Below are 51013 nucleotides of genomic sequence, written 5' to 3'. Positions count from 1 at the left end.
TTTTAATAAAAATTATATATTCCGCACGATATAATCGCGCATCTGCTCGCAGCGCGAGCGATAGCTAAATTTCAAGGAGATGTAATGAAAATATTTAAAGCCCTGCTCGCAACAGCGCTGATCACCGCTACCATAAGCGCTAAGACGCTTAAAGAGGGCACGCTCGTAATAGCCACAGAGGGGACTTACTCGCCGTATTCTTTCTATGACGAGAAAAATAATCTTACCGGCTTTGATGTCGATATCGCTCGCGCACTAGCAAAAGAGCTAGGGCTAAAGGCGGAATTTTTAACCGCGCCGTGGGATGCGATGCTCGCGGCATTTGACGCAGGCAAAGCAGACATAGCGATGAATCAAGTAAGCATCACGCAGGAGCGCAAGAAAAAATATAATTTCAGCGAGCCTTATACCGTGGCTTATGCTGCGCTAGTAGTGCGAGCTGATAACGAGGAGATTAAGAGTTTTGCGGATCTTAAAGGCAAAAAAAGCGTCCACTCCGCTACCAGTAACTGGGCTGACATGGCACGCAGCTATGGCGCCGAGATCGTTACAGCAGATGGATTTAGCAAGGGCGTGGAGCTCATCATAGCTCGTCGTGCAGACGCTACGATCAACGATAACATCACATTTTTTGACTATATGAAGCAGCGCCCGAACGCCCCGCTAAAGATCGCAGCTCAAGGCAATGAGCCGATCTATTCCGCCGTGCTGCTTAAAAAGGACGACGAGCTGACGGCGCAGATAAATTCCGCGCTAAAATCGCTAAAGCAAAAAGGCGTGCTAAAAGAAATTTCACTTAAATATTTTGGCAAAGACATTACGGAATAAATTCTACGACCGCTTAGTTAAAGCGTGGAATTTTAAACTTAGCTGAGCGGAATTTTGCATTTTAAATTTCGCTCATAAAATTTTGGAGGAATTATGAAAAATTTAATAAAAACTTTGCTTGCATGCGCGCTTTTAATATGTGGCGCAAACTCTAAAACGCTACGCGAAGGCACGCTTAAAGTAGCTACGGAAGGTACTTTTTCGCCATTTTCGTATTATAACGACAAAAATGAGCTCGTAGGATACGACGTAGATGTCGCGCGCGCAGTCGCCGAAAAGCTTGGTCTAAAAATAGAATTTCTAACTGCGCCTTGGGATGCGATGCTTGCAGCATTTGATGCAGGCAAAGCAGACGCTGTGTTTAATCAAGTAAGCATTACTGATGAGCGCAAGAAAAAATATGAATATTCAGTGCCCTACACCGTCGTTTACGGAGCTATCATCGTGCATAAAGATAACAACGACATTAAAAGCTTCGAGGATTTAAAAGGCAAGAAAAATGCAGACTCCGCTACCAGCAACTGGGCGCAAGTCGCTAAAAAATACGGCGCGCAAAACGTAACTGTAGATAGTTTCGCTAAAAGTATGGAGCTACTGATCGCTCGCCGCGTAGATACCGTCGTGCGCGATAATACTGTATTTTACGACTTTTTAAAGCAGCGCCCGGACGCTCCGATTAAAATCGCTGCAAAGCTAAAAGACGTCGATTATAGCGCTGTAATAGTTCAAAAGGGCAATAAAGAGCTCGCAGATCAAATCAGCAAAGCCTTAAACGAACTCAAAGCCGAAGGCAAGCTAAAAGAAATTTCGCTTAAATATTTCGGCAAAGATGTGAGTGAATGAACGAAACAAGCAGAATTCTAGAGCTTGTTAGCAGCTCGCTAGAGCCAATGGCGCTAGCCCTGCTGCAAGTTACGATCCCGCTTGCGATAATCTCATTTCTGCTCGGGCTCGTGCTTGCGGTGCTGACGGCGGTCGCACGCATCGCAAATTTTAAAATTTTAAAGCAGCTAAGCGAAATTTATATTTGGATTTTTCGCGGCACTCCGCTTTTGGTGCAGCTTTTTATCGTCTATTTCGGGCTTCCAATCATCGGGATCACACTTGATGTTTGGGCTGCTGCGATCATTACCTTTAGCCTCAATATCGGCGCTTACGCTTCAGAGGCGGTGCGAGCTGCGATCCTATCAGTGCCAAAGGGACAATGGGAGGCGGCTACCTCTTTAGGCATGAGCTACGCTCAAATTCTGCGCCGCATTATCGCTCCGCAAGCAGCGCGCATATCGCTGCCGCCGCTATCAAATATATTTATCTCTACGCTTAAAGACACTTCGCTCGTAGCCTCGATTACGATGGTCGATATGTTTATGGTCGCTCAACGTATCGCTGCGCGGGCATTCGATCCGCTTACGTTATACGTACTGGCGGCGCTATTTTATCTAGCAGTTTGCACCCTTCTTACGTTCTTACAATCCAAGCTAGAGCGACGATTTTCAAGGTTTGTGTGATGATAAAATTTACGAACTTAACTAAGTGCTTTGGCGATCACGTCGTGCTAAATGGGCTAAGCTTAGAATTTCGCGACGGGCAAACGACAGTGATTTTAGGAAGCTCCGGCTCCGGCAAATCCACGATGCTGCGCTGCATAAATCTGCTCGAAATTCCAAGCGGCGGCGAGCTACAGCTAGGCGAGTTTAAGATAAATTTCGACGCTCAGCATAAAACAAGCGAATATCATCCATTCCGCGCGCATACGGGCATGGTTTTTCAAAGCTTCAATCTCTTTCCGCACCTCAACGTCTTGCAAAACGTCATCGAAGCACCCGTACACGTGCTAAAGCAGCCACGCGAGCTTGCCGAGGCAAATGCAATGGCGCTGCTAAAAAAGGTCGGCATGGCGGATAAAGCTGGCGCGTATCCGGCTCGCCTCTCCGGCGGTCAGAGCCAGCGCGTGGCGATCGCGCGGGCGCTTGCGATGCAGCCTGAGTTTTTGCTGCTGGACGAGCCTACGAGCGCGCTTGATCCCGAGCTTGAGGCACAGGTGCTAAAGACTATCGCCGAGCTTGCCGCAGAGGATCGCTCGCTTATCATCGTCACGCACAATATGGGCTTTGCGCGCAAGATCGCAGATAGAATTTTATTCCTAGACGGCGGAGTTATCGCATTCGACGGCGACGCAGAGGAATTCTTCGGTAGCAGCGATGAGCGCATAGCTAAATTTATCGGAGCGATGAGCTTTTAAATACATTAAATTCCAAGGAGAAAAGATGAAAATAGATACCCTAATCGTAAAGGGCATAGAGGCCAAGTCCAACCCCCACAACGCGGTGATTCCGCCGATATATCTAGCCAGCACCTTCGTGCAAGAAAGCCTGGATGATTTCGGCAAATACGCCTATTCGCGCGGCGCAAATCCTACGCGCAACGCTTTTGAAGAGCTTTTTGCAAAATTTGAAGGTAGCAAATACGCCTTCGCGCTAGCCTCGGGTATGGCGGCTACGAGCGCTGCGTTTGCACTACTTAAAAGCGGCGATCGCGTGCTGCTAAATAACAACGTCTACGGCGGTACCTATCGCTACGTAAGCGGGATTTTTAAAAATCAAGGGATCAATTACGACTTGGTGGATGATCTAAATTTGATCACCGAAATTCCAAGCGACGTTAAAATGGTGTTCATCGAGACGCCATCAAATCCACTTTTGCGAGTAACCAATATTGAGCGCATCAGCGAGCTCGCGCATAAAAACGGTGCGCTTGTGGTGATGGATAATACCTTTTTGACCCCATATTATCAGCGCCCGCTAGAGCACGGCGCAGACGTCGTGGTTTATAGCGCGACCAAATACATAGGCGGGCATGCCGATCTAATCGCCGGCATCGTTACGACGAACGATGACGAGCTTGCCGCAAGAATTCAGTTTATGAAAAACACTCTGGGCGCGACGCTATCGCCTACCGACGCGTATTCTCTAATACGTGGGCTTAAAACGCTAAGCGTGCGCTTCGACCGCCAGAGCGAAAATACGCTAAAGATAATAGAATTTTTACGCGGCAATCCTGCGGTAGAGGCGGTAAATTTTGCAGGCTCGCATTCTGAGAGCGAGAAAAAGATACAAGATCGCCAAGCTAGCGGCATCGGAGCGGTCATCTCGATAGTGCTTAAGCCGCAATACGACTATAAAACCTTCGCGCGTAGCCTTGAGCTATTTGATCTAGCCGTGAGCCTGGGCGGCGTGGAGAGCCTGATCTGCCACCCCGCGTCGATGACGCACGAGAGCTATCCGCGCGAGCTACAAGAGCGCATCGGCATCAGTCAAAATTTGCTGCGCCTAGCCATAGGCATCGAAAACGCGGACGATCTCATAGCGGACCTTGCCGCCGCGCTAGAAAAATCTAAAAAATAGGCGGCACGAAATTTGCGCAAGCTCGCGAAATTTCTATACAGGCTTGTAAAATTTACGCGCGCAGAATTCATGCCAAAATTTAGTCCGAAATCCTTATAGCTTCGCTCGTGAGGCTATAAGGGCGCCGGTTTTTACGGACCAGCGCGCAGGCGGGCTTAAAAAGACCTCCTACCGATCATTTCATTTTCTAAAAATTCCTTTTTGCAAAGCCTATGTCTATTTTTCGCGGGCTAAATTTTGCATGAATTTTCACTCGTTAAATTTCACACGGCGCGCGGCTTTGCGTAAAATTTAAATTTAAAAATTCCGTCACTACGTCGTTGAAATGAAATTTTAATTTATACGCACGGCAAAATTTATCTAGACCTCTTGCTAAAACACATTGTTTAAATTTAATTCGGATAAATCTATCTAACCGCCGTTTGATATTGCCGAGCGAAGAGCTTAAATTTAATCAAAAATTTAAAGACGGCGGCGGATCTGTGCCGCACCACGCCAACTGCTCGGTCTAAATTTAGAGCAATCAAATTTATCAAACGAGCAAATTTAGGCTCCGTCCTGCTCAAAATTTAAAATTCCGCGCGCCGTTTAAATTCCACTTAAATTTTAGCCGCGCTTTAAATTTAGCGTAGCTATTTCAGCTCGCCCCAGCGCTTGGCGATGTTTAGGCTCGTCTTTAAAGGCACGTTTAGGCTCGCCGCGCTTTGCATTATCTCCTGCGCGCGCTCACCGAAGCTCTGCGCCAAATCGTCCCGCACCTCGAAGATCAGCTCGTCGTGGATCTGCAATATCAGCCGCGCCTCGCCACTTAGTAGCGGCGAAATCTCAACCATCGCCTTTTTGATGATGTCGGCTGCGGAGCCTTGAAATTTCGTATTCACCGCCTCGCGCTCGTAGCTCGCATAGACCATGTTGTTGCGCGCGTTTGCGAAATCGAAGTAGCGCCTGCGCCCAAAAAGCGTGCTTACGTAGCCATCTGCTTTCGCGTCCGATTTTATGCTCTGCAAAAATTCCTTGATCGTAGAAAACGCCGCGAAATAGCGCTCGATATAGCCCTTCGCCTCGGCGCGCGCGATGCCCAGGCTGTCGCTTAGCTTGCCCGCGCCCATGCCGTAGATGAGGCCGAAATTTATGCTCTTTGCGATCGTGCGGTGCGCGGGCTGCGCGTCGCCGAAAATACTGATCGCCGTGCGCGCGTGAATGTCCTCATCCGCCATAAACGCCGCCAAAAGCGCAGGATCGCGCGAAAAGTGCGCGAGCAGGCGCAGCTCGATCTGCGAGTAATCAAGCGAGATCAGCGAGTAGCCCCCCTCTGCTAGGAAGCAGTCCCGCACGTCCTTCGCAAACGTGCCGCGCGCGGGGATATTTTGTAGGTTCGGATTTTTGCTCGCTAGCCGCCCGGTAGCCGTGCCGGTCTGCAAGAAATTCGATCTGACGCGGTTTTGCGGATCTGCAAGGGCAAGCTGTAGCAGCGGCTCGCAGTAGGTGCTTTGCAGCTTAAACAGCTCGCGATAGTCTAAAATTTTACCCACCGCGGGATGCAGCGCCGTAAGATCCTTCAGTACGCTTTCGTCGGTGCTGTAGCCAGTCTTAGTGCGCTTCGCCGCAGGAAGCCCAAGCCGCTCGAAAAGCACGGCGCCGAGCTGAGCGGGAGAGTTGATATTAAACTGCTCGCCGCAAAGCTCGTAAATTTCATCCGTGAGCGCTCGCAGGGACTTTTCGTTGCGCGCGATAAGGCGCTTTATCATCTCCGCGTCGATCTTGATGCCGCATCTTTGCATCTGCCAAAGCACCCGCACGAACGGGAACTCAAGCTCTTGCGCGAGCTTAAAAAGCGCGGGTTCGAGCAGCTGTTTGAGTTTAAAATACAGCCTCAGCGTCACCCACGCATCCTCGCTCGCATAGATCGTAGCGGCGTCCAGCTCCACGGAGGCGAAGGTCTCGCCCTTTTTGACGACGTCGCCGAAATGCACGGTCTCATACCCCAGATACCGCGGCGAGATAGAGTCCATCCCCACGGCGTTTGCGGGATCGAGCAGCCACGCTAGCACCATCGTATCGGCAAAGCGCGCAGCAGGCTCGATATTAAAATTATTTTTCACGATCTCAAAATCGTATTTTAAATTTTGCCCCACGACATATCCGCGAAACAGCGAGCCGATCGCGGCCTTTGCCGCGTCCGAAGAAATTTGAGCAGGAGCGCCCAAATAGCTATGCGCGAGCGGGACGTAGTAGGCGCGCTCCTCGTTAAACGCAAACGAAAAGCCCACGATCTTGGCGCTCTTGCTATCGACGCTAGTGGTTTCCGTATCGAAGCTCACCAAGGTCTCGGCGCTGACGCCTTCACACAGCCTCGCAAGCTCCGCGGCATCGGTGATACAAATGGGCTCAAAGGGCGTTTTAAAAGCGCGCTCGGAATTTTGTCCGCCGCAAGCGGAGCCGCTAGGGATAGAATTTTGCCCGTCTAGCCCCCCTACAGCAGCGTCCAAGATAGAGCCGCCGCGAGACGGCTCTGCGCCCGTGCCCTTCCCGCCCGCGCCCAAAACGGAGCTTTTTGCGCCCGCGCTTTTGCCCTCGCTCCAAAGATCAAGTCCGTTCTGCTCCTGCAGGCTTAACGCGGACAGCAGTCTGTTTAGCGCGTAGTCTTTTAAAATTTCGCGGATTTTAAAAAGCGGATTTTGCTGCGGAAATTTCGCATCCTCTAAAGGCGGGATTTCCAGCTCATCGTAAAGAGTAGCCAGGCGCTTGCTTATGTAGGCGCTCTGCTTCCCCTCTATCAGATACTCGCGCTGTTTGTTTTGCGGCAGGCGGTCTAAATTTGAATATATCCTATCGAGCGAGCCCCATTCGTCCAAAAGCTTCTTCGCCCCCTTGTCGCCGATGCCCCGCACGCCCGGGATATTATCGGCACTGTCGCCGCAGATCGCCAAAAAATCCACGATCTGCTCGGGATAGACGCCGTAGCGCTGCAAACACTCGTCTCTTCCGTAAAGCATCTTTTTGCCGTGGCTGTAAATTTTAACGTTTTCGCCGATGAGCTGATACAGGTCCTTGTCGGAGGTAACGATGTTGATTTTATGCGTGGCGCCGTGCTTTTTAACGACGCTTGCGATGAGATCGTCCGCTTCGTAGCCCTCGCGCCCGAGCGAGTAAAGCCCCATCTTTTCGATCATCTCGATGCAGACGGGTAGCTGTTGCAAAAGTGCAGGCGGCGGGGCTTGGCGGTTGGTTTTGTAATTCGGGTCGATATCCGAGCGGAAGGTCTTGCCCTTGCTATCCATAGCGAAGATTATATAATCGCTCTTAAATTCCTTCGAAAGATTTGCGATGAAGCTCGCAAACCCGCTCACCATGCCGCTGGGTTTGCCGTCTTTTGTTTTAAGCCCGCTCATAGCGTAGTAGAGCCTGAAAAAAAAGCCGAACGTATCGATGATCGTGATGGTCTGCATAATGGTCCTCGGATTTAGAATTTTAACACGTAGTGTATTAAAATTCGGCTAAATTTACAAATTCCGAATAGGACTTGACCTGCCTCATTTCAAAATTTTAAAATTTGCTATATAATCGCGCGAAATTTTAAAAAAGGATCAAGTATGGATTTTTTCACAGACTGGCAGGAGTTCGACGCGGCGGGCGCTACGGTGAAATTTTACAAAAAATCGCAGGGCGGCGTGGAATACATCGGCTTTGATTCGCGCAAATGCATCCCGCCAGAGCCGATGGTAAATGCGCTGGTGGCGCTAAATTTCGTAAAAGACGAAACCAAAAAGGTCGTCATGGTCAATCATAAATTCCCGATGGGGCTGATCCCAAAGATCGAGTCTAAATTTGACATTACACGCGAGGATCTGGACGGCGACGCGGTCAAGCTCACCATCAGCCTAAAACCGGGCGCGGTCAATGAGGGCTTCGATACCGACGCGAAGTGCCACGGCTAAAGGGCTTTAAAATTTAGATGAATATCACGACCTTTTCGCCGCCGTTTCGCATCGTAGGCGGCTATTTCATCTGCGGCTTTATCTTTTTGCTGCTAAGCGCGGCGAGCTTTTTAAAGGCCGATTTCGGCGTGATCCAGGCGCCGCAGACGGCGAGCTTTTTTCACGTATTTTTGCTGGGATTTGTAATCAGCATAATCATCGGAGCGCTCTATCAGCTCACCTCCGTCATCATCCAAAAGGAATTTTTCACCGTCAAATTTGCGTTTTTAAATCTCCTCGCCTATAGCGCGGGCGTGGCGCTGCTAAGCGCGGGATTGCTGCTTTCAAGCATCCCTTTGATGCACGCAGGCGGCGGCGTTTTGCTGCTTAGCCTATTTTATTTTACGATCTGCTACGCGCTAAGCTTCATCGGCACGCCCAAATGGAGCTTCCCCGCTGTAGCGCTTGCGATCTCGGCTGCGTTTTTGGCAGTAGGGATTAGCCTTGGCTTTGCCCTCGTGCTAGCGCTTAGCGGCGTGGAGATTTTCGGAGTGTATTTTTCGGAAATTTTATCCTATCACATATACTTCGTGCTGGGCTTTGTGTTTTTCGTCATCGTAGGCGCTGCGTGCGTGCTGCTGCCGATGTTTAGTCTGGCGCACGATCTAAGCTTCGCGCTAGCAAAAGCTTCACTGGCGCTGTATCTGCTCGCAGGGCCGTTTTTACTAAAAGATTTTGGAATTTTCATCGCCTTTGCCGCGCTTGCGAGCTTTGCGGCTCAGGCGATCTATATCCTAGCCAAGCGGGTGCGAAAAGCGATCGATTATTGGAATTTAAACGTCTATATCTCGCTGGCGGCCTTGGGATTTAGCGCGGCATTTTGGCTCGCAAGTCGCGCGGATGCGGTGGCGTTTTGGCTGCTATACGGCTTTTTGTTCGCCTTCATCGTCGCGCACCTTTATAAAATCGCACCCTTTCTCATCTGGTATCACTACGTCTCGCCCTTCGTCGGCAAGCGCAAAATCCCTATGCTAGAGGATATGATAATCAAAAAGATCGCCTACGCAGCCTGCGTGCCGAACGTCTTAGCGCTTGCGTGCGCGAGCTTCGGAGCGCTAACGCCTGCGGTGATCTTGCAAGCGGCAAGCATAATTTTGGTGCTAATTAACATCGTAAATATCTTTAACTACATAAAATTCGGAGAGGAAAAATGAAAGTAACGAAGGAGCAAATTTACGACGCGCTTCGCGCCGTAGTGGACCCCGAGGTGGGCTTTGACGTCGTGTCGCTGGGGCTCATTTATGATGTCGCCGTGGACGACAAAAACAACGCCAAAGTCACGATGACGCTATCGACTCAGTCGTGCCCGCTACACGAGATGATGGTGGAATGGGTGCGCGCGGGTGCCGAGAGCGTGGAAGGTATCGGCGAGGTAGAGATTGATCTCGTCTTTGAGCCGATGTGGAATATCGATATGGCAGAGGATCACGTCAAAGAGGCTCTGGGGCGATTTTAGAGCTCGCGCGAAGGATATTTACGGATTGCTCAGGACGCCACACTCGTCGTCGGGCGCTTCTGCATATCGCCTCGGATGCTGCACGGATTGTCGGGGCGCTTTTCTGCGAATCGCCCGAAGCGCTACGCGGGATACTGGAGCGCCGCATGAAATCTCTTGGTGTTGTATGAAATTCCACAGCGATGCGTGGATCACTGGAATATTGCACGAAATTTCGGAGCGCTGCACAGATAGCTGGGCATTCTTGCTGCGGCGTGATTCTCGCCGCCGTTTTAAATTTGAACGATCTAAAATTTAACTCAATTAAATTTCGCACCGCCGTTTGATTATCGCTTAGTTATAAATTTACACGATCTAAAATTTGACCGCATAACCGCGATTTGGCGAGCATCATCAAACGATTTGTGTTTGCAAAATACCGCGCGCGGTGCAAATGTTTTAAATTTCGCCGCACCGCCCGTGTATCTCCTGCGCCAAGTTCACTTGCCTACTTTCCCGTCTGTGCGCTTGCTCGCCGACCCGCTCACCCATCTACTTTCCTTTTTTCCAAAACGCAAAACGCCGCCGCGCAGGGCGCGAATCGCAGCTTAAATTTAACCGCAAGAGCCGCGAATAGCGCTGCGAAATATTGTAAACCGCGCAATGAAATTTTAAAAAAGCATGAAATTTAAATCACTTTGTATAAGCGTGTAGCCAGAAAATCTCGCGGCAAGCGGTTAAATTTAAAGCTAAATTTAGACGAAATTTACGGCGAAAATTGCGGGTTTTGCGAGCTTTTTAAGGCTTCCTTTAAACATTATCAAATTATCCGCGCCGGAGATTTTAAGAGTAGAGTTTTCAAAGCTAAATTCTAAATTTTTCAGCGCGTTTTCGCTTAGGAGGCGCGCAAGCTCCAAAATATAGCTGAGCCAGGCAAGCTTGGCGGCGTCCGGCAAAATCGCGCTCAAAGGCGCGAACGTAGCTCCCAGCTCACGCTTTCCGTGCATCGAGATGATCGCGGCTATTAGCGCCTTTTCTTTATGCGTCGTGCGGTAGTTCAGCCCGCCGAGCACCATATCCGCGCTGGTTTCATGCTTGGCGTAAAAGCCGATCGCCCGCCCGATCTCGCAAAGCGATGCCGCAATCTGAAGAATTTTAATATATTTTTCATTCAAGCCGTGCAGCGGCGATAGCGCGCAAAACAGCGCCTTTGCGAACTTCGGAGCCTCGCTGGGCTCGGAAGCGAAGCGATCTTTAAGGCTTCTTAGGCTCGGATTAAAGCCTTTAGGCAGGTTTGCGCCGCGCAGAATCGAGCTTAAAAACGCCCCCTCTCGCACTCCCACGCCGCTTGTGATGATCTTTTTCGCCCCCAGGCGCCTTACGATCTTATCAAAGATGATGGCGCCCTCTCTGATCGTGTCGTAGCGGTCTTTTTTGATCGGGAATTTCGCCAAATCAAGCGTCTTTGCACTCATCAGCTTGGCAAAAAACGGCGCGTATTTTTCATAATCATAGCTGAAATTATGCACGATCTTTAGCGGATGGTTTTGCAGGCTCATCACGGCGCCCGAGAGCGCTCGCGCAGAGCCGCCCATTACGATTAAATTTTGCGTGCGAAACTCGGCGCCTACCCGGGATATCGCGCTGTTTATGTATTTCTCCAGCCCCTTTGTGTCGCCGCGGTCGAAAAACAGCTCCTTTAGCCGCACCGTGCCTAAATTTAGAGAAATTTTATTTTCTATCCTGCCGTTTTTGATGTAAGCAAGCTCGGTCGAACCGCCGCCGATGTCAAGCGTAACGCCCTCGGAAAAGTCGCTAAGCAAATTCTGCGCCGCATAGGCGCCCAAATACGCCTCCATCTGCCCATCTATCTTACGGATCGTGATGCCCGTTTGCTTGCGGACGAGATTTATAAACTCGGCACCGTTTGGCGCATCGCGAAGCGCGGATGTACCGATGCAAAGCACGCGCTTGGCCTTGTAATTGCATATGAGGGTTTTAAATTTTTTAAACGCGAGTAGGCATTTTTGCATCGCTTCGGAAGTTAAAATTCCGCCGTTTTCGTAAGCGCCTTCGCCTAGGCGGATCTTGATCTTGTGCTCGGCCAAAATGAAAAATCCGAGCCTGCTCGTGCGCTCGAAAATCACGGCTCTGGCGGAATTTGAGCCCAGATCTATGACGGCTACGCGCTTGGGCATTTAAATTTCCATATGGACGTGTTTGTATTTCAGCTCGTCTGCCGTCTCGATATTATCGGGATCGGTGATGATACACTCGACGGGACAAACCACGATGCAAGCGGGCTCGGAGTAATCATCTACGCACTCACAGCATCGATCGGCGTCTATGATGTATATCGGCTCATCCTCAAAAATCGCTTCATTAGGGCATTCCTCGCGGCACGCGTCGCAACTGATGCATTCTTTTGTAATCAACAATGACATATAATTTTACCTTACGAAAAAATTTATGGCGTTTATACCATAAAAAGCTTCATTTTGTTTTAAAATAGCGGAATTTCGGGCTATTTCTTAAATTTTTTAGCGGAAGTTTGAAAATCGCGACGATTAGCAAGCGCGCTTCATCGTTTTTAAGATCTACTTGCGCGCCCATCGCTTGAGCAGCATTTTTGGCTAGAAATAGCCCGAGTCCGGCTCCCGGCTTGCCGCCGTAGCGCTTAAAAGGGGCGAAATAATCGATCTCTTCGTTAAGCGGCTCGCCTTTGTTTGCGACCCGTACGATGAAATTTCCGTCCGAAATTTCGCTCTCGATCAGTACCTTTTCGCCGTCCGGAGAAAATTTTATGGCGTTTTGGATAAAATTTTGAATCACGTGCATAAAGAGGCTTTTCTGCACCGAAATTTCAAGCTGTTCAGGCTTAAGATCCATCGTTAAATCCTTACCCGCCGTACGCGCTAAAATTTTAAAGCCCACGCATAGCTCCCGTAGATATGTAATCATATCGGTCTGTTCGGGCGCTTCGAACTGTGCCCCCTCCTGTCGCCCGATCTCTAGGATCGAACTGATCATCTTATTCATATTATCGATCGAATCGTTGTTATTTTTAAGCGCCTCGATATATTTCTCGCTCTCGCGCGGCTTGATGAGCGTAACTTCGTTTTTGGTTTTCATAACCGCAAGCGGAGTTTTAAGCTCGTGCGCGATGCCGATAAAAAGCTCTTTTTGATACAAAATGAAGGTCTCGATGCGCTCAAGCAGGCGGTTTATGCTATTTGAAAGCGGACTAAATTCGCTTGGAATTTCCGCTGCGTCGATCGGCTTTAGAAATTTTTCATCCACCGAAGCGAGCCTTTGGCTGATCAGCTTAATCGGCATCAGCAGCATGCGCGAAAGAAACATCGCGTAAAACACAACCAAAAATATCATCGTCAAATTTACTAAAATGATGTCGATGAGTATTTGATTTACGATGTTTGCATAGACGCTCACGTCTGCTTTGATGCTTAAAATTTTATCCTTGTCGTAGGGATAATGCAGCTGCAAATAGCTCCTGCCATCCTCTGAGCTTTCGATAAATTTAGGTTTATTGATACTTTCGTTTTCGATGATTTTGCTTTCGTATTCGCCCGGCGTGTTTTGCAAAAAAGATGAAATTTTCTCAGGCGGCACGGAGACCTCTATGATTTTTTGTGCTCTTTGGATTAAATTTTGAACGGGAGTTTCGAAGATGGTAATTCTCATATAATTATAGAGCATTACCGAAAAAATGACAATTAGCATCAACGAAGCGGATGCTAATTGTATTACAAAGCGGACTCTTAGGCTTTTTGTGGAAAGCAAAATCTATATCCGCGTCTGCGAACGGTCTCGATCGTAGAGATATTTAGAGGCTTATCCATTTTCTGGCGGATTTGATTGATCGCGACTTCTATGACGTTTGGCGTAACGAGCTCAGGCTCCTCCCAGATGGCATCTAATAGCTGCTCTTTACTGACGATCTGATCGCTGTGGCGCGCCAAGTGAGTTAGCACCTCAAACGGCTTGCCCTTAAGCTCGATCTCTTGACCTAGATATGTGATCTTTTCCTCATCCGGATCGATGATGAGATCGTCGATTTTGATGATATTTGAGCCGCCGAAGCGAAGTCTAGCCTCGAGGCGTGCTACTAAAACATCAAAGTCGAAAGGTTTTTTGATAAAATCGTCCGCGCCAGCGCGAAGCGCTTTGATCTCGCTTTCTTTATCGTCTTTTGCAGATAGCACGACGACGGAGGTGCGCGCGGATTTTTGCTTAACCAATGCGATGAGATCGATGCCGTTGCCGTCAGCTAGCATCCAATCGGTTAGCACCAAATCATAATTTCTAATGCCGATATAATACTCTGCGTCCTTAAAACTCTCGGAAGTATCCGTCTGATAGCCGAACTCCATCAAGCCCTCCGCTATCGTCTTGTTTAAAGTCACCTCGTCCTCGACTATTAAAATTCTCATTTAATTTCCTTGCCTTAAAATTTTGCGGCGATTTTAACATATTTTAAGCAAAATTTCAAGATTTTTTAAAGAAATTTTAAAATTTTATCTCTATTTCCGCGCCGACGCTCGCGTCTTGTAAAATTTCGGGCTTTAAAATTTTCATATAAAAATAATCCATCGATCGAAATTTTGAGTGAAACTCCTGCGCGAAGTATTTTAGCGCGTCCTCTACGAGGCGAAATTTTTTCTCGCGGAACTCCGCTTTGATATATTCGCAAACCCGCGCATAGTCGATAAATTCCTCCGCCCCGAACTTCGCCCACACCCACACGCGCTGCTCGCGCTTGCGCTCAAAATCCAGCGTCCCGATTATCGCGCCAAATTCCAGCTTTTCAATTAAAATTTTAATCATACTACGCGCTTTTCCTCGCCCTTAAGCAGCCTGGCGATATTCGGAGCGTGCTTGTAAAATACGATGAAAACTATCAGAAAGATCGGCGCATGAGTGTTGATCGCTGGCATCTGCGGATGGATCACGTAGCTAGCGATAACTAGCGTAAGCGCCGCTGCAAGCGATGCTACGGATGAAATTTTAACCGTCTTGCCGACTACAAACCAAACGGCAAGCGCGATGATAAGCTCGATAGGGATAAAGCAAGCAAGCACGCCGGCTCCCGTCGCAATGCCCTTGCCGCCGTTAAATTTCAGATACGGACTAAAGCAATGCCCAAGTACTGCAAAGACAGCCATGCTCCATAGCACGTTTTCATCAAAGCCCAAAGCACGCGCAATCAGTATCGGCAGGACGCCCTTTAGCGCATCGCAGACAACCGTGAGGATCGCGAGCTTTTTTGCTTTTTGTGGATCGCGAGTTTTTAAGACGCGAAGGACGTTGGTGGCGCCTATGGAGCCGCTGCCCTCGCTTTTGATATCCACGCCACCTAGGTATCTGCCGATCAGCAGCCCAAAAGGAATCGCAGCGATCAGATACGCAGCAAAGTAGCACCAAAAATTAGGCGCTCCGACGATGCTAAGTAAAAATTCTAAAATTCCCGATTTTTTCATAAAATCCCTTTAACTCTTCCAAAGTAGCGAAATTTTCTCGTCGTAGATGTCGGTTTTCTTCGGCGAAATTTCTTTCGTTTCGAGTTTAATATTTTTCAGATCCAGGCTCTGTTTTAGCGCGTCTACTTCAGCCTCAAATTTCTGCGTAAGCACCTCCAGCTCCTCTTGTAGCGCGCTTAGGCTATTTTCGGCATTTTTGGCTTCGCTGCGCTCGTTTAAAATTTTATGCGCGCTCTTTGCGCCGCTGATCGCTTTAGAGATATTGCTAGCGCTGCGCGAGCGGCCTAAAAACGCGCCTAAGATCGCTCCGCCTATGTTTAGCGCTGCATCCACGCCGCGACTTAGCACGTCGCCCTTTTCCTTCTCATATTTTTCGCTAGCGCGAGAAATTTTATCCTCAAGGCGCGCTTTTTCCTTTTCAAATTTAGCCGCGATTTCATCGGTTTTGGCCTCTAAAATTTCATTTGCCTTATCGCTTAGACGCACAAAAAACTCCTCCCTGCTCTCGCCCGGTTTTGAGAGCAGATCAAGCGCGCTAAAAAGCTCGAGTTTTTCATTGCGATATAGCCACTCTTTAAAGCTTTTAAGCTGAGCGTTTAAATTTTTTGCTCCCGCGATGAAGCTAGGAAGCGCGCCGTAGAGCGAGCCCGCCTGCTCCTGTCCGCTTAAATTTGCAACTTCTCGCGTGCTCGCCTCGCTCCAATCTATTTCGCTTACGTCCGAAAGCGAAAGCAAAAAAGTGCGCTGCTGCGTAAAATCGACTCCCTTGTCGCAAAATCGCATCTTCGCGCTTGCATACAGATACGGGCTTAGCTCAAGGCTCGCGCCGTAGCTGTAAAGCTGCGAAATTTCACCGGAAACTACGGGTTTGGCGGCACCAGCGGATTTGACGCCTTGCGCGGCGCCCGACACGGACGAAATTTCAGCCTTTTTGTCTTTCATTAAATTTGAAATTTGCTCGTTGCTTAAAGGGCCTTTTAGATAGCTTAGCGCAAAGCGCGTCTCGATTACCCGCAGCACGTCCTCGTTGATGTTTTTTACCAAAAAATTTCGCTTTTTGAGGTTTGAAATTTTCTCCATAAGTACGCTTTTATCGATCGGATTTGAGCCGATGCCGCTTAGGCCGCTGATGACGCGCTCTTTATCCTGCGCGGTCTGCAAGCGTCCGATAAACCACGTACCAATATTGCTAAGCCCTTTATAATCGAGATCGACCGGGTTTTGCGTCGATAATACGCAGCCAAGTCCGAAAGCGCGAGCCTGCTTTAGCAGCGTAAGCATCGGGGTTTTGCTCGGCGGATTGCCGTTTGGCGGGAAGAAGCCGTAAATTTCATCCATATAAAGCACGGCGCGCAAGGAACTCGTGCCGCTGGTGGTGCGCATCCATTTGATCATCTCGCCCAAAAGCAGCGTAACGAAAAACATCCTCTCATCGTCGTTTAGATGCGCGATGGAAAATATATTCGCCCTCGCCCTGCCGTTTTCATCAAAGAGCATCTTGGCGATATTTAGTCGCTCGCCCTCGCACCAAAGCTTAAAGCTCGGGCTTGCGATGAGCGCGTTAATCTTCATCGCAAGCGCCATTCGCTTATCGCTCGGAAAAAAGGTATTAACGTCGAAAACGCCGATTTTATCGAATGGCGGGTTGCCGATCTGCGCGATGAGATCCACTACGCTCACCCCCTCGCCCCTACCGAAATGATAAGACAGAATTTGGCTGATTAGTAAAAATTCCGGCGAGCTGAGATTATCGCTGCTAATCCCTGCGAGGCTTAGCACGCTAGTAGCGATACCGCCGACGTAGTTATTCAAATCCTCTTCGTTTAAGCCTTTCGGCGCTTCAAAGTCGCTTAGCAGGCTGATTCCAAGGCCTGCGCTTGATTTGGGCGTATAAATTCTAAAATCGGCGCTGTTTTTCAAAAGCTCCACTCTCGCCAGGTCTTGATACGAGCCCTCGATCCCTTCGCGCCAGGTATTTGCGGTTTGCTCGGCGAACTCGCGCACGCTAAGGCCTTTGTTTTGCGCCTCGGCCTCGTCGATATAGGGCTCAAAATCCTCAGCCCTCATCTGCGGAAAGGTAAGAGCTAAATTTGTTAGATCGCCCTTCGGATCGATGATGATGGATGGGATATTATCGATCGCGGCTTCCTCTAGCAGCGTGATGCCAAGTCCCGTTTTACCGCTGCCGGTCATTCCGATGATAAGCGCGTGAGTCGTCAGATCCTTGTTTTTATACAAAAATGGCTCGCTGTTTTCAAGCCCAAGATAAAAAAGCTTTAAATTTTCTTGAAGCGTTTTCATTGCGTTCCTTAAATTTGCAATTTGTTCGGCATTATATCATTTAAATTTTTAAATTTAAATTTGCTAAAATGCGCGAAAAATCAAGGAATGGCAAGTGTTAAAAGAAAAAATTAGAAATGGAAAAAGCGGAATTTTGCTCTATGGCATCGTTCCGCCTAAAATCACGTCCTCTCAAGACGAGCTCGAGCGCCTAGGTACGGCGTGGTCGCAGCGCCTAGGCGAATGCGAATGCGACGGCATCGTCATCTACGATCTACAAGATGAAAGCGCGCGCACGAAAGATGAGCGGACCTTTCCTTTTGTGCATACGATCGATCCTGCGTGCTATTACACGCAGTATTTACACACCGATAAAGAAGCGATCATCTACCGCGCGGTAGGCAAATACGACGAGGCGGAATTTTGCGAAATTCTAAGACATGCCGCAAGCGGACTCGGTGTTTTCGTGGGGGCGAGCTCTAAAAACGAAGAATGCAAACTGCATCTAAGCCGCGCCTATGAGATCAAGCGACTCGTGGCACCGCATCTTTGTCTAGGCGGCATCTGCATACCCGAGCGCCACGAAAAGAGCCGCGACGAGCACCTTAAAATCGCGGAGAAGACTGCGGACGGGTGCGAATTTTTTATCACTCAGGCGGTTTATAATGTGCAAAACGCCAAAGATTTCATCGACGATTACGCCGCTTTGGAGTGCAAAAAGGTGCCGATAATCTTTACTTTCACGCCGTGCGGCAGCCTAAAGACGCTTGAGTTTATGAAGTGGCTTGGCATCTCGGTGCCGGATTTTTTGCAGCAACGGCTGCAAAGCAGCGTCGATATCTTACAAAGTTCAACAGCGCTGTGCGCAGAGATGTTTGATTTCATCTATAAATACGCCCTCGCAAAAGGTGTAAGCGTAGGCGCAAACGTCGAGAGCGTAAGCACCCGCCGCGTCGAAATCGAAGCCTCGCTTAGCTTACTAAAAGAGATCAGAAAAATTATCCTTAAGCACGAGAATTTGGGATTTTACGTTATTTAAAATTTTAAATCGGGTACACGAACAAAACGCTAGATAGTCCAAGCTAGCGGAGGAATTTTAGATAATTTCAGATCGATTTCTAAAAAATAAATCTAAATTTTATCCGAACGGAATTTGAACTTAAAATTTATAAAAAATCGCCTTAATAATATGCTTTAATACCTGTCGTCCATAACTGCGAGATAACATTCGTGCTAAAATTTTTCAATGCTTGCAATGGCATTGAGCTGGACCTACCATCAAAACCTATAAACCGCTGTAACTTTCGTACTAAAACTAAACGCATTGACCGCTTCAGTCTGCAGCTGACGCGACCGCACCTTCCGGCTTGCCGCTATCTATATAGAGATAACTAATTTCCTATCTCTTTTTTAGAGTATATTGTATAACGAGGGATAGCTGTAGAGGGCAAACGAAACCAATATTAGATACGACGCCTCTGCACTCATGGCATGGCATCCTTTATCGCCCCGTTTGTGGTATTTGATTAAATTTACCGGCGTTTATGCCAAATTTCAAATCTAAGGCAATTTGATACTTGCTGTTGTGGGCGTTTTGGTATTTAAATTTTATTCTAAAGCCTATGTGTAGGTCGCTCAAAAGATCCACCATACGTCGCCGTAAAAATACTTGCCGAGCTTTGCAGCTATAAAAGCCGTTAATGCAGAATCGGCTGAAATTAACGCCCATTTAAGCTATCGAATATTTGATTTCTTTTGTATTTGAAAAGCCCGCCGCCAAAAAGCAGCAGACCTAAGACTAACGTCGTTTTACTATCTCACGCAGAAGCCGATATGTTAACTGCGCAAGATTATAATATGCTTTCAATCGCAAACGCTTCATTTTAAAATTTTGAAACCTAACTCGGAATAAATATAAATTTGAAATTAGTTTTGTAAATAAGCTTGGAATTTTAACTCTTAAATATGGTGAAATTCAAAGATAATGAAATTTAAAAAGCACTAGTTTATGCTCTTGCCACCGAATTTCAAAAGCGCGCTGCCCCACGTAAAGCCGCCGCCGAACGCATCTAAAAGCATAAGCGAGCCGTTTTTGAGCCTGCCACTCTCATAAGCGTCATTTATCGCCATCGGGATCGACGCCGAGCTCGTGTTGCCGTATTTGCCGATCGTAAGCACGCATTGTTCGTCGCTAAATTCCAGTCTAGCCTTGACTGCCTCGATAATGCGTAAATTTGCCTGATGTGGGATGAAAAGATCGACCTGCTCGGGCGAAATTTTATTTTTCTCCAAAATCTCCACGACGTCGTTACTGAGCGTCGGTACCGCGATTTTAAAGACCTCGCGCCCGACCATCTGCATGAAGCCTAGCTTTTCGTCGATGATCTTCCTGCTAAGCGGATTGACGCTGCCCGGAGCCGGAGTAATGAGAAGATCGCCTTTGCTGCCGTCGCTAGCGGTATGAATGTCGATGATTCCGTTATCGTCGCGTGCCGCGATAATTGCAGCGCCCGCGCCGTCGCCGAAAAGTATGCACGTAGCACGGTCGCTCCAATCGACTATCGAGCTTAGTTTTTCCGTGCCGATTATCAGCACGTGTTTTTTGGCACCGCTTTCGATGAGGGATTTTGCGAGCTCCAAAAGATAAATAAAGCCCGTACAGGCGGCATTTATATCAAATGCCGTGATGCCGAAATTTAAGCCCAGTTTATCTGCGATGACACACGCAGTCGAGGGCATGCAGAAATAATCGGGCGAGATCGTGGCGCAAATTATCGCATCGATCTCGTTTTTTTGTAAGCCGCTACGCTCGATCGCCTTGAACGCCGCTTTCACGCCTAGATCACTAGTACTCTCGCCCTTCGCGATACGGCGCTCATGAATGCCTGTTCGCTTGACGATCCATTCATCGCTCGTTTCAACCATCTTTTCAAGATCGAAATTGGTTAAAATTTCGCTCGGCGCGTATGCTGCGATTGAGATCATCGAGGCTTTTTGCATTCGTTTTCCTATTCGTTTGAAGAAATTTCGCTTTCTATCGCGGAGTTGATTTTAGAATCTGCAAATTTAAGCGCTTGAAAGATCGCGTTTTTAACGGCTTTCGGGGTGCTTTTGCCGTGGCTTATGATGACGCATTCTTTGACGCCTAAAAGTGGCGCGCCGCCGTATTCGTCATAATCCGTACTTTTTTTGATAATTTTAAAGACGCGCTTCATCAAGATGGAGCCAGCGATGGCGATCGGAGATTTTTTAGTTTCGTTTTTGATAAGTTTGCCGATAGCGCTCGCGACGCCTTCGCTGGATTTTAGCATAATGTTGCCGATAAATCCGTCGCACACGACCACGTCTACCGAGCCATCAAAAATTTGATTGCCTTCGACATTACCGATAAAATTTTGCATCTTCTTAAGCATATGAAAGGTTTCTTTTGTTACCTCGTTGCCTTTGCTATCCTCCTCGCCGTTGGATAATAAACCGATGCGTGGCGCGCGCAATCCCATTATCTCTTTGGCGTATGCTTCGCCCATGATGGCGAATTGAAACAGATTCTCGGGCTTACAATCCACATAAGCGCCCACATCCAGCACGAGCGTGCGTCCACCTATAGAATTTGGCATCAACGTAGCAATCGCCGGGCGTAAAATGCCTTTCAGCCTTCCTATGCGAAGCGTAGCAAGGCTCATCGTAGCGCCGCTATGTCCTGCTGATACCACGGCTTTGCAAGTGCCGTCTTTTACTAGATCGACCGCTTTAAAGATGCTACTCTCTTTGCGTTTAAGAGCGTCGGTTGCGCCCTCTTTCATCTCGAAAACTTCGCTTGCAGCTACGTAAGTAATATATTTCTCAAAGCCTTGATCTTGTGGAATAAAAGGCTTGATTTGTGCTTCGTCGCCTACCAAAAATGCATTAAATTTACGCTCTCGCAGCGCATCTACGACCCCGTTTATTATCGGCTCGCAGCCGAAATCACCGCCCATCGCGTCTACAGCAACGCAAATCATCGGATTAATATTCGCCCGTAGTTTTGTTTATTCTATGCGGAATTTTCCAGCTTCCGTCTTTATCTTTGACGGGAATAGGAAGGGTCACTTTGTAGTGAGTGCGTCTTTTCGCCGCACGAGTTTTACTAACTCTTCGCTTTGGAACTGCCATTTTTTCTCCTTTATAAATTTAGTTCTTGCATTCTTCGCAATAAAAATAGTCGCTTTTAAAAGCTCCCGTTTCGCTTCTTAAAATTTCATCCACATCAACTTCGGCGCCGAAAAACTCCATCACATCCAAGCTCTCGTGCTTTTCGTCGTTAAAAACACCCTCGCTTAAAAGCAAATTTACGCTCTCGCTCACGTCAAGATCAAATTCTTTGCCGCAGCGGTCGCAAATGTATGGAATTTTACCCTTAATTTCGCCCTTGCACTCGATAAACTTAGAGTCTTTTCGTTTTAAATTTCCGCTGAGCTTAAGCCTGTCTTGCGAAATTTCAAACGGCACGGGCGCGGCGGAAATTTTAGCAAAAGCGATCTTCACGTGGCGCTCTTAGTAAATTTCTCTTTTTGCAAAGAAAAACGCGATTTCGGTTTTTGCGTTTTCTAAGCTGTCGCTGCCGTGAACGGCGTTAGCGTCGATGCTGTCCGCAAAGTCCGCTCTGATAGTGCCTTTATCGGCTTTTTTCGGATCGGTAGCGCCCATTAGCGCGCGATTTTTAGCTACGGCATCATCGCCTTCTAGCACCATTACGACCACCGGGCCGCTAGTCATAAACTCAATCAGATCCTTATAAAAAGGGCGGTCTTTGTGAATTTCATAAAATTTACCCGCATCTTCGGCGCTTAGGCATAGTTTTTTAGCCGCCGCGATTCTTAATCCGTGGTTTTCAAAGCGATCGATAATTTTGCCGATAACGCCCTTTTTAACGGCATCAGGCTTAATAATAGAAAGCGTTTGCTGCATATAATCTCCTTAAAGTGAAAGGCGGATTGTATCGAAAAATAGGTTAAAATTTATTTAAGGATTGAATGAATTAAAATTCCGCGCATTTGATCGCGGAATTTTATCTGCTAAGCAAATACCGGGGTATCTCCGCTGCGTAGATCCGCACCTATACTATCCCTGCTAGGTTGACCCGCTACGATGTCGCTCCAGATGATACAACCGTCGGTCGGACAGGCGCTAGCGCAAGCCGGCTCGTCGTTGTAGCCTACACACTCGACGCATTTATCGGCATATACGTAGTAGCTATCCTCGCCGCTTGGATTATCGCTATCGTCCACGATCGCATTTACCGGGCACTCGTCGATGCATGAGCCGCAGCTAATGCAAATATCGGTAATTTTTACAGCCATTTTTTCTCCTTTATCAAAAAATGAAGTGCGATGATAACATACTAAATTTAAAAAATGATAAAATTTAATATTATCAAACAAATAAATTTTATTATATAAAAAATTTCATCAAATTTCAGCAAATTTAAAGTTTTAAAATGTATAATCGCCATCATAAATTTTATTAACAAGGAGAAACAAATGATAGTAACCAACAAAGCCGTTGATTTTACGGCAACTGCGGTTTTAGGCAACAACGAAATAGTTGAGGATTTCAACCTCTATAAAAATATCGGCGAAAAAGGCGCGGTCGTATTCTTTTATCCAAAAGATTTTACCTTCGTCTGCCCAAGCGAGATCATTGCATTCGATCACAGATATCAAGATTTCAAATCCAAGGGTATCGAAGTTATCGGCGTTAGCTGCGATAGCGAATTTACGCATCTTGCATGGAAAAATACTCCAGTAAATGCAGGCGGTATCGGCAAAGTGCAGTTCCCGCTAGTTTCGGATATCACAAAAGATATCGCACGCAGCTTCGACGTGCTGTTCGGCAATGCCGTAGCGCTTCGCGGCAGCTTCCTGCTTGACAAAGACGGCACCGTCCGTCACGCCGTCATCAACGACCTACCGCTTGGTCGCAATATCGACGAGATGCTTCGAATGGTCGATACGATGCTATTTACAAACGAGCACGGCGAGGTTTGCCCGGCAGGCTGGCACAAAGGCGACGTAGGAATGAAAGCAGATCCTAAGGGCGTCGCAGAGTATCTAGACAAAAATGCGAGCAAACTATAAGTTGTAAAATTCTTCGCGCGGGCGTACGAATTCTAATTCTAACTGCGTAAGGTTTAAATTTAGCCTTGCATGGGCTGTTAAAGCTAGCAAAGCTTTCTAAATTCCGCTGCCAAAATTTTAAGTCTCGGCAGCGGAATTCCAAAAATTCCAAAAATTCCAAAAATTCCAAAAATTCCAAAAATTCCAAAAATTCCATTCCTCTCAATTCTGCAAGTAAAATTTTAAAACCGCAAGTAAAATCCCAAATCCTTAGCAAAATTTCACTCATAACAAAGCTTGCAAAATCATACTTTAAACTAGCTTTTGTTACAATCGCAAGTTTTTAAATCCAAGGACAATTATGAAAAAGCTTATATTTTTTATCGCCACCCTGCTTTGCTCTTTGAGCCTTTACTCCGCAGATACCAACCCGGACGCGCCACTTAAGCTCGATCCTAGCGTCGTGCGCGGCGAGCTGGCAAACGGCGTGAAATTTTATATCCTCAAAAACGACGTACCGAAAAAAAGCGCGCTTTTTTACCTCAACGTAGCCGCGGGTAGCGTCGATGAAAATGATGACGAGCAGGGGCTTGCGCACTTCGTCGAACATATGGCTTTCAACGGCAGCGAGCACTTCGATAAAAACGAGCTAGTTCATACCTTGCAGCGCCTGGGAGTAAAATTCGGCGCCGATCTAAACGCGCAAACGGGCTTTGAAAACACCACCTATAATATCCAAGCTCAGGTTAATGACGAGACGCTAAAGGACGTATTTTTGGTGCTGCAAGATTACGCAGGCGGCGTTAAATTTGACGAAAACGAAACGCAAAAAGAAAAGGGCGTCATCCTAGAAGAAGCTAAAAAAGACTTTGAGAGGCGCTTTTACGAAAAACGCGCCGCTTATCTGTATCCGGACTCCATCTTCGCAAGGCGCTTTCCGATCGGCAAAAACGAGATAATCTCGGGTGCTACTAGCGAGCAGCTGAAAAAATTCTACGCGCGCAACTACCTTCCTAGCGCCATTAGCATCATAGTCGTAGGCGACGTAAACATTGAGCAGATTAAAAACCTAATCAAGCAAAATTTTAGCTCTCTTTCTGCGCACGGCGAAAAAATCCCGCGCGATCTTAGCCTGCGCCCATTTGAAGGCGGGCTAGCAAGCACCGTAGAGCCCGAGCTCGGCGCTAATGTCGCTAGCGTGCTTTACGCAGGCAAATATGAACCACTAAGAAGCTACAGTGCGCTTAAAAATGAGTGGCTGCAAGCCTACGTATCGAGGCTGATGGAGCTTGGATACGACGCGATGAATGTGAATGCTAAAATTCCGCTTAAAGCCTATTTCGGCTCGGACGATCTGTTTAAAAACCGCAGACTATACAGCATAAGCGCGAATATTTTTAATTTCGACGCCAACGCCACGCTAAGTAGTCTTTTTAGCGCGATCAAAGGGGTACGCGAACACGGATTTAACAATGACGATTTTGATAGCGTTAAGGCGGAATTTAAACATCAAGTGCAAGCCGATCTGCTTAAGAACGATACACAAAGTGCGCAAATAGGGGCACTACTTGATTTCGTACAAAACGGCAATGTAAAGCTTAGTAAGCAAGACGAGCACGATCTAAGCCTCAAGGCGTTAGAAGAAATAACGCTAGCGGATGTTAATAAATTTTTCTCTCAGATAACGGATGGAGCGAGATTTACGGAGATTATCTCGGCAAAGGATTTAGGCATTAGCCAAAAAGACGCGGAGCTGCTCTACGAAAAAGCGCTGCCGTTTAATTTCGCTGCTTCAAAGCTTGCTTCCAAGCAGCTTGCGGGAGCAGATTTAAAAGAGACGGAATTTAAAGCACAAAAAGGCGCTAGCGGCACTGAAATTTTGGAGTTTAAAAACGGCGCTCGCGTAATTTTAAAACCCCTTAAAAGCGAGAAAAATAAAATCACCCTCGCAGCCGTTAAAAAAGGTGGCTACGCGCATTTCGGCAAGGCTCATGGCGAAATTCTAACCGCGCTGCTAAACTCGGGCACCATAGGCGAGCTAAACGAATACGAAGCTGGACGCTTGACCTCAAAATTTGATTATAAGCTAAGATTTAGGATGGATGACGCAGACTGCGGTTTTAGAGGCGCAGGAGCGGATCTGGAGGCGATGACACACGAGCTTTACGCAAGATTTAGCGAGCCGCTAATTCATGCAAGCTCACTTACAAAATACAAAACTGACGCGATTTCGGCGATCGCGCTGCGAGACGAGACGGCGGAATTTAAATTCGGCGAGCAAATTTTAAAATCGCTATATTCGGGAGATATGGCTCGTAAGCAGCCGCTTAGCGTAGATGACGTAAAGAGCGCAAATCTTGCCGATTTACAACGCGATGCGGATGAAATTTTTTCAGGTGTTGGAGATTTTATCTTTGTGCTTAGCGGCGATTTTGAGCCTGCGCGCGCGAAACAAATTCTAGCCAAATATATCGGCAATCTAAAGCCCGGCACAAGCAGCGCTACGCCTAAAACTTTGATGCTAAATACTTCTAGCGGCGAGATTGTGCAAGACTACGGCGATAGTGATAAAAGCGAAGTTCGGATGATTTTTTCAAACTATGAGCTGCAAAATTTCGACTTTGCAGACGCTTATAAATTTCAAGCTTTAAAAAGCGTGCTAAGCAATCGCATCGTCGAGCAGATCCGCGAGGCGCGCGGACAAATTTACTCGGCGATGGTGCATAGCGCCTATGTGCGTGAGCCACAAATCGCAGCGAGCTTGAATGTATCGTTTTCTACCGAGCCGAAAGATGCCCGTGTGGTTGCAGCAAGCGTGAGTGAAATTTTAAAACAGATCGAAAGCTCCGGTGCGAAAGATAGCGAGCTGGCAAATTTCAAAAAAGCGCAAATTTTATCGACCAAAAGGGCTGCGCAGACGAACGATTTTTGGCTTGCTAATATCACTGCGCACGAGCTTTACGGCTATCCGCTCTATGATGAAAAAAGCTACGCGGCAAGCATAAATGCGGTAAAAAGCGCGGATGTGCAAGAAGCGGCGCAAATGCTAAGCGATAGGCTATTTACAGCGATTTTGAATCCAAAAAGCTCCGAGAAACGCTAATGTTCGTTTCATTTTTTAAAAGCAAAAAATGGGCGCTTTTAGCATATACAGGGCTAGTATTTTTGATCGCTATCAATTGGTATCAAACTACGCTGAGCGTGCGTTTCAACGAATGGTATCGCGTATTTTATGATTTGTGTCAAAACGTAGATCGTCATACGTTAAACGATTTTTACGCGCAGATGAGGGTCTTTTTATGGATAGCGATGCCTGCCGTAGCGGCGGCGATTTCGGAGCGATACGTGGCGCGAATTTGGGCGTTTAAATGGCGAGAGGCGATGACCTTTTCCTATTTTTCATACTGGAAAAAGGTAAGTAAAGATATCGAAGGAAGCTCGCAGCGTATCCAAGAAGACATCTACCGCTTCTCAAAAATCATCGAAGATATCGGCACGCGCGTGCTTTCGGCGGCGATGACTCTTTTTGCGTTTATCCCTGTTTTGTGGAGCCTTAGCGAGAAAGTACCTTTTGAGGCGCTCAAAAAAATTCCCGGCTCTCTCGTGTGGATCGCACTTGCAGTAAGCATCGGCGGACTGATAATTTCTTGGCTAGTAGGTTGGTTTCTGCCTAGACTTGAATACAACAATCAAAAGGCGGAAGCTGCGTTTCGCAAAGAGCTGGTTTATGCCGAGGAGAATAAGGCGGAATATGCGAGCGAAGAGACCACAAAGACGCTATTTGGCAAACTAAAGCAGAACTATTACAGGCTATTTTTGCACTACTGCTACTTTGATTTATGGCTAAATTCTTTCTCGCAAATCCTAGTTATCGTGCCATATCTCATAATGGGACCAGGGCTTTTTACTAAGGCGATTACGCTTGGAGTGATGATTCAAGTAGGCAATGCTTTTAACCAAGTACGTGGCAGCTTTAGCGTTTTTATCAATAACTGGACGACGATCACGGAGCTTCGCTCAATCCATATGCGACTTAAAGAGTTTGAAAAAAATATCGATTACAAGGGCTAGATAAAATTTCGCCCGCACCTTGAGCCGGAATTTCGCTCTCTAAATTTAAAGCGAAATTCCGGGCCGCAAGCTTTTAAAATTTCTACGCTTTTACTGCTCTCTTTTTTCTTGATGAGTAATGTTTAGCTTTATAAATTTATAGCTCGCGATTAGCAAGATCATCCAAATCGCGATGAAAACTAAAGATTTGATCATTTTTAATCCTTAAAATTTTTTATAAATGCGGCGCGTAAAAAGCGCCTCCGATATGAAATTTAACCAAGCGCAAAAGCACGCAGTGCCGCGCATGAGAGCAGCTTCTCGCCGCCATACGGCGCGCGGAAGCCGCGCTAGAGCTGGCGCCTAATAATGCTCGTTTGAAAGCCCCTCTTTATCGAGCTTCTTAGCGTCCATCAACCACCAAACGTAGCTGATATAGCCCAGCACGAAAGGAACTAGAAACGATACGTAAAACATCGTCTTAAGCGTATAGAGGCTCGAGCTTGCGTTGCTTATCGAAAGCGAGCTTTGCAGGTCGAAATTTGACGGATAAAACGCCGTGTTGTTTAACCCTAGGATCAAAAATACGCTCGTTACTGCGCATACGACGCCCACGCCGTAGAAAAATACTCCGCGCACGCTGCTTGTAAATGCGCCTTTGAATATCCCCACCAGCACCAGCACGACGCCGAGCAGCAGCAAGATTAGCGCCGCAGGCAGGCTTAGGTAATTGTGCAGATACTTAAAGCTCTCGAGGCTTACGACGCCGCCGGCGCCGACTGTATAGCCCTGCTTTAGCAAGACCCACGCCAAAAACGCGATGAAAAAAACCAAAAACGCGCTAGCGTTAAATTTAAGCGAAGCTTTGAGTTTAGCGATCATTTCAGGCTCGGCGATATTATTCATCAAATATAAGCTCGCTCCCGTCCTAGCGCAGAAAAATAGCGCAACTCCCAAGATGTAATTAAACGGATTTGCTAGCGCCTCAAGCCCGCGAGCGGGGTTTTTCCACTGCACGAAATTATTATCACCCAGCGCAAACTCGCTGCCGCTAAAAAGCGTCGAGACGATGATTCCAAGCAGGATCGTACCCAGAGAGCCGTTTATGAAAAGAAAGGCTTCATAGGTCTTAGCGCCCAAGAAATTATCGGGCTTTTTTCTGTATTCGTAAGCGACGGCTTGGATTATGAAGCAAAAAAGCAGAGCCATCCACGCCCAATATGCCCCGCCGAAGCTGGTCGCATAAAATAGCGGAAACGCCGCAAAGCACGCCCCGCCGAACATAACTAGCGTGGTAAACGTAAGCTCCCATTTCTTGCCGATGGAATTTATTATAAAATCCTTCTCGCTCTCATTTTTCGCCAGCGTAAAAAGCAGCGTCTGACCGCCCTGCACGAAGAGCATAAAAACCAAAATTCCGCCCAGAAGCGAAACCACGCACCACCAATAAATTTGAAAAATTTCGTGCATCTTAAAATCCTATCTTTATCTGTTTTAGCATGATCTTTATCTCGGCTATGAATAAAACCGTAAATAAAACCGCAAAGAGCGCAAACGAGATCATTATGTTCGTTCCCGCCAGGCTCGTAGCTGCGACGCCCACCGGCATAAGATCCTGTATCGCCCACGGCTGGCGCCCTACTTCGGCCACGATCCAGCCCGCCTCGCACGCGACGTATCCCAAAGGAATGCTAAATACGCAAAGCCATAGAATTTTCTTGTATTCGGCGAGATTCTTTCGCATCGCCAAAAATAGCGTAACGAAAAATAGCAAGATAAAATAGCTTCCCAAAGCCACCATCACGTGGAAGCTGTAAAATGTAAGCGCCACGGGAGGGACGATCTGCTTCGCGTCGTCAAAGTAGCCGTAGCCTAAATTTTGCATATTTTGGTTGCCGAATAAAATTTCGCGCGCCTGCTGCATCGCCGCGGTATCATTGGCGTCTTTGGCGGTCTTATAATCCTTTAGCGCTTGCAGGGCAATTTTGCCTTTTTCTATCTTTTTATCCGCGCCTTCGATGCCTAATTTTTCATTTCCGAATACCAAATCATCGATGCCCGGCGTGAAATTATCAAGCCCTCTCGTAGCCATCAGCCCTAGCGCATAAGGCGCTTTAATCTCAAATAAAAATGGCTCCTTATCGTCTCCCGTGGTTTTGCTCGGATTTAAAACTCCCGCCGCGACGATGCCCGCGTTTACTTCGCCTTTATACAGGCCCTCCATCGCCGCAAGCTTCATCGGCTGCTTTTGCGCGACCTGATAGGCGCTCTCGTCGCCGCTAAATAGCACGAAAAGCGAGCTTAACATACCGAAGCTTGCCGCCACGATGAAGCTTTTTTTAGCAAGCGCGAAGTCTTTGTCTTTTAGCATATAAAACGCCGAAATTCCAAGCACAAAAAGCGCCGCGGTAATGTAGCCGCCACCGACGGTATGTAAAAATTTAGCCACTCCGAAGTGAGATAGCGCGATATCTAAAAAATTACTCATCTCGTTTCGCATCGTATCGGGATTAAAGCTCGTACCAACAGGGTTTTGCATCCAAGCATTCGCGATTAAGATCCAATACGCGCTTAAATTTGATCCGATCGCCACGAGCCAGGTCGAGAGAAGATGAAATTTCTTGCTTACGCGGCCCCAGCCGAAGAACATTACCGCAAAGAAGGTAGCTTCTAAGAAAAACGCGAGCAAGCCCTCGATCGCAAGCGGCGCGCCGAAGATGTCGCCCACGAACCAGCTGTAATTCGCCCAGTTGGTGCCGAACTCAAACTCCATTATGATGCCCGTCGCGACGCCGATGGCAAAATTTATACCGAAAAGGCGCAGCCAAAATTTAGTGATCTTGAGCCACTCCTGCTTGCCCGTCGCGACATATAGGCTCTCCATAAACGCCACGATAAAGCTAAGCCCCAGCGTTAGGGGCACGAAAAGAAAGTGATAAAGTGCCGTGAGTGCGAACTGCGCCCTCGACCAATCCACGCTAGCAAGCTCTTGCATTCCTACTCCTTAGTCAAATTTTTATAGATGAAATCGATTTTTTCTTGATCGGTTTTAAATTTAGAATCTAAATTTTCGTCGAAAATGAAAAATTTAAGTAGCACAAAAATTATAAATAGCTTGATCAAAATCACCGCCCATAGTGTTTTGCCAAGCTTCATCGAAGCAAATCCGTGCGCGTAAAATTTTAAAATTTTGCCGAAAAACATCAAATTTTAACCTTTAGCAATTATTAGTTTATATTTTTTATTATATAGTAATTAATTAAAATCTAACTTTAAATTTTAAAAATTTCGCGCTGATTTTATCCTATTTCGGAAAAAATTCCAAACTCTATCGCGACGCGCCGTAGCGCGCGTTTTCAAAAACCGAGCGGTCTCGCCGCTTTTTATTAAAATTTTGCTTCGTTCCGGGCGGCGTAAAAGATAAAGCTAGCGGCGTCGTATCGTTTAACGCAGCAAATTTAAAGCAAGATAAAATTTTACCGTTTGAGCGATATAAATTTAGCGCCGCATCCAGCTCTAAATTTAGCGAAGATTTGCGGCGTGACTCATAAGTTTAATTATCTCTTGGAGATCAAATTTACCGCCGAAAAAGAGATTGAAAGCAAGCGCGCCTTGATTTATCAGCATCTCTTTGCCATCTTTTACGGTCAGATTTTTTGCGCGCGCTGCTTGCAAAAACGGAGTCTGCTTGCCGTAGATAGCATCAAAAGCAAATTTCGCGCGGGATAAAATTTCATCTATTACCCCCTCGGGCGCAGGCAGCGCGTCATCTTTGAGCCCCGCGCCGGTGGCATTGACGATCAGATCGTAGTCTTTGGATTTGAAATTTTCATAGGTAAAAAACTCCTCGCAGCCGAAGTCAAAATCCTTTGCGCTGCGGTTTAGGATGTCAAATTTCACGCCGTTTTTGCCTAGCGCGTAGCCGATTGCTCGCGTCGTGCCGCCCGCACCTAAAATAAGCGCATTGCGAATCTCACCAAAGCCCAAAATCGCGCAGAAAAACCCCTGCGCATCGGTGTTAAAGCCGTGCAGCGCGCTGCCTTTTAGCACTAGCGTGTTTACCGAGCCGATCTGCTTAGCCGCCTCACTTAGGACATCGCAGGCTTTGAGCGCGTCAAGCTTAAAAGGCACGGTTATGTTCGCACCCGCAAGCTTTAAAGCTTCAAATTTAGCTCGCAGTTCCTCGCCGCGCTGCAGCAAAACTCGCCCATAGTAGGCATCCAGCTCCAAAAATTTTATAGCATAATTATGAAGTAGCGGCGAGAGAGAGTGGGCGATCGGGTTGCCAAAAACCGCAAATCTGTCCACTATTTCACTCGGTAGATATACGCTCCACTATTGATGCTGCGCATATCGCTAAGCGCCTTTTGTAGCGCCTCGCCCTCAAAAGGTCCAACTAAAATTTTAGTCACGCTCTTGCTGCCGACATGGGTTTGCAAAGCGATCGGATTGTAGCCTTTTTTAGTGATTTTTTTAGTGTCAGACCCGTTTGGATCGTAGGCATTTGATGCGAAAACCTGCACATAACTGCCGTTTGCCACGCTGGTGCTGGTGCTCTTTGCTGCAACGCCAGCTTTTACGCTCTCACTTTTAGACTCCGGCTTGCTAGCTTCTTTTTTAGACTCAGGTTTTGCTGGCTCTTTCTTGGTCTCAGCTTTAGCATGTTCCTTTTTAGCTTCCGTTTTTGAAAGCTCTTTTTTAACTTCTGTTTTTGCTTGTTTTTCAGGTTCTTTTTTAGGCTCTACTTTCTGCTCGACTTTTCTAATTTCGGTTTTAGAAGGTTCTTTTTTTATCTCGTCTTTTGCAGACTCTTTTTTAGGCTCGGACTTTTTTACGTCAGTTTTTTCAGGCTTTTTGGCTTCGTCTTTAGGCTCAATCTTTTTACTTTCTATTTTAACTTCGGATTTTTTTGGCTCTTCTTTGATTTCGGGCTTTTGGATTTCTACTTTCTGCGCTTCAGGCTGAGCGCTTGCAACAACCTTACTTTCGGAATTAGGCTCTTGGGTCTTTATCTCTACTTTGGTTGGAGCTGCAGATGCTGTATTGGGTTCTGATTTCACCTCTACAGGCTCAGGCTGCGAAGGCTCGGGTTTTTGAACTTGCACGGCAGGCTTTTGCTCCGCTTTGGCAAGCTCTTCTTCACTAGGCATAGTAAGACCTGCGTTAGTATCAATATCGTCTTTATTAATAGCCTTCATTATGATTAAAATGATTAAGAATAAAACTACGACGCCGGCTGCAACGGTAAGACCTTTTTTTAAATTCGCGTTCTTATCGACATTGCCGCTATTGATCACTATGTCGTCTATGCTGCTCATATCGAAATTTTTGTCGTTCATACTCTCTCCTAAGATTATTATTTACTTTGTAAATTCTACCACGCAAAATTTACGAAATAAATAATTCGGGTAAGCTTACCCGAATTTATTAAATTTAATACATCGCGCGGTCGTAGATGATAAAGCGGTGCGCCAAATCCCGCACTTCCTCTTTAACTCGCGCCTGAAGCTTGGAATTTGAGATGTCGCTTAGCACGTCGGCGATTTTATTTCCGATAAACTCAAATTCTTTCTCTTTCATCCCGCGCGCAGTAAGTGCGGGGCTTCCGACGCGGATGCCGCTGGTGACGAATGGACTGCGAGTCTCGCCCGGTACGGTATTTTTATTCGTCGTGATGCCTGCATTTTCAAGCGCGGCGCTAGCGTCCTTGCCGCTAAAATCTCTATTTAAAAAGCTCATCAAAATCAGATGGTTATCGGTGCCGCCGCTAACGAGATCAAAGCCGCGCTTAACCAGCGTCTCGCCCAAAACTCTAGCGTTTGCCTTGACCTGCTTGGCATAGAGCTTCCACTCGGGGCTTAGATTGTGTTTAAAGCCGACCGCTTTTGCGGCGATGACGTGCATTAACGGGCCGCCCTGGATGCCCGGGAAGATCGCCGAGTTGATCCTTTTAGCAAATTCCTCGTCGTTTGTCATTATGATGCCGCCGCGCGGACCACGAAGCGTTTTATGCGTTGTCGAGCTTACGACGTGGCAGTGCGGAAACGGATTAGTATGTTCGCCTGCAACGACTAGCCCTGCAACATGCGCTATGTCGGCGAAAAGAAACGCGCCCACGCTATCTGCGATCTGTCTAAATTTAGCGAAATCTATCTCGCGCGTATAGGCGCTCGCACCGCAAACGATCATCTTGGGCTTTACGATCTGAGCGATCTCAAGCACCTTATCGTAGTTTATGCGGCCGTCGAGCTCTACACCGTATTCGAAGCTCTCATACATCTTTCCGCTGCTTGAGACCTTCGCGCCGTGCGTCAAATGCCCGCCGTGGTTAAGCGCCATGCCTAAAATTTTATCGCCCGGTTTCAAAAACGCGGCATATACGCCTTGGTTGGCTTGGCTGCCGCTGTTTGGCTGGACGTTTGCAAACTCACAGCCGAAGAGCTTTTTGCAGCGATCGATCGCGATCTGTTCGATCTCGTCTACGAACTCGCAACCGCCGTAGTAGCGCTTGCCGGGATAGCCTTCGGCATATTTGTTCGTTAGCACCGAGCCCATCGCCTCCATCACCTCGGGATAGGTGAAATTTTCGCTCGCGATCATCTCCAAATAATCGCACTGGCGGGCAAGCTCTTTGTTGGTTAAACTAAAAATTTTATTATCGAATTTTTCTAAATTTGACACGTTCACTCCTTCTCTAAATTTAGCGGCCTCATCGCAGGGAACAAAATCACGTCACGGATCGATTTTTTATTCAGCAAAATCATCGCCAAGCGATCGATTCCAAGCCCCCAGCCGGTAGTCGGCGGCATCGCGTAGCTAAGCGCGCGGACGTAATCCTCGTCCATCTCGTGAGCTTCGTCGTCGCCCGCGTTTTTAGCGTCGATTTGAGCCTTAAATCTGGCGTATTGATCGAGCGGATCGTTCAGCTCGTTAAAGGCGTTGGCTAGCTCCTTGCCTGCGATGTAAAGCTCAAATCTTTCGGCTATCTGCGGATTTTCGTCGCTTCTGCGCGAAAGCGGGCTGATCGAGATTGGAAAATCTACGATAAAGGTCGGATTTATAAGCTTAGCCTCTACGTAATTATCAAAAAGTTCGCTCTGCAAGTGGCCCAGATCGAGCTTTTCATTGACTTCAAATCTGTCCTCTTTGAGCTTTGCGATGATCTTTTCGCGATCATTTACGATCTGCGGCTCGATGCCGCCTATCTGAGTAAGCGCGTCGAGATACTTTATGCGCGCAAAAGGCTTTGAAAAATCGATCTCGCGCTCATCGTAGGTTAAAATTTTGCCTAGCCCGAGCCTCTTAAATAGCGCTTTAAATAGCTCCTCGGTTAGGTTCATCGCGTCGTTATAATTATGCCACGCCCAGTAGAATTCTATGCTGGTAAACTCTGGATTGTGCGTCAGATCCATGCCCTCGTTGCGGAAGTTTCGATTGATCTCAAAGACCGCTTCCATGCCGCCTACGACGAGGCGCTTGAGATACAGCTCCGGCGCGATACGCAGGTAGCGATCGACATCTAGGGCATTGTGGTGCGTGATGAAAGGCTTAGCATTCGCGCCGCCCGCGATTGGGTGCATCATCGGCGTTTCAACCTCTAAAAATCCGTGTTTTTCAAAAAAGCTGCGGATCTCGCTAACGATGATCGAGCGCTTAATAAAATCCTCGCGGATCTCGGGGTTCATTATCATATCGAGATATCTTTGGCGGTATCGCATCTCGATATCGACGAGGCCGTGAAATTTCTCCGGAAGCGGGCAGATCGCTTTGGATGCAAGCGTTATTTTACTAGCATGGATCGAAAACTCGCCCGTTTGGGTGACGAAAGCGTATCCGCGCACCAAAATTATATCGCCCACTTCGAGATTTTTCTTAAATTTAGCGTAATCCTCCTCGCCAATGCTGTCGCGAGAGTAATAAATTTGAATATTGCCGCTTTGATCTTCTATGTTTGCAAAGGTGGATTTGCCCGCGACACGCTTTAGCTTTAACCTTCCAGCAAGGCTTACCTCCTCGCTCGCTTTTTTATCCTCGGTATCTTTTATGAAGCCAAATTTTTCTTTAAACTCGGCTATGTTCATATCTTTTTTTAGAAAGTGCGGATAGGGATTAGCCCCTAAATTCCGAAGTTCCGACGCCTTGTCTATCCTTTGGATTTCTAACTGGCTATCAAACAATCTACTTCCTTTTTGCCGCGCATTCAGGGCAAATTCCATACAGCTGCATCATGTGCCCCGTAAGCGTAAATCCATGCTCTTTGGCGACGGCAAGCTGTTTTCGCTCAATAGTCGCGTCTTGAAATTCTATGATCTTATTGCAGCTTTTGCAGATTAAATGGTCGTGGTGAGGCTTGTTGGCAAGCTCAAATTTCTTACCCTGCGCGCCAAATGAGATCGACGTCGCCATACCTGAATCCTCAAGCAAATTTAAGGTGCGATACACCGTCGCTATGCCTACGTTTAAATCCGGAAATTTCGCTTTGATCTCGTTGTGAAGCGCCTCAGGTGTGAAGTGTTTGTTATTGTTATAAAGCGTACGAAGCAAAACCTCGCGTTGTTTTGTGTATTTTAGACCACTGGAGGCAAGCGCCTTTTTAAACTCAACAATTAGAGCGTCAAACTCTAAATTTTCGATTTTTGCATTCATAATTTTGTCCTTTCTGTAGAATTTACTTCTGAACTGGCGTTAAAATCGCTAGGTTCAGTGCTTTGATTTTGATCCGAGTTCATACGGGTGGTAGAATTCTGATCTTTTAAGAGCTTATCATCCATCTTAGAACCGATAGAATCCAAGCTTTGTTTGATCTTCGGATCGTCTTTGAGATTTAAAATCCAATTTCCTATTTTTAAGAAAATCGGCGCAGTTTTACTGCTTTCAAAATACTTTTTGGTCTGTTCGTTCATCGACATAGGACCGCTTGCAAGCGTAACGATAACGGCAAAAATCAAGAAAATTTTACTTACGCTAAACACGAAACCGCCGATCTTATCGACAAATCCGAGTCCGCTCCATTTAAAGAATTTTGAAATGATTTCGCCTATAATCAGACACGAGATCCATACGCCAAAAAGCACAGCGATAAAGCCGATGAGAACCTGCGTTGTATCGCCCGAAAGTACGCCGTTTGCATTCTGCAAAGCTGGAATTTTTGCTGCAATCCACTCGCCTGCCATAGTTTTATAACGCATCGCGGCAAAAAGACCGCCGATGAGACCCAAAATTCCAAAAATTTCTTTTACGATGCCATTAGTGATACCGCGTAGTCCGAAGAGCACTACGAGTACCAAACAGCCGACATCGAACCAATTAATACCTTCCATCAAGCACCCACCACGCCTATTAGCTCTTGTAGGTTAGTCGAATACCTAAACGCCGTGTCTTTTGAAATTTGATTTGCACGGATCGCTTTAACCATCGCTTGAGTTTGAGTTATCATACCGGTAGATTGCTGATTTAGCTGCATTTGAGAGTAAATTTGATGCACCTTGTTTTCGCGGATTAGATTCGCTACGGCATTGTTATTTAGCAAAATTTCATGGATCGCGATACGTCCGCCGCCAAGCTTTGGCAAAAGTGATTGCGAAATGACCGCGGTAAGTGACACGGAGAGCATATTTCGCACTTGGAGCTGCTCGCCGCCATCAAAGCTATCGATAATACGGTTGATCGTTTGCATCGCGGAGTTGGTGTGTAGCGTACCAAATACCAAGTGACCGGTCTCAGCCGCGGTAATGGCGATCGAGATAGTCTCTCTATCACGCATCTCGCCCACAAGGATAATGTCCGGGTCCTCACGCAAGGCAAATTTTAACGCATTAGCGTAGGAATGGGTATCGGTGCCAATATTTCTGTGAGAAAAAAGCGCTTTTTTATTGGTATGGACGAACTCGACCGGATCTTCAACAGTAATGATGTGCTTGCGCTCTTTTTCGTTGATTTCGTTTAGCATCGCAGCAAGAGTAGTTGATTTACCACTACCGGTAGGTCCGGTAACCAAAATCATGCCTTTTTCATGCTTGACTACTTCTTTAAAAATCGTAGGGGCTTTTAAATCGTCCAGACTAGGAATATCGATAGGAATAATACGAAATGCAGCAGCCAAATCGCCGTTCATAGTGTAGTAGTAATTACCACGGAAGCGTCCGATATTAGGAAGCTCGATCGCAAAGTCAAGCTCTTTATTTTCCTCGAGCGCACTTTTTTGAGCATCGGTAATGAGCGCGTAGCAGATATACTCGATATCCGTGCCCTTAAGCGGGTCCATGGCAAGTGGGCGCAATGTTCCGTCGATACGTATTTGAGGCGCCGAGCGCGAAACTAAGTGGAGATCGCTCGCTTTGTTAAAAACGACGGTTTTTAGTAGGGTTTCGATATCTACTAAATTTCTTTGAACTTCTTCCATAAAATTCCTTTCAATCTATGATTTTCGGTACTACGAAGTAGCCGCCTTCGGACTGCGGAGCATGCTTTAAGACGCTTTCTGCGACGTCGCTTTTGCGTGGGATATCTTTGCGAAACGGAGTACCGCCTTTTAGCGTAGTGATAGCCGCCTCGCCGCTTTGTAAATCCAGTTCATTTAGAATTTCTACAAAATCTACAATATTATTTAATTGACCTTTAAATTCTTCTCGCTTAGCATCTGGAATTTTAAGAGCAGATAGCCTTTCCAGCTTGCTTAGCAAGGCATCGTCTATTATCATAACTTTCCTTTTTCTGATAAATGCGACATTATATCATAAAAATTCTTTATCTTAGGCGGTATTTAAAATTTTTTATGCTACAATTACGCCGATTTTCTCAAATAAAGGACTGAATTTTGGCTTTAAAAGACGACATCGAAGACGTGAAAAAAGAGATTGGCACAGAAGAGCAGTTTCTAGAAAGCGTCATAAAAAGTGAAATTTTCGTAAAAAAATACAAAAAGCCGCTGATATTTTTGGCTGCGGTTTTGATCGTAGCATTTATCGGATATTACGCAAATGAATTTCTAAGCGATCGCCGCATAGCAAGTGCTAATGCGATCTATGACGAGCTGCTTAACAAGCGCGATGACGCTAAGCTAGCCGAGCTTAAGCAAAAAGATATAAATCTATACGCTCTTTATATTTTACAAAATGGCTCCGCAGACGAGCGAGCGGCGCTAGAAAATACCCAAGGCATCGATGTTGTGCTAAAAGAGATAATAAATCTACAAAACGGCAAACAAGGCGGAGTGCTACTCGCCGATTACGATTCTTTGCTTAAGGGCTACGACCTGCTAAAAGAGGGTAAAATCGAGCAAGCTCACGCAGAGCTAGATAAAATTCCGCTCAACTCGCCAGTTCGTCAAATCGCACTTGCTTTGAAACACTATGGAGGCAATAAATAATGAAAAAAACGCTGATATTTACGCTTTTACTATCGTTTTTATTTTTAGGCTGCTCGACGAAGCGCCAGTATTTTGAACCCAGCGACGAAAACATCACAGGTGATATGAAATTTAACGGCTCACTGCCGTCGGAAATCATAGCGGTTAGTAAAGATGGCGCGACGCTAAAAGACGGCGAAGTCATCTCTAAAAACGGATTGGTGAAAAATTTCAAAGTCTTAAAAAGTGAGAAATTTTTAGGCGAATATGACGGAAATTTCGTCGTAACTGGCATCAATGGCACGCTTAAAGTAGTTGGTAGCACAGGTGCCGTAAAATTTGAAAAAGCCCTCGGCAGACAAGCGCTAAGTGCAAATATACGCGGCGATGATTTGGCTTTAGTGATGAGTGATGACTCGATCATGCTTATCAAGCTAAGCTCGGGCGCAGTGGTACTCGATCATAAAGTAGGCGATGCATTCGCAATCGATTCGCGCGTAGCGTCACCGCTATTTATCAACCAACTTATCGCTTATCCTGCACTAGACGGACTAGTCAGCATCGCAGAAAACGTAGGCGGGCGCTCGGCACGCGATTTCGTCGTGAGCAACCAGCCGTTTTTCAATAATATCATCGCTTTGGAAAACAGCGGCGATAACCTTTATGCCGTAACTGCCACTAGACTGATGCTGGTGGGTCCTGCGGGCAATAAAAATCATAACGTAGACATCAAAGACGTGATTTTTAGCGGCGATAGAATTTATCTTTTCTTAAAGGACGGCAGAGTCGAGCTACTGGATCGCGGGCTAAATTTGATCAAATCGCGTAAATTTACCTTCGCGCAGTTTAGCGGTGCGCTGCTTAGCGGCGGTTATCTGTATATCATCGAGCGTAACGGCTACGTGATCCGCACCGACGAAAATTTAGAAGGCCAGGCGATCTACGAGCTAAATGGCGAGTTCGAGGATAAGTCTTTTATCGCAGGCAGCTCGTTTTACTACGACGATAAAATTTTAAATTTTGATGCTAGATAAAATTTCAAAACTCTGCGTTCGTGAAGGCCTTTTGCTTCAAAAATTCCAAACGCTAGATATCGCTAGCTTCACGCGCTCGCGCTCATATGGCGCGTATTTCGGCGTGGATCTGAAAAGCTACAACGTCCTTTTATTTATGCGCGACGCAAAATCTCGCTTTGTGATGCGCGACGCGGAATTTCTGCTCTCGCTCGCAAGCGACATTAGCGCAAGCCTAGGCAAGGTCGTGAAAAAGCGCGTGCTGTTTTACAACTCGCAAATGTGCTCTAAAAGCGCGAAATTTTTAAAAGAAAACGGATTTAGCCTCCATGCTTTTGTGTGACATAGGAAATTCCAGGGTTAAATTTTATAAAGGCGGCGTAACGCAAAGTATGCCTGTAGCGGAGTTTATGAGGTACGAGCCCAAGGAGCGAATTTTTTTCATTAGCGTCAATGAAAGCGTGAAAAAAAAGCTGAAAAACCCTCTGTTTGTCGATCTCGCGCCGCACTTTGAGCTAAAAACCGCCTACCGCGGGCTTGGGATCGACCGCATAGCGGCGTGTTCGGCCGTAAACACCGGCATCGTCGTCGATGCAGGCAGCGCGATCACCGTGGATTTGATGTTTAAAAGCTCACACCTAGGCGGATTTATAATGCCGGGCATTAGCACGCTTTTAAAGTCGTTCGCGAGCATCGCGCCCGTACTGGACGTCACGCTAGCTAGCAATATCGATCTGGATCCGCTACCGCAAAAGACCGTAAACGCCGTAAACTACGGAATTTTAAAGCCGATCGTGCTTGCCATCGCAAACATCGCGGGCAATAATAAAATTTACTTCACGGGCGGTGACGGAGCCTATCTGATGCGGTATTTTCGCAACTCTATCTATGAAAAGGATCTCATCTTTAAATCGATGGTGAGCTTAATCGCAAAAAAGGGGCTCGCATGATAACCATAGCCCTACCAAAAGGCCGCATAGCCGACGATACGCTTAAAATTTTCAAAACCATCTTCGGGCTTGATTTTGCCTTTGAGGATCGCAAACTCATAATGCAAGAGGGCGATTTTAAATTCCTCTACGTCCGCAACCAAGATATCCCTACTTACGTTATGGGAGGCGCGGCGGATATCGGCGTAGTGGGGCTTGATGTGCTTGAGGAGCATCGCCCGGATGTGCTTACGCTGCTCGATCTTAAAATCGGAAAATGCCGCGTCTGCGTGGGCGTGCATGCGGGCACCAGGCTAAACTACGGCGCTCCGAGCCTAAAAATCGCTACGAAAATGCCTAACATCACTCGCGAGTACTTCGCCTCCAAGGCCGTCGCCGTAAATATCATCAAACTCTACGGCTCGATCGAGCTAGCCCCGCTCATAGGGCTTGCCGACGCCATCGTAGATGTCGTGGAGACCGGCGCTACGATGAAGCAAAACGGGCTGCAGCCCGCAGAAACCATAATGCAAAGCTCCGCACACCTCATCGCCAACAAAAACAGCTTCGTGCTAAAACGCGATGAAATTTTAAATTTAAGAGATAAACTAGCCCGCACGATCGCTTAACGCTCGCTTGCCCGCCGCACGGTATTTGCGACCGGCGCGGCATATTTTGCGTGAGTAATCATCATCGCCTTGGCGTGCTGTCGTTTAAAAAACCTCTGCTACGTATAAAAATTACGGCGCCAACCGCACCGATTAAATTTAAACCAACCTGCGAATTTGATTTATCAAGAAGTGGAGGCACTTTACCTAGCCATACAGCGCCATACAGCGTAAAATTTTAAAATTCTGTCGCTACAAATTTTAAAATTTAGCCTAAATTTACAGCTCGCGAAATTTCAAAATACAAAACTCCACGGCGCAGAATTTCAAAATTCCAAAATCCGCTTCACAATTTCACGTCGTAAAATTTAAAATTCTCGCGAACTCTAAATTTAGGCTCAAATTTCCACGGCTTGGAAACGACAGAATTTCTGAATTTCAACTCGCTAAATTTCGCCGCTCAAAATCGCGCGAAATTTAATCGGCGCTAGTCATGAAGTATATGAAACAACTTAGCGCCAAAATCAAGATGCTAGCCGCCCACATCGCAGCTAAGTAAAGCTCCGCAAATCCTGCGCATAAGCCAATCTCTGCCATAGCGACATTTGAAAAGCTGCTTCATAAGGCTTACAAAGCCCGCACAAGCAGCATTATCACCTATATTTTCGGGCAGGATAAATACACTTGGCGCGAGCAATATATACAGCGCAAAAAATTTCAAATACAGCCGTTTAACAATTTTGATAAATTTTGGATTTAAGATAGGTTGCATCCCGGCGCCTGGCTGGACTCGAGCCCAGTCCGCACTAGCTTGATTTTTCGGGCACCGTTTGCTCGGACCAGCTTTTGTTTCGGATTTTTTCTGCACATCTTAAGTCCGTTTTTGCGTACTTTACTAAATTTGCTCAGCGAAATTTTACCGCGATAAAATTTTACATAGTAAAGCTATACCTAAAATTTCAAATCCGCTAAAGTTTAAAATTTTAAAGCTGCGTGGAGATTCGCCAAAGTAAAACTTCGCAAAATTTTAGCTTTAATTTGAAAGCGCGCATACCAATCTGCTGTACCGTAAGCAAACCGCGACGCAGAGTCGAGGTACGGCGAGCGATTATTGCGGCAGCATAAACGGCGCGTTGCGAGCCTTAGCGCCATAATAAAACAAGAAATCTGCATTTTTAAATTTACCACACATAAAATTTCGCGGCGATAAACGCAATAAATTTAGATATTGGGAGCGATCCGTGCGGTTTTGGTTTCTGCGCGTAGCACAGTAAATTTTATGCGCGGCAAATTTTGAGCCGAATAAACTTATCTTTTATCTCGGCCGCGCCAAAATATAAGCTCTCTACGCGCTAAGACGGCGCTTGCATGCAGCGCGGACAAGAAATTTTAACCCGCCTAGTGCGCGATGAAAGAGCTTTGCGGCGCTTACGCCGCGATGATTTCACGTACCTTTTCGGTAAAGCTATCACTCACGATGTATTCGGTCGGATAAACTAGCACCTCGCTGCCGTTGCGGATCCGCAGAATCAGCCGCTTGGTGTTTTTTAGCGCCGTATCGCAAAAAGCGAGATGGTAAATTTTATAAATTTTCTCGCGACTTAGCTCGCCTAAGCTTAGCTCAAACTCGAAATCTTGCGCGTTTTTGCGCTGTGCCTCGCGCTCTTTGCGCGCCTTAAGGGCGGGATCCTCCGCAGTAAACCCGCCCCTTCGCTCCGCAAAATTCCCGCTGCCGTAGCCGCCGCTTCGTTCGCTACCAAAGTTTCTGCTGGAGCCGAAATTGCTGCCGTTAAAGCCCCCGCGCTCCCTACCACCGGAGCCTCGCACCTTGCTAGGTACGTAGCCGTCGATATTTTGCGCGGCATCTAGAGTTAAAATTTCATCCAGATAAATTTGATATTTCCCGCCGTAAGGGGATGTGTTTTTGCTAAGCCGTGCCCAAAACGCCATCGGGCGCTCCAGCTCCGCGTCCGTTAGCGCAATGACCGCATCACAAATATCACCGAACGCGCTCATCTCGAAGCTGCCCGCAAGATCAAGCACCGTAAGATTTGCCATCTGCTTACTACCCAATTTGGTCGTGCGGGTGTGGACGTTTTCGATCTTGCCGACGCACAAAATTTTAACGCTCGCGTCCTCGTCGCCCACCAGTTCGTCAAATTCGTTCGATTTGGTATGTGCAATCGCTCCAAGCTGCGAAGAGTAAGCTTTGAGCGGATTTTCGCCCAAAAATACTCCCGCGCGCGGACGAAAGCTCGCATCTCGAGCGTTTTGCAGGCTCATCATCGAAAGAAACGACAGCTGATACGCCGCGCCGCCGACCGCGCTTTTTGAAATTTTAATCATAAAAGCATACGGTCGCTCCCGCTCCTGTGAGCTTAAGTTTTCGATCGCCTTTAGCGCGTTATCAAACACCGCAAGCTCGAAGCTGCCGTGCAGATCAAGCACGTTTAAAATCCCCATTTTTTTGCCCGTTTTTGTCATGCGCGTGGACAGATCCTCGATCCGCCCTACGCTAAGCACCTCTGCGCTATCTCCGTCGATCTCGCTAAACGCCGAGGATAGCGTATAATCGATGCCTTCCATCTCCTCTTTATAATCATCCAGCGGATGCCCAGAGAGATACACGCCCACGGTCTGCTGCTCAAATTTCAAAATTTCGCCCTGCGGAAATTCCTTATCGGTATCGACGAAGCTTACGCTCATGCCGCTCGTCATATCCTCATCCTCGCCAAAAAGCGAGCTTGCGGCGTCCTTTTTAATCTCGGTGATTTTTTTCATCACGTCTAGGATATTTTCCATATTTTGAATCATCGCTAATCGGCTCTTGCCCAGACAATCCATCGCGCCTGCGTAGATCAGCGACTCGATGACCTTTTTATTGACGCGGAAATTATCCACTCGCGAAGCAAAATCGTCGATGCTTTGAAATTTAGCCTCGCTTTGAAGCTCTAAAATATTCTCGATTGCAGCGCCGCCCACGCCCTTAATCGCGCCAAGACCGTAGATGATCGAGGTGCCCGATTTGGAATTTTCGTCGTCCACGACGCTAAAGCCCCTTAAACTTTGATTGATCGACGGCGGCAAAAGCCCGATGCCTAGGCGGCTCGCCTCGTCGATATACTTTGAAATTTTATCGGTGTTGCCCTCTTCCGAAGTAAGCAGCGCCGCCATAAACTCCGCCGGATAGTAGGTCTTAAGATAGGCCGTTTGAAAGGTGATCATCGAATACGCGGCAGCGTGGGATTTGTTAAAGCCGTAGGAGGCAAATTTCATAATCAGATCAAATAGCTCATCTGCTTTTGCTACGTCAAAGCCCAGCTCTTTGGCGCCGCTTAGATACTGCTCGCGCATGTGAGCGAGCTTCTTCTCATCCTTTTTACCCATCGCGCGGCGCACCAGATCAGCATCGCCCAAGCTAAAGCCGCCTACCTTCTGCACGATCTGCATGACCTGCTCTTGATAGACGATGATGCCATATGTTGGCTCTAAAATTTCTTTTAGCTCAGGGAAGATATAGCTTGCTTTTAGCTCGCCGTGTTTGATCCTGATAAAATCGGGGATTAGATCCATCGGCCCAGGGCGATAGAGCGAGATCATCGCGATGATATCCTCGAAGCGGTCGGGGCGCAGGTTCATCGCCAGATCCTGCATGCCCGCGCCCTCGATTTGGAAAATCCCTAGCGTGTTACCGCTTTGAATCGTTTTGTAAGTGCGTGGATCGTTAAAGTCTATCTCCTCCCAAACTATGTCGCGATTATAGCGGCGCTTGACGAGCTTGATGGCATTATCGATCACATCGAGGTTTTTAAGGCCAAGGAAGTCAAATTTTATCAGATCGACGTCCTCGAGATAGTTTTTGGTGTATTGCGTTACTAGGCGCGCATCCTCGCCCTTATCCTGCTTAAATAGCGGTGCTTTGTTCCACAGTGGCTCGTTTGAGATCACCACTCCCGCGGCATGCATTCCTGCGTTGCGATTTAGCCCTTCAAGGCCCAGCGCAAACTCCCAAACCTGCTGTGCGATCGGATCTGCATCGATAAATTCTTTCAGCTTCGGCTCGGCGTCGTAAGCCTGCGTAAGCGTGATGCCTAGCTTATCGGGGATCAGCTTCGCCATCTTATCGGCTTGCGAAAGCGGCATATCGCAGACGCGAGCTACGTCGCGAATAACGCCGCGCGCAAGCAGCTTACCGAAAGTCGCAACCTGCGCGACGTTGTATTTGCCGTACTGATCGATGACGTAGTCGATCACTTCGCCTCTGCGCGCCTGGCAAAAATCCACGTCGATGTCGGGCATCGAGATACGCGACGGATTTAAAAATCGCTCGAAAAGCAGATTATACGGGATCGGATCGAGGTCGGTAATGCGAAGCGCATATGCGCAGATACTGCCCGCCGCAGAGCCGCGACCTGGGCCAACCGGGATGTCGTGATCCTTCGCCCAGTTGATGAAATCCTGCACGATGACCATATAGCCCGAAAAATGCATGTTTTTGATGATGGCAAGCTCCTTTTCCAGGCGCTCGCGATAAATTTCATGATTCTGCGGATCGATAAATTTAAGGCGCTCTTTAAGCCCCTCGCGGCAGAGATGATCGAATAAAAAATCATCGTTTGCAAAGCTATAGCGTTCGTCCGGCTGCGGCAGCGAAAGCCCGAGCCTAGCGGCGTATTCGATCGTAAATTTAAAATTCGGCGGCGTCGGCGCGTAGTCCTTCTCGTCGAAGGCAAATTTCAAATTGCACTTTTGCACGATCTCGGCGGTGTTTTCAATCACTTCGGGGATGTCGGCAAAAAGCCGCCTCATCTCCTCGTCGCTTTTTACGTAAAATTCCGAAACGACGTGTTTTAGGCGGTCGCCGTCGTTGATCGTCTTGCCCATCGAGATGCACTGATAGACGTCGTGGGCCTTGGCGCGATCCTTGCGCGAGTAGTGAGCGTCGTTCGTGGCGATGATCTTGACGCCGATTTCGCGCGAGAGGCGGATGAGGTCTTTATCGACGTTTAATTGCTCGCCGATGCCGTGGCGCATGATCTCGAGATAAAAATCCTCGCCGAAAATTTCCTTATACTCAAGCGCCGCTTTTTTCGCCGCTTCGTAGCCGCCCGCACCGCGCTTTAAATTTCGCTCGCTTCTATTTAGATGAAATTCCACCTCGCCCGCTAGGCACGCCGAGGAGCAGATGAGCCCCTCGCTATGCTCTTTTAAAATTTTTTTGTTGATCCTCGGGTAGTAGTAGAAGCCGTCCAGAAATGCGCGCGAGCTAAGATACATTAAATTTTTATAGCCCGTCTCGTTTTTGGCAAGCAGTATCAAGTGGTAGCGCTGGCGGTCGCTTTTATCGCCGATGTCATCGTGGTTGTGCAGGTAGGTCTCGATGCCGATGATCGGCTTAATGCCGTGCTTTTTCATCGTCTGATAAAAGTCTATCGCGCCGAACATATTGCCGTGGTCGGTGATCGCGCATGCCTTGGTGCCGCGGCTCTGTAAAAGCTCGGCGAGCTCGCTTACTTTATTCGCGCCGTCTAGCAGCGAATACTCGGTGTGAAGGTGCAGGTGGGTGTAGTCGCTCATTTTTGGTCCTTTTTTGATTTGGAGATTATATTAAATTCGGGCTTTAGAAACGGTCAAATTTAATGGAATTTTAGCTTAAATTTCAGCACGAAATTTTACGAGCAAATTTTGTTACGGAATTTTACTTCGGAGGTTTTACATTCTGGATCTGCGGTTTAAATTTTGACAAAATTTTAAGTTTAAAATGCTGTGATGAAATTCCACTATCATAAAATTCCGCCTCGATGGAATTTTGAGCTAACGCAATTCCGCAAAATTCTATGACTTAAATCATCGTAAAATTTTGCGGTTTAAAATTCCGCTTGCAAAGCCTTGCGGCTCTATGATCTTGAGAATTCCACGATCGCTTTGGCAAGCTCTCTAGTAGGATCGACGAAAATTTTATCGCTTTTGATTAACGGCAAAAATAGCGGCAGCTCGGTGCAGGCAACGACGTAAATATCAGCATCGATTTTGCCTAGCAAATTCTCAAAAGCCCCCACGTATTCGGCAGTCTTGCCCGCTTTAACGCCTTTGTAGATGCAATCCATCAAAACCGCTTGATTTTCTTCGCCAAGCTCCACGCTGATTAGCCCCGCTTCTTTGAGCGGATCGTCGTAAATTTTAGCTTTTTTTGTACCAATAGTGGCTAGCACAGCGATTTTATGGGCGTTTGGATAATTTTTGCGGATCGTTTTTACGGTGACCTCAGCGATATGAATTAGCGGGATTTCCGCCGCAGCTTCTACATCGTCTGCGAAAAAATGCGCCGTGTTGCACGCCATCGCAAACGCCTTGCAGCCTGCATTTTTGAGCCTAACAGCGCTCTCGCTTAGGCGCGGAAGCGGATTTTCACCTTTGCCTAAGATAAATGCTGTGCGATCTTCGATCTGCGGATAGCTATCGATTACAAGCGGAATATTTTCTTGATCGCTGCTCGCCGCAGTCTCTTCTATGATCTTCATATACAGATCCGCACTCGCCAAAGGTCCCATTCCACCGATAATCCCAACTCTTTTCATAGCTCGTCCTTTCTAAATTTTAATTGGGTTAATTCTCCCACTTACTCATATCCATTTCGTTTTCGCTCTTTGCGACGTAGATCGACGCGACAACATCGCCCGTTACGTTCATTGAGGTTCGCCCCATATCCAAAATCGCATCAATGCCTAAAATCATTCCGTAAGCGATCGCTACATTACCGCTTACCTTGACGCCGATAGATTCGAGCACTAAAAGCAGCATCAGCGCACCAGCTCCCGGAACTCCGGCAGTTCCGATCGCCGCAAGCATCGAAGTGATGATGATCGTGAGGTAGTGGCTGCTGTTTAGATCGATACCGCAAGCATTAGCGATAAAGAGCGTGCACACACCCAAATACACGGTCGTGCCGTTCATATTCACCGTAGCACCCACGGGCAAAACAAAGCCGTAGATCGCCTTTGGAATTCCCATATCTTCGGCGGTTTGCATCGTAATCGGAAGCGTGCCGTTGGAGCTGCGGGTAACAAAAGCCGTAAGCATCGGCGGACGCACTTTTTTAAGGAATTTAATCGGGCTAACTCCGATAAGCATACAAATAACGCAATAAACCGCAAATACTTGAATCGCAAGTCCCACGTATAGGGTAATCGTGACATTTAATAGCGAGCTGAAAGCCTCGATACCGCTTTTATTAAACACTACAAACATTAGCGCAAAAACGCCGATCGGCGCGTATTGCATCACCCAATGCACGATCTTAAACATAATTTCGCTCATTCCGTCGAAAAAATTATAAACCGTATCAGCGGAATTTTTAATACGAGCATCACTACTGTCGCGGCAAAACGCAAGCCCTACGCCGAAAAATAAGCAAAACGCGATAATCGGCAAAATTTCGCCCTTGGCTATGGAATCAAAAGGATTTGTAGGAATTATATTAAGCAAAATTTTACTCATACTAGGCGCGTTCGCTGCCTTTTCGACAGCCTTGGACGCATCGCTTAGATCAAGCCCGCTACCTGGAGAAAATACAAACGCACACGCTAGGCCGATGACGATCGCAAAAAGCGTCGTTATAGCGTAAAATATGATCGCCTTAACACCTACTTTGCCCAGGTGCGCGGGCGAGATACTGCTAGTGCCCACGATCAGCGAACAGATGATGATCGGCACCATGATCATCTTTAAAAGCCGCACGAAAAGATCTCCCAAAGGCGTTAAAATCGCTACCCACGTGGTATCGCCAACCGGCATATTTTTAGGTAGTAACATACCAATCGCAGAGCCCAACACTAAAGCGATAATGATGCGCCAAAGCAAGCTTGAGTTAAAATAAAAGGCTAAAATTCCGCCTTTTTTCGTTTGATTTTCTGACATGGACATCTCCCTGCACTAAGAATTTTAACGGAATTCTACCGCAACTTGCCATAAAATAAAATTTAATCGGTCGCCAAATGAAAGTTAAATTTGAAAATTCAATCGCGAGCTTGCCGCATTTTAAAGCGGGAATTATGCGGCAGGCTTTGTTTTTTGAAGTTATAAAACGGAATTTTATAGTAATTTCAGAGAAAAAAATGACACATGAAATTTTATAGAATTTTGCGGATTTTGATGCAGTGAAAAGCCAAAAATTTTGTGGTGGTGGGCTCACTAGGACTTGAACCTAGGACCATCCGGTTATGAGCCGGATGCTCTAACCAACTGAGCTATGAGCCCGCCGCGTGGTAAAAAAGAAATGTGATTTTACAAAAATAATCTTAAAACGGCGTTAAAATTCTAACCGCGTAATTTTATGAAACTTAGACCTACCCAAATCGTGGCTAAATTTCACACCAAAGCGCGTAACCTTATCTGATTCCCGATCAGATCACTTTCGTGCGCACAAGGTGGCGTAAATTTAAGACAAAATTTATATAAATTCCAGCTCTTAAATCCGCCGCGATAAATCTAATACGCTCGCAAATCGCGTAAATTAATAGCTTTTTACTTGAATAGGCTCCGATAGCATTTTAGGGACTCCCGGTAATTCATACGCTCCCCGGCAGATATTATTTTCGGCATCGGGACCTTTTGCGATAGAGATAGCTTTCTTTTCGCCGTCCACGCTGATTAGGAAGCATTTATCTCCCTTTGTGCTTTTAAGATATGCGGAATTCGCTCCGTTGGGCTCTAGCGGAACATTCGTCATAACCGAAAAATCGGATGCGAATTTGCCTTGAGAGATATAGTAGGCGTCCAGATCGTATTTAACGGTACTTAAATTTGTCGCTAATCTAGAAATCTCCGCATCATCTCTAGTAGTCAGCCCCGGTTCCGCAATCGCTACTGCAGGTAAAGCGATCGCTACGATACATACTGTAGCTATTACCTTCGCTACGGATACTTTTTGGGAAGTTGCGTCGTATTCGTAGTTTTGCAGCGACTTTGCGGCGACGATAAGCAAGCTTTTATTTTTGCGCACCATATCGCTAGTAAAGGGTAAAAATAGAAATTTGCCGTATTCCATAAGACCTAACCCCACGGGAGCGGTCCGACTAAAATGGTTAAGGACTAAACCCCACAAATAAGTTAAGATAGCCAAGATCCAACCGCCCACAAAAAACCAAATAATGCTGCCTAAAATACGCATATTTTACCTCTTTATAAATTATGTAAATCAAGCGAGCCGTCTACCTCAGACAGCTCACACAGCCTCTCTCACCCGTTTTGTAGAGTATTTTCGTAACTCGCGCGGAAGGATGCGCCGAAATACTATGGCGCAGCAAAGCGCTAAGAGATGTCAAGGTGCACACTGCGCGCGGCGCAACCGCACCTGCGGCTACGGCGTACAAAACGAGTCTTATGCATGCAAACCACCGTACGCAAAACAACTGCGGAATGATAAGGGATGGGGTTTAACGATTGGCAACAAACGCTTTTCATCGATAAAATTTTAGTACGCAAATGGCTATGGCAAGGGAGTTTAAAAAATTTAAATTTATTTTAAAAAATATTAGAAATTCTAAAATT

At 46.9% G+C, this 51013-nt stretch carries 48 protein-coding genes and 1 tRNA gene; 17 read left to right on the top strand and 32 right to left on the bottom strand.

Features of this window, described 5'->3' with window-relative positions; genetic code table 11:
• The first annotated feature begins 84 nt into the window (after positions 1-84).
• The 5 genes from Q0600_RS08965 (at position 85) to Q0600_RS08945 (ending at position 4232) form a co-directional block, all read left to right on the top strand.
• Positions 85-828, top strand: coding sequence for an amino acid ABC transporter substrate-binding protein (locus Q0600_RS08965; RefSeq protein WP_297897887.1), 744 nt, complete (start codon positions 85-87; stop codon positions 826-828).
• A 93-nt stretch (positions 829-921) separates the two neighbouring features.
• Positions 922-1671 (top strand): amino acid ABC transporter substrate-binding protein, encoded by a 750-nt coding sequence (locus tag Q0600_RS08960; protein WP_298759401.1) that lies wholly within the window; start codon positions 922-924, stop codon positions 1669-1671.
• On the top strand, positions 1668-2336 hold the full coding sequence (locus Q0600_RS08955; RefSeq protein ID WP_298759398.1) for an amino acid ABC transporter permease: 669 nt from the start codon (positions 1668-1670) through the stop codon (positions 2334-2336). The genes Q0600_RS08960 and Q0600_RS08955 overlap by 4 nt, the downstream gene beginning before the upstream one ends.
• On the top strand, positions 2336-3070 hold the full coding sequence (locus Q0600_RS08950; RefSeq protein ID WP_298759394.1) for an amino acid ABC transporter ATP-binding protein: 735 nt from the start codon (positions 2336-2338) through the stop codon (positions 3068-3070). The genes Q0600_RS08955 and Q0600_RS08950 overlap by 1 nt, the downstream gene beginning before the upstream one ends.
• A 25-nt stretch (positions 3071-3095) precedes the next feature.
• A complete protein-coding gene (locus tag Q0600_RS08945) occupies positions 3096-4232 on the top strand; it encodes a PLP-dependent aspartate aminotransferase family protein (protein WP_298759391.1) in 1137 nt (378 codons plus the stop codon).
• Positions 4233-4864: 632 nt separating this feature from the next.
• Here the strand turns inward: Q0600_RS08945 and polA are convergent.
• Entirely contained in the window at positions 4865-7681 is a 2817-nt protein-coding gene (gene polA, locus Q0600_RS08940; protein WP_298759389.1) for a DNA polymerase I, read from the bottom strand.
• A gap of 144 nt (positions 7682-7825) precedes the next feature.
• On the opposite strand from polA, the gene Q0600_RS08935 reads away from it, so the two are divergent.
• From Q0600_RS08935 to Q0600_RS08925, 3 genes are read left to right on the top strand one after another with little or no spacing between them, the layout of a single operon-like run.
• The gene (locus Q0600_RS08935) at positions 7826-8170 is read left to right on the top strand and encodes a hypothetical protein (RefSeq protein WP_298759386.1); all 345 of its coding nucleotides are present in this window, start codon (positions 7826-7828) and stop codon (positions 8168-8170) included.
• A 17-nt stretch (positions 8171-8187) separates the two neighbouring features.
• Positions 8188-9363: a peptidase M50 gene (locus tag Q0600_RS08930; protein WP_298759384.1), complete on the top strand. Its 1176-nt coding sequence runs from the start codon at positions 8188-8190 to the stop codon at positions 9361-9363.
• On the top strand, positions 9360-9665 hold the full coding sequence (locus Q0600_RS08925; protein WP_298759383.1) for a metal-sulfur cluster assembly factor: 306 nt from the start codon (positions 9360-9362) through the stop codon (positions 9663-9665). Before Q0600_RS08930 ends, Q0600_RS08925 begins: the two co-directional genes overlap by 4 nt.
• A gap of 734 nt (positions 9666-10399) precedes the next feature.
• Here the strand turns inward: Q0600_RS08925 and Q0600_RS08920 are convergent.
• The 7 genes from Q0600_RS08920 to Q0600_RS08890 all read right to left on the bottom strand — a co-directional run bounded on the left by Q0600_RS08920 (position 10400) and on the right by Q0600_RS08890 (position 17443).
• Complete coding sequence (locus Q0600_RS08920; RefSeq protein WP_298759378.1) at positions 10400-11842, bottom strand: Ppx/GppA phosphatase family protein; 1443 nt, start codon at positions 11840-11842, stop codon at positions 10400-10402.
• Positions 11843-12088: a YfhL family 4Fe-4S dicluster ferredoxin gene (locus Q0600_RS08915; protein ID WP_005871264.1), complete on the bottom strand. Its 246-nt coding sequence runs from the start codon at positions 12086-12088 to the stop codon at positions 11843-11845.
• A 49-nt stretch (positions 12089-12137) separates the two neighbouring features.
• The gene (locus Q0600_RS08910) at positions 12138-13346 is read right to left on the bottom strand and encodes a HAMP domain-containing sensor histidine kinase (protein WP_366517546.1); all 1209 of its coding nucleotides are present in this window, start codon (positions 13344-13346) and stop codon (positions 12138-12140) included.
• 77 nt (positions 13347-13423) lie between these two features.
• The gene (gene hsrA / locus Q0600_RS08905; RefSeq protein WP_005871260.1) at positions 13424-14095 is read right to left on the bottom strand and encodes a homeostatic response regulator transcription factor HsrA; all 672 of its coding nucleotides are present in this window, start codon (positions 14093-14095) and stop codon (positions 13424-13426) included.
• 76 nt (positions 14096-14171) lie between these two features.
• Entirely contained in the window at positions 14172-14489 is a 318-nt protein-coding gene (locus Q0600_RS08900) for a dihydroneopterin aldolase (protein ID WP_177388069.1), read from the bottom strand.
• Complete coding sequence (plsY, locus tag Q0600_RS08895) at positions 14486-15142, bottom strand: glycerol-3-phosphate 1-O-acyltransferase PlsY (RefSeq protein WP_298759371.1); 657 nt, start codon at positions 15140-15142, stop codon at positions 14486-14488. Before plsY ends, Q0600_RS08900 begins: the two co-directional genes overlap by 4 nt.
• 9 nt (positions 15143-15151) lie before the next feature.
• Positions 15152-17443, bottom strand: coding sequence for a DUF87 domain-containing protein (locus Q0600_RS08890; protein WP_298759368.1), 2292 nt, complete (start codon positions 17441-17443; stop codon positions 15152-15154).
• A gap of 94 nt (positions 17444-17537) precedes the next feature.
• Between Q0600_RS08890 and Q0600_RS08885 the strand changes: the two genes are divergently transcribed.
• Positions 17538-18461: a methylenetetrahydrofolate reductase gene (locus Q0600_RS08885; RefSeq protein WP_298759366.1), complete on the top strand. Its 924-nt coding sequence runs from the start codon at positions 17538-17540 to the stop codon at positions 18459-18461.
• Positions 18462-18923: 462 nt separating this feature from the next.
• Here the strand turns inward: Q0600_RS08885 and Q0600_RS08880 are convergent, their stop codons facing one another.
• From Q0600_RS08880 to Q0600_RS08850, 7 genes are all read right to left on the bottom strand, one after another.
• Entirely contained in the window at positions 18924-19073 is a 150-nt protein-coding gene (locus tag Q0600_RS08880) for a hypothetical protein (protein ID WP_298096707.1), read from the bottom strand.
• 350 nt (positions 19074-19423) lie between these two features.
• Positions 19424-20422, bottom strand: a complete 999-nt coding sequence (locus Q0600_RS08875; protein WP_298759364.1) for a beta-ketoacyl-ACP synthase III — start codon at positions 20420-20422, stop codon at positions 19424-19426.
• Positions 20423-20430: 8 nt separating this feature from the next.
• Positions 20431-21423 (bottom strand): phosphate acyltransferase PlsX, encoded by a 993-nt coding sequence (gene plsX, locus Q0600_RS08870; protein ID WP_298759361.1) that lies wholly within the window; start codon positions 21421-21423, stop codon positions 20431-20433.
• Between the two features lie 4 nt (positions 21424-21427).
• Positions 21428-21574, bottom strand: a complete 147-nt coding sequence (rpmF, locus tag Q0600_RS08865) for a 50S ribosomal protein L32 (protein ID WP_005871250.1) — start codon at positions 21572-21574, stop codon at positions 21428-21430.
• Between the two features lie 18 nt (positions 21575-21592).
• Positions 21593-21946: a hypothetical protein gene (locus Q0600_RS08860; RefSeq protein WP_298759359.1), complete on the bottom strand. Its 354-nt coding sequence runs from the start codon at positions 21944-21946 to the stop codon at positions 21593-21595.
• 9 nt (positions 21947-21955) lie between these two features.
• The gene (gene ndk / locus Q0600_RS08855; RefSeq protein ID WP_298759356.1) at positions 21956-22369 is read right to left on the bottom strand and encodes a nucleoside-diphosphate kinase; all 414 of its coding nucleotides are present in this window, start codon (positions 22367-22369) and stop codon (positions 21956-21958) included.
• Positions 22370-22476: 107 nt separating this feature from the next.
• A complete protein-coding gene (locus Q0600_RS08850) occupies positions 22477-22761 on the bottom strand; it encodes a 4Fe-4S dicluster domain-containing protein (RefSeq protein WP_298759353.1) in 285 nt (94 codons plus the stop codon).
• A 180-nt stretch (positions 22762-22941) separates the two neighbouring features.
• Between Q0600_RS08850 and Q0600_RS08845 the strand changes: the two genes are divergently transcribed.
• The 3 genes from Q0600_RS08845 (at position 22942) to Q0600_RS08835 (ending at position 27588) form a co-directional block, all read left to right on the top strand.
• Entirely contained in the window at positions 22942-23538 is a 597-nt protein-coding gene (locus tag Q0600_RS08845; RefSeq protein ID WP_298759349.1) for a peroxiredoxin, read from the top strand.
• A gap of 340 nt (positions 23539-23878) precedes the next feature.
• Complete coding sequence (locus Q0600_RS08840) at positions 23879-26620, top strand: M16 family metallopeptidase (RefSeq protein ID WP_298759347.1); 2742 nt, start codon at positions 23879-23881, stop codon at positions 26618-26620.
• Positions 26620-27588 carry a putative transporter gene (locus Q0600_RS08835; protein ID WP_298759344.1) on the top strand — a complete coding sequence of 323 codons (969 nt, stop codon included), beginning with the start codon at positions 26620-26622 and terminating at the stop codon, positions 27586-27588. The genes Q0600_RS08840 and Q0600_RS08835 overlap by 1 nt, the downstream gene beginning before the upstream one ends.
• A gap of 342 nt (positions 27589-27930) precedes the next feature.
• Here the strand turns inward: Q0600_RS08835 and Q0600_RS08830 are convergent, their stop codons facing one another.
• The 11 genes from Q0600_RS08830 to gatC form a co-directional block, all read right to left on the bottom strand.
• Complete coding sequence (locus tag Q0600_RS08830; RefSeq protein ID WP_298759341.1) at positions 27931-29037, bottom strand: cytochrome d ubiquinol oxidase subunit II; 1107 nt, start codon at positions 29035-29037, stop codon at positions 27931-27933.
• 1 nt (position 29038) lies between these two features.
• Positions 29039-30562, bottom strand: a complete 1524-nt coding sequence (locus Q0600_RS08825) for a cytochrome ubiquinol oxidase subunit I (RefSeq protein ID WP_298759338.1) — start codon at positions 30560-30562, stop codon at positions 29039-29041.
• Between the two features lie 2 nt (positions 30563-30564).
• Positions 30565-30771, bottom strand: a complete 207-nt coding sequence (locus tag Q0600_RS08820) for a DUF4492 domain-containing protein (protein WP_005871229.1) — start codon at positions 30769-30771, stop codon at positions 30565-30567.
• 318 nt (positions 30772-31089) lie between these two features.
• Entirely contained in the window at positions 31090-31875 is a 786-nt protein-coding gene (locus tag Q0600_RS08815) for a shikimate dehydrogenase (protein WP_298759335.1), read from the bottom strand.
• Positions 31875-32906 (bottom strand): hypothetical protein, encoded by a 1032-nt coding sequence (locus Q0600_RS08810; protein WP_298759330.1) that lies wholly within the window; start codon positions 32904-32906, stop codon positions 31875-31877. The genes Q0600_RS08815 and Q0600_RS08810 overlap by 1 nt, the downstream gene beginning before the upstream one ends.
• A gap of 94 nt (positions 32907-33000) precedes the next feature.
• The gene (locus Q0600_RS08805; RefSeq protein ID WP_298759327.1) at positions 33001-34248 is read right to left on the bottom strand and encodes a serine hydroxymethyltransferase; all 1248 of its coding nucleotides are present in this window, start codon (positions 34246-34248) and stop codon (positions 33001-33003) included.
• Between the two features lie 2 nt (positions 34249-34250).
• Positions 34251-35744, bottom strand: coding sequence for a lysine--tRNA ligase (gene lysS / locus Q0600_RS08800; RefSeq protein ID WP_298759324.1), 1494 nt, complete (start codon positions 35742-35744; stop codon positions 34251-34253).
• Between the two features lies 1 nt (position 35745).
• Positions 35746-36213, bottom strand: coding sequence for a Fur family transcriptional regulator (locus Q0600_RS08795; RefSeq protein ID WP_298759321.1), 468 nt, complete (start codon positions 36211-36213; stop codon positions 35746-35748).
• A complete protein-coding gene (locus Q0600_RS08790; protein ID WP_291939988.1) occupies positions 36210-36887 on the bottom strand; it encodes a CvpA family protein in 678 nt (225 codons plus the stop codon). The genes Q0600_RS08795 and Q0600_RS08790 overlap by 4 nt, the downstream gene beginning before the upstream one ends.
• Positions 36887-37969, bottom strand: coding sequence for a type IV pilus twitching motility protein PilT (locus Q0600_RS08785; protein ID WP_005871218.1), 1083 nt, complete (start codon positions 37967-37969; stop codon positions 36887-36889). Before Q0600_RS08785 ends, Q0600_RS08790 begins: the two co-directional genes overlap by 1 nt.
• Positions 37970-37979: 10 nt before the next feature.
• The gene (gatC, locus tag Q0600_RS08780; RefSeq protein ID WP_291939991.1) at positions 37980-38267 is read right to left on the bottom strand and encodes an Asp-tRNA(Asn)/Glu-tRNA(Gln) amidotransferase subunit GatC; all 288 of its coding nucleotides are present in this window, start codon (positions 38265-38267) and stop codon (positions 37980-37982) included.
• A gap of 116 nt (positions 38268-38383) precedes the next feature.
• Here gatC and Q0600_RS08775 point away from each other — a divergent pair, with 116 nt between their 5' ends.
• Genes Q0600_RS08775 through hisG form a run of 5 tightly spaced genes read left to right on the top strand, consistent with a single transcriptional unit; the run spans position 38384 to position 41485 of the window.
• Positions 38384-38935 carry a hypothetical protein gene (locus Q0600_RS08775; RefSeq protein WP_298759317.1) on the top strand — a complete coding sequence of 184 codons (552 nt, stop codon included), beginning with the start codon at positions 38384-38386 and terminating at the stop codon, positions 38933-38935.
• A complete protein-coding gene (locus Q0600_RS08770) occupies positions 38935-39948 on the top strand; it encodes an L-seryl-tRNA selenium transferase (RefSeq protein ID WP_298759314.1) in 1014 nt (337 codons plus the stop codon). The genes Q0600_RS08775 and Q0600_RS08770 overlap by 1 nt, the downstream gene beginning before the upstream one ends.
• Positions 39935-40270 carry a hypothetical protein gene (locus tag Q0600_RS08765; RefSeq protein ID WP_298759311.1) on the top strand — a complete coding sequence of 112 codons (336 nt, stop codon included), beginning with the start codon at positions 39935-39937 and terminating at the stop codon, positions 40268-40270. The genes Q0600_RS08770 and Q0600_RS08765 overlap by 14 nt, the downstream gene beginning before the upstream one ends.
• On the top strand, positions 40257-40877 hold the full coding sequence (locus tag Q0600_RS08760; RefSeq protein WP_298759308.1) for a type III pantothenate kinase: 621 nt from the start codon (positions 40257-40259) through the stop codon (positions 40875-40877). Before Q0600_RS08765 ends, Q0600_RS08760 begins: the two co-directional genes overlap by 14 nt.
• Complete coding sequence (gene hisG, locus Q0600_RS08755; protein ID WP_298050470.1) at positions 40874-41485, top strand: ATP phosphoribosyltransferase; 612 nt, start codon at positions 40874-40876, stop codon at positions 41483-41485. The genes Q0600_RS08760 and hisG overlap by 4 nt, the downstream gene beginning before the upstream one ends.
• Positions 41486-41996: 511 nt before the next feature.
• On the opposite strand, the gene Q0600_RS08750 is transcribed toward hisG, so the two are convergent.
• The 6 genes from Q0600_RS08750 to Q0600_RS08725 all read right to left on the bottom strand — a co-directional run bounded on the left by Q0600_RS08750 (position 41997) and on the right by Q0600_RS08725 (position 50633).
• Complete coding sequence (locus Q0600_RS08750; RefSeq protein ID WP_298759305.1) at positions 41997-42236, bottom strand: hypothetical protein; 240 nt, start codon at positions 42234-42236, stop codon at positions 41997-41999.
• Positions 42237-42892: 656 nt separating this feature from the next.
• Positions 42893-47041, bottom strand: coding sequence for a DNA polymerase III subunit alpha (gene dnaE, locus Q0600_RS08745; RefSeq protein ID WP_298759301.1), 4149 nt, complete (start codon positions 47039-47041; stop codon positions 42893-42895).
• Positions 47042-47361: 320 nt separating this feature from the next.
• Positions 47362-48042: an amino acid racemase gene (locus Q0600_RS08740; RefSeq protein ID WP_298759298.1), complete on the bottom strand. Its 681-nt coding sequence runs from the start codon at positions 48040-48042 to the stop codon at positions 47362-47364.
• 28 nt (positions 48043-48070) lie between these two features.
• Positions 48071-49381: a dicarboxylate/amino acid:cation symporter gene (locus Q0600_RS08735; RefSeq protein WP_298759295.1), complete on the bottom strand. Its 1311-nt coding sequence runs from the start codon at positions 49379-49381 to the stop codon at positions 48071-48073.
• A 262-nt stretch (positions 49382-49643) separates the two neighbouring features.
• A tRNA-Ile gene (locus tag Q0600_RS08730) sits at positions 49644-49720 on the bottom strand.
• Between the two features lie 256 nt (positions 49721-49976).
• Complete coding sequence (locus Q0600_RS08725; protein WP_298759294.1) at positions 49977-50633, bottom strand: YccF domain-containing protein; 657 nt, start codon at positions 50631-50633, stop codon at positions 49977-49979.
• Between the last annotated feature and the right edge of the window lie 380 nt (positions 50634-51013).

It is taken from the genome of uncultured Campylobacter sp., assembly GCF_938041645.1.
Classification (GTDB): Bacteria; Campylobacterota; Campylobacteria; order Campylobacterales; family Campylobacteraceae; genus Campylobacter_B.
Note: the sequence above shows the minus strand (reverse complement) of the source record. Positions and strands in the feature narration are given on the sequence as shown.

Coding starts and splice junctions, on each gene's coding strand:
- Q0600_RS08965 (WP_297897887.1), top strand. CDS start 85: ATGAAAATATTTAAAGCCCTGCTCGCAACAGCGCTGATCACCGCTACC.
- Q0600_RS08960 (WP_298759401.1), top strand. CDS start 922: ATGAAAAATTTAATAAAAACTTTGCTTGCATGCGCGCTTTTAATATGT.
- Q0600_RS08955 (WP_298759398.1), top strand. CDS start 1,668: ATGAACGAAACAAGCAGAATTCTAGAGCTTGTTAGCAGCTCGCTAGAG.
- Q0600_RS08950 (WP_298759394.1), top strand. CDS start 2,336: ATGATAAAATTTACGAACTTAACTAAGTGCTTTGGCGATCACGTCGTG.
- Q0600_RS08945 (WP_298759391.1), top strand. CDS start 3,096: ATGAAAATAGATACCCTAATCGTAAAGGGCATAGAGGCCAAGTCCAAC.
- polA (WP_298759389.1), bottom strand. CDS start 7,681: ATGCAGACCATCACGATCATCGATACGTTCGGCTTTTTTTTCAGGCTC.
- Q0600_RS08935 (WP_298759386.1), top strand. CDS start 7,826: ATGGATTTTTTCACAGACTGGCAGGAGTTCGACGCGGCGGGCGCTACG.
- Q0600_RS08930 (WP_298759384.1), top strand. CDS start 8,188: ATGAATATCACGACCTTTTCGCCGCCGTTTCGCATCGTAGGCGGCTAT.
- Q0600_RS08925 (WP_298759383.1), top strand. CDS start 9,360: ATGAAAGTAACGAAGGAGCAAATTTACGACGCGCTTCGCGCCGTAGTG.
- Q0600_RS08920 (WP_298759378.1), bottom strand. CDS start 11,842: ATGCCCAAGCGCGTAGCCGTCATAGATCTGGGCTCAAATTCCGCCAGA.
- Q0600_RS08915 (WP_005871264.1), bottom strand. CDS start 12,088: ATGTCATTGTTGATTACAAAAGAATGCATCAGTTGCGACGCGTGCCGC.
- Q0600_RS08910 (WP_366517546.1), bottom strand. CDS start 13,346: ATGAGAATTACCATCTTCGAAACTCCCGTTCAAAATTTAATCCAAAGA.
- hsrA (WP_005871260.1), bottom strand. CDS start 14,095: ATGAGAATTTTAATAGTCGAGGACGAGGTGACTTTAAACAAGACGATA.
- Q0600_RS08900 (WP_177388069.1), bottom strand. CDS start 14,489: ATGATTAAAATTTTAATTGAAAAGCTGGAATTTGGCGCGATAATCGGG.
- plsY (WP_298759371.1), bottom strand. CDS start 15,142: ATGAAAAAATCGGGAATTTTAGAATTTTTACTTAGCATCGTCGGAGCG.
- Q0600_RS08890 (WP_298759368.1), bottom strand. CDS start 17,443: ATGAAAACGCTTCAAGAAAATTTAAAGCTTTTTTATCTTGGGCTTGAA.
- Q0600_RS08880 (WP_298096707.1), bottom strand. CDS start 19,073: ATGGTGGATCTTTTGAGCGACCTACACATAGGCTTTAGAATAAAATTT.
- Q0600_RS08875 (WP_298759364.1), bottom strand. CDS start 20,422: ATGCAAAAAGCCTCGATGATCTCAATCGCAGCATACGCGCCGAGCGAA.
- plsX (WP_298759361.1), bottom strand. CDS start 21,423: ATGATTTGCGTTGCTGTAGACGCGATGGGCGGTGATTTCGGCTGCGAG.
- rpmF (WP_005871250.1), bottom strand. CDS start 21,574: ATGGCAGTTCCAAAGCGAAGAGTTAGTAAAACTCGTGCGGCGAAAAGA.
- ndk (WP_298759356.1), bottom strand. CDS start 22,369: ATGCAGCAAACGCTTTCTATTATTAAGCCTGATGCCGTTAAAAAGGGC.
- Q0600_RS08850 (WP_298759353.1), bottom strand. CDS start 22,761: ATGGCTGTAAAAATTACCGATATTTGCATTAGCTGCGGCTCATGCATC.
- Q0600_RS08845 (WP_298759349.1), top strand. CDS start 22,942: ATGATAGTAACCAACAAAGCCGTTGATTTTACGGCAACTGCGGTTTTA.
- Q0600_RS08840 (WP_298759347.1), top strand. CDS start 23,879: ATGAAAAAGCTTATATTTTTTATCGCCACCCTGCTTTGCTCTTTGAGC.
- Q0600_RS08835 (WP_298759344.1), top strand. CDS start 26,620: ATGTTCGTTTCATTTTTTAAAAGCAAAAAATGGGCGCTTTTAGCATAT.
- Q0600_RS08830 (WP_298759341.1), bottom strand. CDS start 29,037: ATGCACGAAATTTTTCAAATTTATTGGTGGTGCGTGGTTTCGCTTCTG.
- Q0600_RS08825 (WP_298759338.1), bottom strand. CDS start 30,562: ATGCAAGAGCTTGCTAGCGTGGATTGGTCGAGGGCGCAGTTCGCACTC.
- Q0600_RS08820 (WP_005871229.1), bottom strand. CDS start 30,771: ATGTTTTTCGGCAAAATTTTAAAATTTTACGCGCACGGATTTGCTTCG.
- Q0600_RS08810 (WP_298759330.1), bottom strand. CDS start 32,906: ATGAACGACAAAAATTTCGATATGAGCAGCATAGACGACATAGTGATC.
- Q0600_RS08795 (WP_298759321.1), bottom strand. CDS start 36,213: ATGAATGCAAAAATCGAAAATTTAGAGTTTGACGCTCTAATTGTTGAG.
- Q0600_RS08790 (WP_291939988.1), bottom strand. CDS start 36,887: ATGGAAGGTATTAATTGGTTCGATGTCGGCTGTTTGGTACTCGTAGTG.
- Q0600_RS08785 (WP_005871218.1), bottom strand. CDS start 37,969: ATGGAAGAAGTTCAAAGAAATTTAGTAGATATCGAAACCCTACTAAAA.
- gatC (WP_291939991.1), bottom strand. CDS start 38,267: ATGATAATAGACGATGCCTTGCTAAGCAAGCTGGAAAGGCTATCTGCT.
- Q0600_RS08770 (WP_298759314.1), top strand. CDS start 38,935: ATGAAAAAAACGCTGATATTTACGCTTTTACTATCGTTTTTATTTTTA.
- Q0600_RS08760 (WP_298759308.1), top strand. CDS start 40,257: ATGCTTTTGTGTGACATAGGAAATTCCAGGGTTAAATTTTATAAAGGC.
- hisG (WP_298050470.1), top strand. CDS start 40,874: ATGATAACCATAGCCCTACCAAAAGGCCGCATAGCCGACGATACGCTT.
- Q0600_RS08750 (WP_298759305.1), bottom strand. CDS start 42,236: ATGCAACCTATCTTAAATCCAAAATTTATCAAAATTGTTAAACGGCTG.
- dnaE (WP_298759301.1), bottom strand. CDS start 47,041: ATGAGCGACTACACCCACCTGCACCTTCACACCGAGTATTCGCTGCTA.
- Q0600_RS08740 (WP_298759298.1), bottom strand. CDS start 48,042: ATGAAAAGAGTTGGGATTATCGGTGGAATGGGACCTTTGGCGAGTGCG.
- Q0600_RS08735 (WP_298759295.1), bottom strand. CDS start 49,381: ATGTCAGAAAATCAAACGAAAAAAGGCGGAATTTTAGCCTTTTATTTT.
- Q0600_RS08725 (WP_298759294.1), bottom strand. CDS start 50,633: ATGCGTATTTTAGGCAGCATTATTTGGTTTTTTGTGGGCGGTTGGATC.